Genomic DNA, 56,674 nt, shown 5'->3' with positions numbered 1-56,674 from the left:
AATCCTTAAGTTATTTGTTTTGGAGGTTTGTTTGCCTCCGATGAAACAATCATAACTCAAGTTATTATTAGTGTAGTAACAATTAGTGCTGTTATTGTGATCTTGCTATCTATTATTAACATCCCTATCCCGCACGTTGAGGCTTCAGGCCGGGGCCCGATGTAGATTATTCTCCAGAGTCTCTCTATGATGAGAAGGTTTCCCACACGCTTGTTGGGACTTATCAACCAGTTAGGGACTTCGGCGGGATGACAACTTTACATGACCTTGATTTGCGACAGCTGGAAGCCTTTGCCAATGTCATCTCCTCTGGCAGCGTGACGGCGGCGGCGAAAGTGCTGGATCGTTCACAATCTTCGGTTTCCCGGCTGATCCAGGAGCTGGAGCAGTCGCTGGGTTATCCCCTCTTTATCCGTAACGGCCCGCGCATTCACCCCACGGAAGAAGCGCTTCAACTGCATCAGTACGTGCAAAAAGCGCTGCTGTCGCTGCAACAAATCCGCCTGCGCGCCAATGAAATTGGCCATCAGCAGCATCGCCCACTGAGTATTGCGGCCACGCCCGCTCTGGCCGCAGGTTTGTTACCTCAGGCGCTGGCATTGCTGGGCCTGCAAAACAAAGTACAGATTGTCAGCCAGTCCGCTGAACAAACCGCGCATGCCGTGATCACCGCCGAAGCGGATCTGGGTTTGTGTAGCCTGCCGCTGGAACATCATGCGGTGGATTTGCACTGGATTGGGCAATCCCGATGCGTGGTCGCGCTGCCAGAAAGCGATCCGCTGGCATCAGAAGAGTTAATTGCCATTGGTCGTTTAGCTGGCAGGCGTTTAATTGTGCCGTGGAGCCCGCTGCGCCTGCGAGGACGTTTCGAAAAGGCGCTGAAAAAGCTGAAGATCCCGCCTCATGAAACCATCGAGACCAACTCCTCCGCCAATATTCTCGCCTGCGTGCGTGCCGGTCTTGGCGTCGCCATTCTGGAGCCGGTCACCGCCTGGGGAATGCCGCTGGAAGGCGTCGCTATTCGCACGCTGGAAGAAGAGATCCCCTACTTTTTTGGGGTGATCACCCCGCAGGGTCGGCAACTCTCAGCGGCAGCTCAGTCGCTGGTTGAAGCGCTGGAGACCGCAGCCGCCAACCTGCTTCCCGCCTTCCAGCGGCTGCCGGCCACCGAACATCAGCGGGTTATGAAGCTGATAAATCAGGACTGATTTTCCAACACCCTCCTTTTCTGAACGCCCCGCCACTCATCTCAACACGCCTTTTCACTGCCGCCGCCTGCGGCATATGCTTTTTTCAGCATAAGATATAAGAATTTCATTGGTTAACAAGTAATCACCCTGCTTGACTCCCATCCGGGGGAAGTGGATTATGCGAAAACTGATTTATTACCATGCGCCAGACAGATAATGAATGCTAAATCATGCGCCAGGCAGATAATAAAATTATCTCTCCACGGGCATAAATTTGCTGGATTTCATCTTCGCCAGGCCTTTACCGCAGCACTTGTGACAGACTGAATTCACCACAAGTCGGGGAAATTTATAATGACAACGCCTGCACCTTCGCCACTGCCAATCGGCCTTTCCGGGTTGGAAGCCCAGCTTCAGCAAGATCTGGAGTTTCTGGAGCTGCCCGCAAAACCCTGGGTTCCTCAGCATCAGTATCAGGGCGAAGCCGTACGCGATGTTGTGGTCATTGGCGCGGGCATGTGCGGACTGGCCGCCACGGCCAGGCTGGTGCTGAGCGGCATCAATAATGTCATCGCTTATGATGCGGCCCCGCAGGGTTTAGAAGGACCGTGGATTACCTTCGCCCGCATGGAAACCTTGCGATCGCCGAAAACGCTGCACGGCCCGGCGCTGGGTCTGCCTCAGCTGACCTTCCGCGCCTGGTTTACCGCGCAGTGGGGCCAGCAGGCCTGGCAAGAGTTGGACAAGATCCCAAAAAGCCAGTGGATGGAATACCTGGTCTGGTATCGCCGCGTGCTCAATCTTCCGGTGCAGAACAACGTGCGCATGACCGGCATCTCGCAGGTTGGCGAATTTATCGCGCTCGATGTTGAAGGCGCGGAAACGGGCCGTGTGCTGGCCCGTCGACTGGTTCTGGCCACCGGACGGTCCGGATTGGGCGGTTTCGCCGTGCCGGACTTCCTTAACGGTATCGATCGCGCTTACTGGGCACACTCGGCGGACGACATTGATTTTGCCGCGCTGCAAGGTAAACGAGTGGCGGTGATCGGCGCGGGCGCGTCCTCAATGGATAACGCCGCCACCGCACTTGAAGCGGGTGCCGGTTCGGTAGAAATGCTGATCCGCCGCAAAGAGATGCCACGCATCAATAAAATGACCGGGATTGGCAGCCAGGGCGTAGTACACGGCATGCATCAGTTGCCGGATGCCTGGAAGTGGAAGTTTGTCGACTACACCGCTTCCACCCAGACGCCACCGCCGCGCTCTTCAACGCTGCGCGTGTCGCGCCATCCCAATGCCCGCTTCCTGCTGGACTGCGGCATCATCGCGGTAAAACAGCAGGCGGACGGGCTGCTGATTGAAACCACTCAGGGGCCTCGCCAGGCTGATTTTCTGATCGCGGCCACCGGCTTTTCCAATGACTTTAACGGCCGCCCGGAATTTTCCGCGCTGGCCTCGCATATCCGCAACTGGGCCGACGGACGCTATCAGCCCGCGATGGGACCCGCCAGGCAGAATATGTTGGAAGCGCCGGATCTTGGCCCATCCTTTGAGTTCCGCGAGCGTGTGCCGGGTGCCTGCCCGATGCTGGCACATATCCACTGCTTTAATGATGCGGCGATGCTGACGCACGGCAAGGTCTCCGGTGATATTCCGGCAGTCAGTGCCGGTGCCGATCGTCTGGTTCGCGGCATCACCGCCTCGCTGTTTGCAGAGGATGTCGACGCCCACTTTGCCAGCATGGTGGCTTACGACATCCCGGAACTGCAGGGTGACGAATGGGTTGATTCAACCCCCTTGCTACATCAGGAGAACACGTTGTGATCGACGCAATAGATAAGGCTGCCGGACTTTCACCGGACGACGCGCTGTTTAAGGCCCGTCGCTTTCGGACAGAATTTGTGGAGGGCGCAGAGCTTTGCCGCCTGTCTGTTTTACAGCCAGAGGACAATCAGGGACTGGCGCCGGCCTTGCGCCTGGCGCTTGCTCACCGCATGGCTGCGCTGAATGCCGCAGAAGAATTGATGGCGGACTATGAAGTGCAGCTGGCCGCGCTTTCCCCTTCGGAACAGTTGCTGAAGCTGGCGAATGGCGAAGTCGATCTGGATGAGCCGCTGGCGACGATTGTCCGCCATGCCGATCTGGTCACCATGACCCCGAGCGAGGCCGCTGCCAGCGATATGACCCGTCTGCAGCAGGCCGGGCTGAACAATGCGCAAATCGTTGCGCTGTCCGAGCTGATCGCTTTTGTTAACTTCCAAACGCGCGTTGCCGCTGGCCTGCGCCTGATGAGGTCCGCATGATCCCCATGGTCAGCCTGAAGCCTCTGGCCTGGCATCCTTACATCGCGCCCGTCGAAGTGGAAGACGCCACGCCGGCACAGCGTGATGCGATGAAGGTGACGCCATCCAACAAGAAGATTTCCGAGTACGTGCGCACGCTGGCGCACGATCCGGAAAGCTACGTTGCCCGCACCGTGTTGTTCAACGCCATTATGTACGTCGAGGGCGGGCTTAACCGTCCGGATCGCGAGCTGGGTGCATTAGGGGCGTCGATCGTTAACGGCTGCAAGTATTGCGCCGTGGTTCACGCACGCCGTCATGCCCAACTGACCAAAAGCGATAAGCTGGTCAGCGCGATCTATTTTGATAAACCTGAAATGCTTGGCCCGCGCGATGCCGCAATTTATCGCTTCGCCCGCCGGTTATCGGCTGCGCCTGCCGAAGCGACGGTGGACGATATCGCCTCATTGCGCTCTGTGGGTCTGGATGACGTCGAAATTATCGATCTTATCCACGCTATTTCGATTTTTGGCTGGGCAAATCGCCTGATGCACGTGCTTGGCCATGCCACGCCCGGGAAATAAAGAGGACTACCAACATGCTTGAACTCCACGATCTTAAGCTGTCTTACGGCAGTTCTCCGATCCTGAAAGGCGTCAATCTCTCGGTCAAACGCGGCGATGTGGTGTCGATTATCGGTCCGAGCGGCACCGGTAAGACCACCCTGCTGCGCTGCATAAACTATCTGGCGAAGCCCAATTCAGGGTTGATTACCTTCGACCAGGTCAAAATGGATTATCAGTCGCCCGATAAGCAGGCTATCCAGGCTATCCGCCTGCGGACGGCAATGGTCTTCCAGCAGTTCAACGTGTTTAAAAACATGACCGTGCTGCAAAACGTGATGGATCCTCTGGTGGTCGTACAGCGCAAATCGAAAGAAGAAGCGCGTGATATTGCGATGCAAGAGCTGAAGCGAGTGGGCCTTGACGCAAAACAGGATCACTACCCTTCCCAGCTTTCCGGTGGACAGCTGCAGCGAACCGGCATTGCCCGCGCGTTAGCGGTGAAACCGGATGTGATCCTGTTTGATGAGCCGACCTCGTCGCTGGATCCTGAGCTGGTTAACGAAGTGCTGAAAGTGATTCAGGACGTCACCTCGTCAGGCATCACCTCGCTGCTGGTCACCCACGAAATGCAGTTTGCCAAAAATATCTCGAACCGAATCGTCTTTATGGACCAGGGCGTTGTCGCCGCTGAAGGCACGCCGACGGAAATTTTCGATAATCCGTCCCTTCCACGACTCGCCCAGTTCCTGAATTCTGAACACGCACTCTACTAATAAAAGGAATAAAGACATGCCTGCAATCAAGACTACCTTACGTCGCCTGGCCGTTATCGGCGGCATGACGCTCGCCATGGCCTCCGCTGGATTGAGCTTCACCGCGTCTGCTGACACCGCCGTGCGCACCATTAAAATCGCCACTGCTGCTGAATCCAAGCCGCTGTCCTGGGGCGCGATTGGCGTTGAGCCAGAAGGCTACGAGCCTGACGTATTAAAAGCGATCAATGCCAAACTGCCACAGTATAAGTTTGTGATGACCGGCGCGGCAGACATCGCGCAGGAAACCGGACTGGCGACCGGGAAATACGACATGGCCACCGGCGGTTTCTATAAAGCGCCAGCCCGTAGCAAGCAGTTCCTGATCCCGGACAGCCCGATGGGTGCCAGTCTGATGAAAATCTACAGCCGCAAAGACAGCAATATCAACACCCTGAAAGATCTGGTCGGTAAGAACATCGTGCCGGTGACCGCAGGCGGCGGCGTCTACAAGCTGGTCACGCAGTGGCAGCAGGAAAATCCAAACGACAAAGTGAACATCAAAGCGTCAAGCGCCGGTGTGCCCTACCCGGATCGCCTGAAGGAAGTGCAGAACGGCAAGTACGATGCACTGATCCTGCCTTCCAACCTCGGTGAGCAGACGGTTATCGATAACCAGAAGCTGGCTATCCAGGCAAGCGAACCGATTTCCATCAACAATACCTATGTGTTGATCCACCGCTCGGCGGAAAATCAGGCGCTGAACGATGACATCAACAACGCGCTGAAAGCGCTGAAGGCCGACGGCACGCTGGATAAGCTTTCACAGAAATGGTTTGGCGAAGACGTCGTCAAATACATGAAGTAAGGCTGTTCTCATTTTGTCGCCGACGGGCAAAGCTGCACCCAGGAGTGTTTCAACGTGAATCTTTCTACCATGATCCCCGAGCTGCTCTCGGCTTTGCCGCTGACGTTAGCGATTATGTTTGTCGCGCTGATCGCCGGATTCTTTCTGGCGATAGTGGCCACCACCTTGCGCGTGCGCAGGTTACCGGTGCTCAGCCAGCTGGCCGATCTCTATGTTTCCTACGCGCGCAGTGTGCCGGTGGTGCTGCAACTGTTCGTCGCCTTTTATGGTCTGCCGCTGGTCGTCAGCGGGTTTGGCCTGGCGGATTTTATCACCGCCAATATCGCCTCGATGGTCGGGCTCAGCCTGTATCACGGCGGCTATCTGTCTGAAGTGATGCGCCCGGCCTACCTTGCGGTGGAGCGGGGTCAGCATGATGCAGCGGACAGCATGGGTTATACCTTCCGCCAGAAGCTGACGCGCATTATTGGGCCACAGGCGGTACATATGGCTCTGCCGGGTTACGGTAACTCGATCATTTACCTGATCCACAACGTGGCGCTGGTGATGTACATCGGTGCGGCAGATGTGATGGCGACGGCGCACCTGATTATGGAGCGAGATTATAACCAGTATCAGTTCGGGACCTATCTGGTGTTGGCGGTGATCTACTCCCTGCTGTGCCTGGCGGCCTGGCTTATCGTGCGATTCTTCGAGATGCGTCATGCCAAGTACACATCGAAAAGCGCCGCAGCCAAGATAAAGTTCACGGCAAGCGTGTGAAGGAATAAGGACTCAGAATATGTTTGATCTTGATGTGCTGCTGCCGGACTTCTGGAGCATTATGGATGCCGTGCCGGTCACACTGGCGATGGCGGTTACCATCTTTATTATCTCGACGCTGCTCGGTGGCTTGCTGGCGTTCATCGAACACAAAAAGATCCCGGTGCTGCGTCAACTGGTGGTGGTGTACAAAATCACCTTCAAAGGCATCCCGATGGTGGTGGTGATCTTCCTCGCCTATTACGGTTTGCCGCTGGCGCTGCAATCGATCAGTTCACTGCTTGGGGTAGAAATCAACGCGCATGCCATGCCGAACTGGGCGATCATTATTATTGCCCTGACCGCATGTGTTGCCGCGTTCCAGGCCGAAGTGGTGAAAGGGGCGCTCAACTCCTTTGACAGTGGTCAGTCCGATGCCGCGCATTCACTGGGTTACAGCAATGGCCAACTGTTCCGTCGGGTGTTGTTTCCGCAAATTATCGTTGCCGCCATCCCGGATTTGGCGAACTCGTTTATGGTGATCATGAAGGCGCTTTCTCTGGCCTTCGCGATTGAAGTGGTCGATATCTTTGCCCAGGCTCAGCTGACCGCCGCCCTGAACTTCTACTATCTTGAGGCGTTCCTGATTGCCGTGGTGTTCTATATGGTGATTGCCTACGTCGTGACGAAGGTCGCTGATAAGATTGAAGCTGCTCTGCGGGTTCGCACCTGAGGAACAGATTAAGCGGTCTTCTTCACCCCCTGAAACCAGCCTGCGGGCTGGTTTTTTTACGTGTAATTCACAAGCAAAACTTCCCTGGTATGGCGTAGTATAAAAAGTAAAAACGCTGTAATTCACGCCCCGGCATTATGTCAGGCTAAGGTTACCTGCTTGCTGGGTACGCAGTGAGACGGCATCATTTGCATCCTGGCGGCTGTCTCATCAACACCCAACGCCAGTCGTTTACGGGTTCTTTTTCTGCTCTCTCCGGTTTTTTAACTTCCCCACGCATTTCGGCATACGTCCTGCGCGCGGGTCTGTTTAAGTCCACCTCCTGCACTTTGATTTGTAAGCGTAATCTCCCGGTGTCATCACCCCGCGATTTTCTGCTCTGACATTCAATCATCTCCTTGTGCCGCAAAATGTAGGAGATCTGAAAGGTCGCCCGCCGTTCGGTAATAGCAAAAGCGTCGGAGATTTGTTGTCGGTCTATCCAGCTGTTCTGATGCCGGCACCACAACGCGATCAACAGATAGAGAGGTTTATCCGCATACTCCTCCAGAAGTTCTGGGACTTGTGCACTGTCATGGTTGCTTTGCGCCACGACTTTACGCAGCGGAGACTTAGTACTTCTGTCTTTTACGTCCACATCCTGTTCCTCCTTTCCCTGATGAAAAAAATCCCCGCCTCAAAATAAGCTAAGGCAGGGACGATGATTTAAAAATTACCAGCTGTAGTTCACACCGACAGTGGTCTGCCATGGACGTTCAGAATCATGGCCTTTGGTGTAGTCATAGGCGACGTAACCCCCAAAGTTGTCGGTCACTTTCATTTCGGCACCCAGGCCAAGCTGAATGGCAGCGCCATCAATGCTGTTGTTCAGCGTGGCGTTATTCACCCGAGTTTTGTTGTTGTCAGCAAACTCGTTGATGCCAGCCAGATGCAGGTAAGGCTTCAGGTGACCGGCGCCCATCTCGAAGGTGTAGCCGACATCTGCACCCAGTTCACCCTGCAGGGATTTATAATCATTCCCGTTGACGACCATGCCGTTGGTCAGGGTGTAGTGGGCACCGTCGAACGCGCGTCCGGTGGCTTTCACGTAAGGTTCAACAAACAGTCCGTTGTCTTCCCAGGTGTAACCCACCTTCATGCCGAGGCCGTAACCGTTGCCGGAGAACTCCGCATGCGCTTTGCGACCGTCCAGCATCCGCACCGAGGCACTGTTGCTGAAGTGATCGAACTGGCCCTGGGTATCAACAAACAGGCCATTCTCAAAGCGACGGGACAGGTAGAACTGCGCACCGTAGCTATCCAGGTCGCCCGTGCTGTTCATTACGCTGAGGTTAGAACGCGCGGAGCTGAAGGCTAAACCGGCCAGCCAGCTGCCGTTTTTCTCAATGTCGAAACGGTTATCCACACCCAGCATCACGCCATTGGTCTTCAGGTCATAGTCAGCACCTGCAGATACACGCTGTTCGTTTTTACCGCCGAAGTAAGAAATCCACACGCCGCCGTCATCGTTAGACTTACGGGAAGCGTTCAGATGTTTAGCCAGTGCATCAGATTCTAAGGTTGCTACGTTGACCTGAGCCGCCGGGATGCTCAGTGCGGTGGCGGCAGAGTTGGAGAGCTTGCCGCTGCGTTTGAAGTAGACGTTACGCTCGCCCGGTAAGGTGTCGTCATACTCATCTGACGCGATGTACTGGTATACACCCAGCTCGGTTTTACCGGTGAAGGTCGCATCGCTGTTGGCGTCTTTGTAGTTTACAAAGCTGTGGCCAACTTCTGCGTTGTTTTGAGCATCGTCCAGATAGTCGTTGTAAACGTAAGGTTCAATGCCGGAGCTGGCGATATGCAGCAGATAATTACCCGCAGCGCTGCCTTTTACCTGCAGAGAACCCCATTCATATTCGCCGCCCAAGTCCAGCAGCGGAGCGACAATACTGTCACCAATAATAATCTGCGAGCCAAGGTAGTTGCCGTTAACGTCTTTATCCTGCGTCAGGTTGTTATGCACCACCACGCGCGCGGTGCTGAGGTCCTGGGAGCGATTTTTACCGCCCAGGGTCGACGTTTGGCTGTTCAGGTTCACCAGATTCAGCGTTGAGGTGGTCAGGTTCAGGTCATGCAGATTGCTGACCGCGACTTCCGTTCCCTGAGTGGTAGAACGCGCAGCGGCATTCCATACCGAGCCGTTTTTCACGGTCAGATCCGGGTTCCACGTCAGCACCCGCTCAGCGCTTTGATGAGCATAATCGACAGGATTGAACAGCGTGGTGGTGCCGGTGACCTTACCATTTAACACGCTCTGGTCCAGATTAACGGTCACGGGTGTCCAGGCACTGTTGGCATTAGCCAACACGGTTTGATTCGTACTGCTGACCACGTTGTTATAAATTGACTGCGCGGTGGCATGCACGGTTGGCGCAATGTTGGACTGTGAGTTGGCATCGGTCACGTCCACCAGCTGCACGCTAAAGCCGGTGGTGCCGCCTGCGGTGATATCGCCGTTAATGGTGCTGCCAGCCACATTCAGCGTGGTGCCATTGTGGCTACGATCCAGCACGGAGGCGTCAGTGGTGCCGAGGCTTGCTCCGACCGCCGTATAGTTGCCAGCCGAGTCTCTTTTCACCGCGACGGTAATCACCGGAATGTTACCGTCATGTTTGATCGTGACATCCCCATTCAGCGTTGAACTGCTGATATCGGTACGGTTGGCATGTCCCGACAGGGCCAGCGACGTACCCGCAGCATTCACCCCACCGTTCAGGGTTGACTCGTTAATGGTGGCAAACAGACTTGAACCGGTGATATTCACTGCGGTAGACAGCTTGTCGGCCAGCTGATCGTAGGTGTTCTGATTGGTGGAGGTGTGGTTATCCTGACGGACCGCAGCGAGGTTTTGCGCGGTGATCTGCACCTGATCCAGCACGATATTCGCGGTGGCAGGCACCACATTGGTCAGCGTACTGCTGTCAATCTGATTGCCGGCACTGTCAGTCTGCCAGGTCGCACCGGTGTGGCTGAGGGACAGGCCGACGGCGTGCGGACGCTCACTGTAGGCTTGCTCAATGGTGCCGGACTCACTTTCAACGGCGGGACTGACGACATACGCGTCATCAGTCAGAGTATTATTGATAATGCTGTTGCGGATGCTCACCACATCACGCGCGTGACCGTTCCAGCCATTTTCATGCAGGGTGCCGGTCGAAGTGACCGCAGCCGTGACATCCGCCGCGAAGCTTTTCACCTTAGAGTAAATTTCTGCATCCAGCAGACCCACCACGCCACCGACATTCTCGGCCGTGCGCAGGTACACATCGGAGTTGCGATCCAGCTCGATGGTTTTGCTGACGGTCAGCGGGATCTGATGGCCTTGCGAATCAACGACGTAAGTGCCATCCGCATTTTTCTGGTATTCGATATTTCCGCTGGCGTCACGCTGATACAGGGTGACCGCCTGGGTTTTAACATAGCGATTATCCGCCGACCCCATGCGTAGTCCCTGCACCACGTTGGTTGGTCGTGAATAGCCCTGTTCCGTTAAGGAATTGGCCAGACGCTGCCCGTGGACAGAGCGCTGATAACCTTCTTCAATCAGATAGTTAGCATCAAACTCCAGCACGCCCGAAGCACTGTTCAGATAATCCAGATAGCCGCTGCTGCGAACCAGCGCATCAAAGCCTGGCGTTTGGATATTGATCTTCTGCCACGCCGTACCGGCGGTCACATCTTTGCTCCAGGTTAAATCAGAGCCACCAATAAAGACCGCACCGCCACCAGTATACTGTCCATTACCATCTTTACTCAGCGCGCTAACATCCGGCACAGCAATCGCGGCTGCATTAGCCGTCAGCGTGGTAGCGCCAAGACTAAATAAAACGGATAATGCGACAGCGCTCAGACTGAATCTGCATTTTTTCATTACTGAAATTCCTTTTAACATATAAAGACGCACAAAGGGTTATCAAAATAAACCCTGCATTCCTTCAGCAGTTAAACAATTAAGGCACGCAGTCCACAATTTATTAACTCCGAAAAAACATCCATGACATATGGCCTGTTAGGGGTAAATCTTGATTTGGCCTTTCGTTATTTACGTGACGTTATTACAGCCAGCAGTAAATATCGTGGCGAGTATGTGAATTGCAGATAAAAGCTGTAAAACAAATATTTTTTATCGTAATGATCTAAGCAACTTATTAACATACAAACTTAAATCATTGTATTTGATGAATTAATTGGTTTTGTGGCGCTTAAATTAAATAACCCTTTCAAATGACAAATAATGACAAATAATTACTTTAACTTTCCCCTGAGCTGATTAATCGCCATAATGCAAGATTATTCTTAACAGTTAAAGCGGCATAGGATTGGCGATTCATCGGCATAACCGATCGGTGCCACTAAGAATATTCTCAAGCAAAGAAATGACCTCAATAATATTTTTCCTTATAAGCACAGAACAGCTTTTAAAAATAAAGCGCCGCATCCCTTCCGCTGGCGAGATAAAATTAAAAAAAGACGACTTAACACTAAAAAAATTAAATAGCGAACGCCTCAGAAAATAATTAACTCTATACCCTCATCCGTTTAATCTGACTTCAGAACAGGATGAATCACCTGTCCTGACTGACACAGCATCTGACCGTCTAAACAAAGCCACCTGTTACGCATTCCATTAACGTGAAGGTCAGATTAGACAGGTTGTGACCAACGGCCATCACTGCGACGGGAAATACCACGCTGATTGCGGCGTCTGCCGCATTTGAAAGTCTGGGTGACGGGAAGAAAATGTCGCGGGGAAAACTGGGGACTAGTGTCGCCCCCGATCTGATTAGCCTTTCGGGAAAATCCACACGTGCGCGGCCGGCAGTGACAGATGACAGTGCGCCGGGTCGCGCAGTTCTGTGCCGTAGGCGCGGATCACAAAATCATCGCCCGCGGTGCGGAACAGGTATTCCCAGCGATCGCCCAGGTACATGCTGGTCAGCAATGGCAAGGCCAGCGCATTCTCCTCCGGGCCGTCGGTCAGGCGTACCCGCTCGACGCGAATGACCGCGGTGGCATCCTGTCCGACGGTCACCCCTTCGGCTGCCCGTCCCCATAACGCCCAGTCCACGCCCTGAATCCGCGCTTTGCCTTCGCTGACCTCCGTCACCTTGCCATGCAGGCGATTGTTGCTGCCCATAAACTCGGCGGTGAACAGCGTGGCTGGCGAACCGTACATCTCCTGCGGCGTGCCCTGTTGCACAATCACGCCGTTGTTCAGCAACAGAATGCGGTCGGAAATGGCCATCGCTTCGTTCTGATCGTGGGTGACCATCAAGGCCGACAGCCCCAGCTTGACGATCAGCTCACGCAGAAACACCCTCGCCTCTTCACGCAGCTTGGCATCCAGGTTGGACAGCGGCTCATCCAGCAAAATCACCGGCGGGTTGTAGACCAGCGCACGACCAATCGCCACGCGCTGCTGCTGTCCGCCCGACAGCTGGTGCGGATGCCGCTGGCCCAGATGCCCGAGGCCCAGCTGTTCCAGCACCGACTGCACGCGCTGCTTGATCTCCGCCGAGGCCACCTTACGCAGCTTCAGCGGATAGGCGACGTTCTCAAACACCGTCTTGTGTGGCCATAACGCGTAAGACTGGAACACCAGCCCAAGATTGCGTTCTTCCGCCGGGATCTCACTGCGCGGATTGCCGGCATAAACGGTTTTGTCGCCAATAACAATGTTGCCCTGCGTGGGTTTCTCCAGCCCGGCGACCGCACGCAGCAGCGTGGTTTTGCCGCTGCCGGAAGGGCCCAGTAGCGACACCACCTCGCCCTTTTTCAGCTGCATAGAGACGCCTTTCAGCACCGGATTGTCACCATAGGTCAGATGCAGATTTTCTACGGATAGCTCAATCATGTAATTTCACTCCAAAGCGCAGGGCGACACCAAGGCCAATCACCACCAGCAGGATATTGATAAAGGAGAGCGCCGCGACGATATCGATCGCGCCCGCCGCCCACAGCGACACCAGCATCGAGCCAATGGTTTCGGTGCCTGGCGAGAGCAGATAGACGCCGGTGGAATATTCGCGCTCGAAAATCAGGAACATCAGCAGCCAGGAGCCGATCAGCCCGTAGCGTGCCAGCGGGATGGTGACGTGGCGGGTGATCTGCGCGCGGGATGCACCGGTGCTGCGCGCGGCTTCCTCCAGCTCCGGCCCGACCTGCAACAGCGTCGACGAGATCAGCCGCAGGCCATACGCCATCCACACCACGGTATAAGCCAGCCAGACGCTGAAGATGGTGCTGCGCAGTGACCTCAGCCAGACGATAAAGTGTTCTCGCAGCCATTCCGCCATCGGCAACGCCGAAAGCCAGCCATGCTTCAGCGACTGATCCAGCCACATCGGCAGGAACAGGAACACCCACAGAAACGCCAGACCGGCCAGCAGGCCCGGCACCGCGCGCGGCACCAGCACGCTGTAGTCGAGAAAGCGCGTGACGTTATCCGGCTTACGGTGCATGGCAATGCCGATAAACAGGTAGCAGGCCACCGCCAGCGCGCCGCCGAACACGCCGATTGCCATCGAGTTGACGATGGCGCGCAGCAGGTTCGGCTGCTGCCAGATGGTGCGAAAGGTACCGATCGACAGCTCATCCCAGATCGACACGCCGACGCCCCAGTTAGAGATAAATGCGCGCAGCACCACGCCCAGCAGCGGCACGCCAATGGTGATAGTCAGCCATGCGGCCACCACCGCACCGGCCACCCAGCGCCATTTGCCCAGCGGCAGCGCGCGCGCCTGCGACGCCTTGCCCTTCAGCGTCACAAAGCGGTTCGCGGTGCGCATCAGCCGCCGTTGCAGCATCACCAGCGGAATGGTAATGCAGATCAGCACTACCGCGACCGCCGCCATCAGATGGTACGACGGCGTGCCCAGCTTGTTGGTCAGCTGATAAAGATAGGTCGCCAGCACCATATTGCCTTCCGGATCGCCCAGCACCAGCATCAGGCCAAACACCTCCAGCCCGAGGAAGAACAGCAGCACGCTGGCGTAGAGAATCGAAGGTCGCACCATCGGCAAGCTGACCGCCGTCATCACCTGCAACGGCGAAGCACCGGCAATGCGCGCCGCTTCTTCCACGTCCGATCCGACGCTTCTCAGCGCCGAGGAGATATACAGATAGGCATGCGGCACGTGGGTCAGCCCGGCGATCACCACGATGCTCGGCATTGAGTAGATATTCCACGGCACAAAGCCAATCAGCTTTTCTGCCCACAGCGAGAAGAAGCCGACCGGCCCGGCCGCCACCACATAGCCGAATCCCAGTACCATCGGCGAGACGAATATTGGCACCAGGATCAGCGGTTCAATCAGCCGCCGGCCGGGCAGATCGGTTCGCACCATCAGAAAGGCGAGGATGCCGCCTAACGGAATGGCGATAATCACCAGGCCGAAAGCCAGAATAAAGCCAGATTTCAGCGCCTTATAAAAATCGGGATCGGTAAAGATAAACCCGAAGGATTCGAGGCTGAACACTTTCGAAGGGGAAAAGAACGGGGCCGAGAGGAAGCTCTGAACCACAATAAACAGCAGCGGCACATAGATAACCAGCGCGGTTATCAGTACCACGATGCTGCGCGGCAGGCCCTGCCACTTTCTGCGCAATGCTATCATCAGTCATCCCTTGGTTGGTCGGCTAAGACTTGCCGGACGGGGAAACGCAGGCGCGCCAGCACAGCGCGCGCCTGGACAGGAGCCTTATTTCGCCGCGGCTTCGCGCCACTGTTTGATGTACTCAAGGCGTTTTTTCGGCTGCAGGTATTCCAGCAGCGATTCGTCCACCGGGATCGGCTTCAGCGCGTTGCCCAGTCGTTTGGTCATGCCGTCGATATCGTTGGTGCCTTCAATATCGTTACGCAATGACGGAATGTCGGCCTGGCTGGCCAGAATGGTTTGACCTTTTTCCGACAGCACATAATCCAGCCAGAGTTTGGCGGCGTTGGCATTCGCCGCTTCCTTGCTGATAAAGGAGACGCGGGAAAGCACCAACGTGTAATCTTTCGGGTAGGAAATGCCTAACGACGGATCCCCTTTGGCGCGCGCTTCGGCGTAGGAGCCAAGGATGTTAAAGCCAATCAGGTTTTCGCCAGACGAGACCCTTTCCATCATGGTGCCGGTGGATGACTGCACCGCCATCCCGCCTTTCGCCACGTCGGCCAGGGTTTTGAAATAGTTCGCATCGGCCTTGCTGTCCTGCACGGAAAGCATAAAACCGAGGCCGGATTTTTCGATGTCGTAGGTGGTGACTTTCTTCTTAAATTTGTCGGTCTGGCTGGCGATCAGTTTCGCCAGTGCCACATGGGAATCCGGCACGTCGCCCTGCGGGATCAGCCGTTTGTTGTAGATAAACACCACCGGTTCGTAGGTGGTGCCATAGGCTTTTTGCTGCCAGACCGCCCATTTGGGGATCTTGCTGATTTCCGGCGAGGCATATTCCGCCGCATAGTCGGTGGCCAGCTTCAGGCCGGTATCCATCGAGGAGCTCCAGACCACGTCCCCGCTGGTGCCGCCGGACGCCTGCTCGCTGATATAGCGGTTATAGAGCTCGGTGCTGTTCATATCGTTGTATTCGACTTTGATGCCGGGATAGGTGGCCTCAAACCCTTTGATCAGCGGGGCGGCCGCCTTGGTATCGGTGGTGGAATAGATCACCACTTTGCCCTCTTTGACCCCGGCCTCGACCAGCTTCTGGTAATCCGCCGGATAGCCCTGTGGCAGATCGGCGAACACCGGAGAAGCACAGGCTGCTGCCAGGGAAACCATCATCGCACTCAACTTTACGGACATAAATTTAACCTCATGGTTACATTTGGAAAACCTTATCCCAACATATAGCCCTTGCGCGGCGAGGTGCAATCAACATGGCGGCTTATCTTTCGGTTTTGTGAGGTTCGGGGCGGTTTTACGACCTAAAGGCGGGGAAGTCAGCCCTGCACTGCGGAGGCAGGCAGGGCGAAAGCAGAGGGATCAGTGCTGGCGTAAATCGCTGAGGAAACGCTTCGCGCGCTCGTGTTGCGGATTGCTGAAGAAGCGCTCCGGGTTGGCTTTCTCCAGAATTTTGCCCTGATCCATAAACCAGATGGTGTCGGCCACTTCACGGGCAAAGTTCATCTCGTGGGTCACGCACATCATGGTCATGCCCTCCTGCGCCAGGCCGCGCATCACGTTCAGGACTTCGCCGACCATTTCGGGATCCAGCGCGGAGGTCGGCTCATCGAACAGCATCACCGGCGGCTTCATCGCCAGCGCGCGGGCAATCGCCACCCGCTGCTGTTGACCACCGGAGAGCTGCGCCGGATAGGCATTGGCCTTATGCGACAGCCCGACCCTTTCCAGCAGTTCGCCGGCGTGGCGTTTGGCTTCAGACCGCTTAACGCCCAGCACTTTCATTGGCGACATCATGATGTTCTCCAGCACCGAAACGTGCGGGAACAGATTGAAGTTCTGAAAGACAAAACCAATCCGCGTGCGCAGCTGATTCAGCCGGGTGCTGGTGCCGTGAATATCGGTGCCGTCAAACAGGATCTGGCCCTGCTCAATCGGCTCCAGGCGGTTTACCGTGCGGATCAGCGTCGATTTGCCGGAGCCGGACGGGCCGCACACCACCACCACTTCGCCGCTTTGAATTTCTGCACTCAGATCGGTCAGGGCCTGATACTCGCCGTACCACTTGTTGACCTGATTGAACAATATCATGGGTCTCATTTGCCTTCCTTTATCAGTCAGTCTTGGTCAGAAGCAGGACCTGCGCGGTCTGCACGGCATCGGGCGTCACATTGCGGCGTTTGCGTGCAATGCGCTCTTCCAGTTTGTTGGCCAGCCAGGTCAGGCTGAAGCAGATCAGGTAATAGCTGATGGCCACAATCGCAAACACCTGGAAAGGTTTGGTCAGCAGCTGGTTATTCACCTGGTTGGCCGCATAGGTCAGCTCCGGCACGTTAATCACGTAACCCAGCGTGCTGTCTTTGATAATCGACACCAGCTGGCTGACCAGGCTGGGCAGCGCGTTGTACAGCGCCTGCGGCAAAATCACCACCCGCAGGGTTTTCAGGTAGCTCATCCCCAGCGCGCGGGAGGCTTCATACTGGCCGCCCGGCAACGCCTGAATGCCGCCACGCACGATTTCAGCGATATAGGCACTCTCGTAAATCACCAGCGTACACAGCATGGTGGCAAAGCCGCTGATGTTATGGCCAATCAGCAACGGCACGCAGAAGTAGGTCCAGAACACCACCATCAACAGCGGGATGCCGCGCAGCACGTACACCCAGCAGGCGGCGGGCCAGCTAAACCAGCGCCACGGAGAAATCCGCGCCAGGCCCAGCAACACGCCAATCGGGAAAGCCAGCAGCACCGCCAGTACCGAGATCAATAAGGTGCAGAGAACGCCGCCGAGCGGGCCGTTGGGATACTGGCCCATCAGCAGCAGCATGCCGTTATCGTGCAGAATGGTGAAGAGATCAGACATCGGATTACCTCGCGTAAGCCCGCTGGAAGCGACGGGCCAGTAACGCCCCCGCGGCCATCAACAGCAGTGAGAAGAACAGATAGCCCACGGAGGCCACCAGGTAGGCTTCGAAGGTCCGGAAGGTCTGGTTCTCGATATCACGGGTGACGTAGGTCAGTTCGGCCACGCCAATCACCATCGCCAGGCTGGTATTTTTAAACAGCAGCACGGTGTGGTTAAGCAGCGACGGCAGCGCATTGCGGATCGCCTGCGGCAGGATCACCGAACGCATTGAGCGCACGTAACTCATGCCCAGCGCGCGTGAGGCTTCGTTTTGCCCGTCAGGAATGGCGCGCAGGCCGCTGCGAATATCCTCGGAGAAATAGGCCGCCTGGCACAGGCCCAGCGCGCACATCGAGAACAGGAATTCGGCGTTGAAATCATTGACCCACATCTGCACCGACTCCGGCAGCAGCGTCGGGATGGCGAAATACCACATCATCAGCTGGATCAGCGTCGGCACGTTGCGGTGATAGGAGACATACGCCGAGACCAGAAAGACCGCCAGGCGTTTATTGGTTAATCGGATCACCACCAGCAGCAACGCCAGGGCCATTGCCAGCAGCCACGACCCCAGCGCCAGCTTGAGGGTGACCAGCGTGCCGTCGACGATCATCTGCCCAAACTGGCCGGTCAGGACGGCACTGAAATCAAATGTCATCGTCTGTTCACCCCTCGTGAAAGCTGTTATTCAGCGCGGTCGCCGGGACGCATGGTGGAGAGTCCACCCGGCACCTGCAGCGTTGGCGTAATTTCAATGTTGCCGATATTGACGGCCACCGGAGCCGACAGCGCAAAGGCAACGCAGTCGGCAATGTCCTTCGCCTGCGGCAGTTCGAAACCGTCGATAAAGCGGCGGCGCGCTTCTTCCTGATCGCCCATCACGTTGCCGAAGATCTCGGTGGCGACGCGGCCAGGGCAGATTTCGGTGACGCGCACGCGTTTGCCGTAGCAATCAACCCGCAGCTGACGCGACAGGGCATGCACGCCCGCTTTGGTGGCGTGGTAAATCGAGTTGCCGTTAAAGTTATAGATGGCGGCAATCGAGGTAATGTTGATCACATGGCCACGGTCACGCTTCATCATGCCCGGCACCAGCAGACGGCACAGGTGTAGCACCGCACGCAGGTTGACGTCCACCTGGGTATCAATGCCCTCTTCGTCGGCATCCAGAATCGATCCCGGACGGGACACGCCGGCGTTATTGACCAGGATATCCACTTCCAGCTCGTTACACAGACGGGTGATGCCGTCTAAATCGGCCACGTCTAACGCGTGGGGAATACAGCCGGTGCGGGCAGCCAGCGCCGTCAGCTGCTCTGCGCGGCGGGCCACGGCATGGACGGTGATCCCTTCCTGGCACAGACGTTCCACAATGGCTTCACCCATTCCGGCGGAGGCGCCGGTCACCAGCGCGATCTTATAATCTGAAAATGGCATCTCGCCTCTCCTGTCGTTCCCGGCCAACCATTTCGCCGGGTTTAGCAATAAATCTGACTGTATCCAGTAATCCCCAACCGGCATAAGACATAAACGGTGTGAGGCAATAAGGGGGACTTATAACGCCGGGTTCTCCGCGCTGTGCTGACGTAATTGCCGGGAAGGCGACAGCAGCGGGATGGCTAATTCGGCCAGCAGTTCCCGCAGCGTGTGCACCATGGCGATGGATTCCGGCGTGTCGCCATGAACCAGAATCGAGCTGGCATTCACCGGCAGCGTGACGCCATCAATGCTTTGCACCGTGCCGTCCAGCAGCAGCTGACGCACGCGGCTGCGCACCTGGTCTTTATCGTGGATCACCGCCCCGGGCTTGCTGCGGCTGACCAGCAGGCCATCGCTTTCGTAAGCGCGATCGGCGAGAAAGGTACAGACCACCGGCAGCGCCAGCGCCTGCGCCATGCGATCGACCGCATTGCCCGGCATGGTGCTGATGATCATATTGGCATCGAAGGTTTTCACCGCCTGCAGCAGCGTTCGCGCCAGCGCCTCGTCTTCGGAAACCATGTTGCCGAGCGCGCCGTGAAAGCTCATATGCGTCAGCGGATAGCGCGCCGCTGCGGCAAAGGCCGCCAGCGCCCCGAGTTGATAGGTGACGTAATGGGCCATCACTTCCGGCTCAATCTGCATCCGGCGGCGGCCAAAGCCCAGCAGGTCCGGGAAGCCAACGTGCGCGCCCAAATCTACCCCGTGTTGTTTCGCCAGCGCCACCGTGCGCGCCATGATCGCCGCGTCGCCGGCATGAAAACCGCAGGCCACATTGGCGGAGGTGATTAACGGCATCAGCGTGGCATCATCGGCAATCTGGTAATCGCCGAAGCCTTCACCGATGTCGGCATTTAAATCGAGATATTTCATGCGGCCTCCTCAGCGGGAAGCAGCGTGAAGATCGGCTCGCCGTACTCCACGCATTCGCCCTGAGCAATCGCCACCGACGCCACCACGCCCTTTACCGGGCTGCGCAGCGGCAGATAGACCGGCCCGACCTTCAGCAATCCCAGCAGCGCGTCTTTTTCCGCCAGGGCGCCGGGCGTGATATAAGGCCGATCGGCTAAAGGATGCTGCAACAGCACCACGCCAGGCATCGGCGCGCACAGGGATTCGGTTTTTTGTGGCGTGGCCGCAGGCGCAGGCACCGCCGCAGAGGGCGGGAGCACAGGCCGCGGTGACGTTTTCAGCCGCAGGCGATAATGGCCGTCGGTGAGTTCAATGCTACTGAGGCCAGACGCCCGCATCTTGTGGGCGATCTGACGGATATCGCGGAGTGCTAGTGTTCTGTTTTCCATTTCCATCCCGCCGGGAAGACTGACTAAACCGTGGGATCACTGTAGCGTGGCCATCCCGGCGCCTGGTAAGAGCGTTTCGCTTTACGGTGATAAGACAGACTTATTACCCCACCAGCGTCAGCGGGCGGTTGTCCACCGTGCGGTTCGCCATCAGCGACAGCAGAATGCCTTTCACCGCTTCCGCCGGCTGCGACAGCGGCAGGTGATCGGACATGCAGAACGACAGCGAGACCTGAATATCCGGCTGTTCAATCTTCGCCATCCACGCATCGGAGGCTTTTAACATCGCCCGCGCCGCCGATTCCGGCATCACCGTGCAGCCGAGGCCCGCCGCCAGTGCGGCATTCAGCGTGGTCTGCGACTCGATTTCACACTTCACGCGGTAGGCCAGCCCCTGATGAATAAAGGCCTCATCGATCACCTTGCGCATGATGTTATAAATGCGCGGCAGGAACAGTTCGGCGTTAGCGACGTCCGCAAGGCTGACGGTTTTCGCTGGTTTTGCCAGGCTGTGCGGGCAGACGAAATAGAGGTCTTCCTTAATCAGCGGCATAAAGCGCAGCCCGTGAATTTCGCGGTTGCCGTAGATCACCGCCATATCCATCCGGCCATTCATGATCAGCTCGCTGAGTGTGGTGCCGAAGTTTTCATTGAAGTAGAGAATGATGCCGGGGAACTGGCGATGCACCTCTTCCATCAGCGGTAACGCCAGCTGCTGCGCCGCGGTGCCCGGCGCCAGGCCCACCGACACGCTGCCGGAGAGCGCCAGGCCGGAACCGTCGATGGCGCTTTGTGCCTGCTCGCACTGCCGCAGAATGGTTTGCGCGTGGACATACAGCGTTTTGCCGGCCTCGGTAGGCGTCACGCCGCGCTTGGTGCGGATCAACAGCTGCTGATTAACTTCCCCTTCCAGCGTCGCCAGCTGCTGGCTCAGCGCAGGTTGAGCAATATGCAGAATGTCAGCCGCCTGGGTCAGGCTGCCGACATCGACAATTTTAATAAAGTACTTCAGCCGACGGAGATTCATCACCGCGTCCTCAAAATGCGAAACAGAGTCTGATATAAGCAAAATTGATGCCAGGCACGGGCTGAATGCACAAATTGTGCGGCTTATCCGACCGTTACCGCCTGAAGCGTCGCGTTCGGGTTCCGGCCATCGCGCCGATTTTCGGCCCTGCAGGCCGATACGCACCATACCAGTGCATAAGGCTGCCGCGCGGCGGGCTATTATTGTTTTGTGTTATGTCACCACAACAAAGCGCTATTGGCCTGGCTGCGCCATTCATTATTACCCTGCTTGGGTCCGCTCCCCTTTTCAGCCAGATGGCCAGGCGACACGCATGGCGATCGTTCTGGCCCTACTATTGGAATCCAAGCGCCATGCCTGATATTGCCGACCGTTTAAAGAACGTCTCCGTCTCTGCGTCCGTCGCCATGACCCAGAAAGCCCGCGATCTGGCGGCCGGAGGCGTGCATGTTGTGGCGCTGTCGACCGGCGAACCTGATTTCCCGACGCCGCTGCACGCCATCGAAGCCGCCTATGCCGCCGCGCTGGGTGGCGATACCCGCTATCCGCCGACCGACGGCACGCCCGCGCTGCGCACCGCCATCCAGAAAAAATTCCAGCGGGATAATCACCTGCACTATGCCCTGAGCCAGATCCTCACCGCCGGTGGCGCCAAGCAAATCATCTTTAACGCCATGCTGGCCACCATCAATCCCGGCGACGAGGTGATCATCCCGTCGCCGTCGTGGATCAGCTACGCCGATATCGTTAAGTTCGCGGGCGGCACGCCGGTGCCGGTGGCCTGTCCGCAGGAGAACGGCTTTAAGCCCTATCCGGCCGATCTCGACGCGGCGATCACCGACAAAACCAAATGGCTGCTGCTCAATTACCCCAGCAACCCGACCGGTTCCGTCGCCACCCGTCAGGAGTTACAGGCAATCGGCGAGGTGATGCTGCGCTATCCGCAGATCTGGATCATGACCGATGATATCTATGAACATCTGATCTACGACGACGTGACCTTCTGTACCCTCGCCGAAGTGGTGCCTGCGCTGTTTGACCGTGTGCTGACGGTGAATGGCGTCTCGAAAGCCTACTCGATGACCGGCTGGCGGCTGGGATTCTGCGGCGGCCCGCAGGCGCTGATTAACGCCATGAGCAACGTCAATACCCAGAACAGCGGCGGCGTCACCACCCTGACCCAGGCGGCGGCAGTGGCGGTGCTGGAGGGCCCGCAGGACCTGCTGAAAGAGCGGGCGGCAATCTACCGCCAGCGCCGTGATTACGTGCTGGAGCGTCTGACCGCCATAGACGGATTACGCTGCCATAAGCCGCAGGGCGCGTTCTATCTGTTCGTCAATATCGCCGCATTTATCGGCAAAACCACCGCCGGCGGCCGCACCATCAGCAACGATGCCGACTTTGTGCTGGCGTTGATCGAAGAGCAGCATGTGGTCACCGTTCAGGGTGCCGCCTACGGTATGAGCCCCTATTTCCGCCTCTCATATGCCACCAGCATGGACGTGCTGCAGGATGGCTGCAACCGGCTGGCCGCCTTCTGCGAAGGCATGCGTTAAGCGCGGAGCAGCAATAAAAAAGCGGGCAACCTGTTGGGGTTGCCCGCTTTTTTTGTTGCTTACAGTCCGACGACGCGTTTCATCGGCAGGCAGGAATCGCGCAGGCGCGTCAGCCAGCGGGCGATCTCTGCGGCCACCTGAATCGCTTCCTGCGCATCACTCTTCACCAGCTGGATAAACTTGCCGGGCTGAACCTGCGCCAGACGCCACAAATCCTCTTCAATGATCCCGGCCACTTTCGGATAGCCTCCGGCGGTATTGGCATCACTGAGCTGAATAATCGGTTCGCCCGCCGGTGGCACCTGCACAATGCCCGGCACCAGCCCGTAAGATCGCATTTCCACCACGTTGTCCGGCAGGATCGGTTCGCCCGCCAGACGATAGCCGGTGCGGTTGCTCTGCATCGACACCTTCCAGCTCTGCTGCCAGAAGCGTGCATGATCGGCGGCGAACAGCGCGTATTCTCCGGCAGGAATCGCACGCAGCTGCACCACGCCGCTGGCGCTGGTTGGAAACGCATGCGCCATGGCGACCGCAGGCGGCTCAATACCCATTCCGGCGGCCGGCAACGCCAGTGAAAGCGTCTCGCCCTGCGGCAGCCGATCGCCCTTCTGCAACGGTCGGCCTTGATGACCGCCGAAATTGCCACGCAGCGCGGTGCTGCGCGAGCCCATAACCAGCGGCACATCAATGCCGCCCGCGACGCACAGATAGCTGCGCGCGCCCTGACGGGGAAAGCGGCACTCCAGCTCCTGCCCCGCGCGCACCGCGCATCCCCACCACGGCGGCAGGTCAACGCCATCAAGCTGCGCACGGCAGTCTGCGCCGGTCAGCACGATGCTGGTATCGGTCAGAAAGCGCACGCGGAACGGGAACATCTGCACCTCAATGCAGGCGGCGTTTTCGTCATTGCCCAGCAGGATATTGCCCGCCCGTAACGCCAGCGGATCCATCACGCCGCTGACCGAGACGCCAATATGGCGGTAGCCGTTGCGCCCCAGATCCTGCACGGTATTGAGCGCGCCGGTTTTAATCATTTCAATCACAGTTCAATCCTCGCAGGGATAAAGCGCACGCTGTCGCCCGGTGCCATTAACGCAGGATTTTCTGCCAGCGGATCGAAGACGTTAAGCTCCGCAAACCCCAGCGCGTTCCAGCCGTTCGGCCCGGTCAGCGCGGAGACGCCCGCCTGCGCGCCGCCGATGGTCACCGTGCCTTTCAGCATATGCAGCGAGGGGACTTTTTTTCGTGGCGTGGCCAGCGTGGGATCGAGGCCGTGCAGATAGCCAAAGCCCGGCGCGCTGCCCAGCGCAAATACCGTGTAATGGCCGTTGGCATGACGCCGCACCACTTCCGCCGCCGTTAAGCCGGTGTGCTGGCAGATGGCCTGAAGATCGGTGGCATGTTCGCCGCCGTAAATCACCGGAATTTCGATTAGCTTGCCGTTAGGATCCACCGCTTCGGCCTTGTCCCACAGCTCGCTGAGCATCCGCAGCGTGGCGTCGTAATCGGTCGGCGTTTGCACAAACACCACCAGCAGATTGGTGACGCCGGGGATCAGCGAGTCAACGTCCGGGCGGTCGCTGAGCGAGGCCGCCAGCGACCAGATCCGCCGTTGCGCCGGCAAATCAAAGGCACCCGGCGCTTCCACCAGCCACGCACGGCTGCCGATGGTCGAGATCTTCACCCGGTCGCCATGGCCGTGCAGATGAAAAGAGGCGCTCGAAGGCGCCTCACGTAACCGCATCGTCATCGATTATTCCAGAGGTTCGAATTTCAGGCTGGACAGCGGCTGCACCTTCTCTTCGCGCACCATTTTGTAGTCGGTGTTGGGGCCAATCCATTTGTCCCAGATTTTGTCGATGGTGCCGTCATCGTCCATCGCTTTCAGGCTGGTATTCACTTTGGTCAGCAGCGCGGGCTCGCCCTGCTTCATGCCAATGCCAATCGGCTCCAGCGCCATTGGCTCTTTGATCATCCCCAGCTCGATGCCGTCTTTGCCGGCCTGGGTAATCATCTTGATGCCGGTCATGGTGTTGGTGACAAAGCCAACGGCTTTATTCTGCTCCAGCGCGAGGAACGCCGAGGCCGCATCCTGGAAGGTTACCGCTTTGGCGCCCGCCAGATGGATTGACTGCTCGGAAGTGGTGCCTTTGGTGGCACTGATGCGCTTACCTTTAAAGTCGGCTTTGGTTTTGTCGACGTCCGGCTTTTTCACCACCAGCATCTCTTTCGCCACGTAGTACGGGTCGCTGAACTGGATCTGCTTGCCGCGCGTTTTGGTGTACGCCAGGTTGGCAATCAACACATCGGCACGGCCGGTGGCAATCACCGCGATACGGGCTTCAATCGAGGTCGGCATCAGGTTGAGCTTTAGCCCCATCTGCTGTGCCAGCGCGGTACAAAGGTCAACATCCATTCCCACCAGCTGGCGGGTTTTCGGGTCCGGTGATGAAAACGGAGGAACGTCTGAGTAAACGGCACAGTTCAGCTGACCGCGCGCCTGGATATCGGACAGGGCATCGGCCTTAGCGGAAGAAAACGCCATCATTAATGGCAGTGCAAGTACGGAACAAGACAGTAGCTTCAGTTTCATCAGTAATTCCCTGGTCGGTAGCGATGACTTTCGTCCCCTGGCTCAGAATGAGCAAAAATAATGGGTTTGGCAGCGTTTTTACGGTGGCGGCTTTCGGCACCCTGATCCGACTATATAAGCCGCGTTTTGCCTTGTATAAGAGGGAAACCCTGTGTGGGGATATGCATTTTATATGACAGAAAATAGCCTGCTCGCTCTAAGGTAAAACGGACTTCCCCGTGGCGGGAACCGGGTTGCACGATGAAAAGCGAAGGTAATGATGAATTCCAAACTGGGTGTGTTGCTGAAATTACTGTCAGCCCTCTGCGCGACATTAATGCTGGCCTGCGTCAAAGGGCTGAGCGGCACCATTCCGACCGGTGAAGTCATTTTCTTCCGCTCGTTCGTCGCCCTGTTTCCGCTGCTGATCTGGCTGAAAATGCAGGGCAATATTCTGCCGCAAATCAAAACGCGGAATATCTTCGGCCATTTAATTCGCGGCTTTTCCGGCACCGGCGGCATGTATTTCAATTATATGGCGCTGGTCTATCTGTCACTCGCCGACGCCACGGCCATCAGCTACGCCGCGCCGCTGTTCACGGTGATTCTGGCGGCGGTACTGTTAAAAGAGACCGTTCAGCTCTATCGCTGGCTGGCGGTGGTCATCGGTTTCTCCGGCATTCTGGTGATGCTCTCTGCCCATCTGAACGACGGCGGCTCGTTACTGGCCGGTAACGCCTTAAACCTGTCCGCCGGTTTGGGCATTCTGTTAGGGCTGATGGCCGCGCTGTGCACCGCGGTTTCGCTGGTGCAGATCCGCTTTCTGAACGGCATTGAAAAACCCGGCGCGATTGTGTTTTATTTTTCGTTGATGACCATGCTGATTGGCCTGTCGACGCTGTTTTTCGGTTGGGTGATGCCGGATAGCACCCAGCTGTTGCTGTTGGTGGGCTGCGGCTTTTTCGGCGGCATGGCGCAAATTCTTGTCACCCTCAGCCTGCGCTATGCCGACGCCTCGCTGCTGGCGCCGTTTGATTACACCACGCTGGTGTGGTCGATGCTGATTGGCTATCTGTTTCTTAACAGCCTGCCGGGCGCGTCAACGCTGGTGGGCGCGGTGATTGTCGCCTCGGCGGGGATCTTCACCGTCTGGAGCGAAAGGCGCAAGCGCAAGCTGATGATGATCCGCACCCTGACCTGAGTTCGCCGTGCCGACATTTACCGCTCAGCGCACAGGTTTTACTGGCAGCGCGCCAGGTCACACGTTAAGCTCTGCGCAAATTTTTACAGCCAGAACCGATCGCCATGAAAACCAAACTGCTCGCCATCCTGATCCTCGTCGTTATCGCCATTGGTCTTTACCTCGCGCTGAAGCCCCACCCACAGAATCCGCACTACTATGCGGCGGCCTGCGTGATGATTAACGACATCGGCCAGCCGAAAAACCCGGATGAATTTATGGCGAAGTTGCAGACGGTGATCGTCAATGAAAACGCCTCCTATGCCTTTGATAAGGTGGAATTCGATCGCCATTCGGCGCAGGGTGCCAGCCAGCGCTACTACGCGCTGAGCCCGGCACAGCAGGCTGATACCCGCAAAGGTCTGGATAATTGTCTGGCAGTGATGCTGCCCGCCGCCAGACCGTAATCGTTGATGAAAAATGACAGGCCAATTTCTCTGGCCTGTCATTTTTATTTCAGAGACATAAATATAATTTATTAGTATTAAAGTCCTACTGCATTTATACCGCGTCTCAGGAATAGTATCAATAACCATAAACAGTGATGTTTTTGGGCATCCAGGATAAAGCCGGCTATTTATTTAATAAGAGCGAAAAATTATTAATAACCGCTGGGCGTAATTATTCTCCGTGCATTGCGGTTAATTCCTTGTAATTCAGTTACCCCATCTTGCAGTAATCAGAAAAAACCCGCCACTGCCATACCGGAAATTTCTTTATTAACGCCACACGTCCGTAGCTTACGCCTGATGCGTTGCGGCAGACCGCCCGCTGTAAGTATGGATGAAATATCAGCAAGCCAAATAAGAATAAGGCGAAATGATTACCCAGACTGAACCACGCAGTCAGGGCATAATCTGTAAAATCCGGCCAGGCAGGCTGCGCGATATAGAATGTCAGTTAAACAATAGCCACTAAAAATAACTCACATGTCATTCAGACCCTTTTATGAAGGAGGCGATAAAATGCCTGCCGAATATTATTATGTGACACAGCAAAAAGATAAATCTGATTTTCACATGCTGCATCGGGCTGGATGTCCTTCCCTGCCCAGAAAAGAGACGCTGCATTTTATTGGCAGCCTGTACGATGCCTCTCAGGCCATGACCGTGGCCAAAATGCGCGTAGGGCAGAAGGTCAAAGCCTGTTTCATCTGTTGCCGGCCGCAAAATGAGGCGAACAAGCCGCTGCCCGACAAGATGCACGCCCGGCAACATTCGGGAAAGTAACGCGCCTAAGGTCAGTACGGGCCGGTTTCATCAGGGCGATGTCACCGGTTTGGGTCTGAACACGGGCAGGCGGGAAATCGCCTGCCCGTAAGGCGTTACTGACTGACGCGGTAGCGATCCAGCCAGTGCGCATACGGTGCGGGCAGCACCCAGGACGCCTGCTCTTTCTTCAGGTCGCGTGCGGCCTGGTACGTCCAGTTCGGGTTGGCCAGATGCGCCTTGCCGACCATCACCAGATCCAGCTCGCCTTTCTCAATGGTTTGATTGGCAATAAGCGGCGCGTCAATGCCCCAGGCGGACGCCACGGCAATGTTCGCTTCGCGCTTCACGCGGGCCGCAACCGGGGCCAGGAAAGCCGGTCCCCACGGAATGTTTGAGTCCGGCGTGGAGAAGCCGACGCTGACGCTCAGCAGATCCAGGCCGTTAGCGCGGAACTTTTTGGTCAGGTCGATGGCTTCGCTCAGCGTCTCTTCATCGCGGCCATCGTACTCAATCACGCCGAAACGGGCGGTCAGCGGCAGATTTTCCGGCCACTGGTGACGCACGGCATCCAGCGTTTCCAGCAGGAAGCGCCCGCGATTTTCGGCATTGCCGCCGTACTGATCCTGACGCTGGTTGGCGTGAACCGAGAAGAAGCTCTGCGCCAGATAGCCATGGGCAAAATGCAGCTCCAGCCATTCAAAACCGGCCTCACGCGCGCGGCGGGTGGCGTCGGCAAAGTCGTTGCGCACGCGGGCAATATCGGCCAGCGTCATTTCCTGCGGGACCTGCGGCAGGTTGCTGCCAAAGGCCACGGCGGACGGGGAAAGGGTCTCCCAGCTGCGCGGATCGGTTTTAACGATATGATCGTCACCTTCCCACGGCAGGTTGGCGCTGGCTTTACGTCCGGCATGACCAATCTGGATGCCAGGGATGGCACCGGCCGCTTTGATTTCGCGGGCAATCTGCGCCAGCTTTTCCGCCTGCTCGTCATTCCACAGACCTAAACAGCCCGGGGTGATGCGACCTTCTGGCGAAACGGCCGTGGCTTCCACAATCACCAGCCCCGCACCACCGCGCGCCAGGCTGTTGTAGTGCACGCGGTGCCAGTCATTACTGACGCCATCAACAGCGCTGTACTGGCACATTGGCGGCACGGCAATACGGTTACGTAACGTTACGTCTTTCAATTCAAACGGGGAAAATAGCCCTGGCATAGAAACCTCAGTAGTCGAAAACAAATTCAGAAAATAGCGGGATACCATAACGCCCAATGGCACTGCGACCTGTAGCACCAAATGCCATCGGCGGCGTTGCGCGCGGTAACCAATCCCTTTTTCCGGCAATGCTTGGTCTTTATTCGCATTTCCTCTGCCCTTCCCCTTGGTTAATTCTGTTGACCCTTATTGGTCAATTTTGAGACACACCATGGAAATTTATTGGTATTTAACCGCACCAGACGGTCACCAACCCTGGACGGCCTCCGGCAGCCGTCAGGTTAATTATGCTTACTTCCAACAGCTTGCCCGCGCGGTCGATCACCTCGGTTTTACCGGCGCGCTGCTGGCGACCGGCGCGCACGATCCGTGGATCCTTGGCGCATCGCTGATCCCCTATACCGAGCGGATGAAGTTCCTGATTGCCATCCAGCCGGGACTGATTTCGCCGACGCTGCTGGCCAAGATGGCCGTCACCTTTAACCAGTTCTCGAAAGGTCGGGTGCTGCTGAACGTGGTCAGCGGCGATAAAAACACCCTGAGCGCCTATGGCATGCATCTGGATCATGATGCCCGCTATGCGCTGAGCGATGAGTTTTTGCAGGTGTTGCGTCCGCTGCTCAATGAGGAAAGCGTTAATTTCAAAGGGGAACATCTCGACGTTGAAAACGCCAAACTGGCGCTGAGCAACGGCGGCTATCCGCCACCGCCATTGTGGTTTGGTGGCTCCTCCGAATCCGCGCAGGAAGTGGCGGCTAAGCATATCGATACCTATCTGTCGTGGGGCGAAACGCCGCCGCAGGCCGCTGAAAAAATCGCGCAGGTGAAGGCCAAAGCCGAAAAGCATCACCGCCAGCTACGCTACGGCATTCGGCTGTACGTGATCGTGCGCGAGACCGATGAACTCGCCTGGCAGGCCGTAGATGCGCTGTACGCCACCATGGATGACAAGGCGATCGCCGCCCGTCAGCAACTTGCCAACGGTTCCGATTCGGTCGGCCAGTCGCGGATGAGCGCGCTGCATAATGACCAGAAACCGGCCGATCCGCGTGAACTCGAAATCTATCCTGGCCTGTGGGCGGGTATCGGCCTGGTCCGTCCGGGTCCGGGCACGGCGATTGTTGGCAGCCCGGAAACCGTTGAACGCACGCTGCGCGCCTATCAGGACGCCGGGGTTGAGGTGTTTATCCTTTCCGGCTTCCCGCTGCTGGAAGAGGCCTACCGGTTTAGCGAGCTGGTGATGCCGCGTCTTAACCTCAGCCAAAGCGAACAGCAGCCGGACAACAGCTTTACCTGGGGCAATCTGTGGGACCGTCCGCTGGACCCGGAGGAAAAGCCGCGATGAAAATTCGTCTGGGCAGCCACCCCAACAATCTCTCGCTGTTTATTCTGCGCCATCGTGGAGTGATTGAACCGCTGGCCGCCGAACGCGACTGGCAGATCGACTGGTTTGATTATCCGCAGGGCGCGCGCAGCGGTGAGTGGCTGGCGGAAGATCGGGTCGATATTGTCGGCACCGGCTCCACGCCGCCGATAACCGCAGAGGCGGGCGGGCTGGACGTCGCCTATCTTGCGGCCTCACCGCCACGTGATAACAACTGCGCCTTGCTGGCGCTGAAGGGCAACCCGCTGACGTCGCTGGCCAACACGCGTCTGTCGGGCATGCCGGGCTCCTTTACCGATCATTTTCTGGCGCGCCTGCTGCATCAACAGGGCCTGAGCCGCAAGGACGTGACGCTGGTGGATATTCAGGGCGACGCGGCACTGCACGCGCTGCTGGCGGGTGAAATTGATGGCTGGCTGGCGGTGGATCCGTGGCTGGCGCGGGCGCTGACTCACCCGTCGACAGAAGCCCGGATGTCAGTCGGCAGTCAGATCGTTAACCGCTCGTTGTTCTGGACGCGCCGCGCCTGGCAGCAGGCGCATCCCGACGCGGCCCGCTGGGTGGTTGAACAGCTGGCGCACAACGATCGCTGGATTGAGCAGAATCCGATCCCGGCGGCGCAGATCCTCAATCAGCAGCTTAACCCGGCGATCTGCCCGGCCGAATGGCAGCAGACCCTGCGCGCCCGGCCATGGGGGATCATCCCGGCCAGTGACGCCTTGCTTAGCGAACAGCAGCAGCAGGCTGATGACCTTTTTGCGGTGGGCTTTATTCCCGCTGCCGTATCGGTGTTTCCCAGGAGAAAAGCATGACCCGTTGGATAAAAAGCGCGGCCCTCAGCGCGCTGTTGCTGTGCACAGGCGCGGTACAGGCGGCAGAGTCAATCACCCTGCGCATTGGATTTTTGCGCGGGCCGACCGATCTGGCGTTAGCCAAAGAGAAAGGCACGCTGGAAAAAGCGCTGGCGGCACATCAGGTCAAGGTGGTGTGGGCCGGTCCGTTTACCGCCGCTGCACCGGCGTATGAAGCGCTGAATGCCGGGGCTATCGACATGACCACCGGCAGCTCCACCGCCTTTGTGACCGCCATTGCCGCCGGCTCGCCGCTGCGTTTCTTTGCCTATCAGGCGATGCCTGCCGACGGTGAAGGCCTGGTGGTGCGCAACAGCAGCGAGATCCATTCACTGAATGATTTGCGCGGCAAAAAGGTGGCGGTCAACAAAGGCGGCACCGGCGAATACCTGCTTTCACGCGCGCTAAGCAGCGCCGGCATCCCGGAAAACGCCGTGCAGAAGGTCTATCTCAGCCCGTCGGATACCGGCACCGCTTTTGTCGGCGGCCATGTCGATGCCTGGGCCATCTGGGATCCGTTCCTGTCATTGGCGCGGCAGAGCTACGATGCGCGGCTGTTAAGCAATGGCAAACAGCTGGGCTCGGAGAATGCCGCCGGCTATTTTGTCAGCGACGCGTTTTATCAGGCGCATCCTGACGTGCTGAAGTGGGTGTATCAGGTGTTGCAGCAGGAGAACAGCTGGGCCAAAGCGCATCCGCTGGAGGCCGGGAAAATCTGGGCAGCGCAGATGGGGCAAATGGGCGAGGCGCTGGCCGCGCAGTTAGGCCACGTTAACACCGTCCCGGTGACGCCGGTTGATGACGCGGCAATCGCGCATATTGAACACATTGCCGACTGGTATCAGCAGCAGGGCTTGATCAAAAGCCGCCCGGATATTCGCCAGCATGTGGTGACGCTGACGCCGTAATTTTGGCAGCCTGTGGTGATGTTGACGCCGTAGTTATGCCAGCAATGGAGGGTGCCAGGGATGGCGCCGGACTTTGCCATGCAGAATGCGGGTTTTCGGCCTGCGCCAGTCCCACTCAGGAGAAGGTGTCGAACAGCCGCTGCCGTATCCAGCGATGCCCGGCCGACGTATGGGTGCGTTCATGCCAGGCGACGGTTTTGGTAAAACCGGGGATCGCCAGCGGCGGCGCCAGCAGCGTCAGCCCGTGGGTATTCACCGCCAGCCGTTTTGGCACCACCGCAATCAGATCGCTGTCGCGCAGGATTTCCGGCAGCACCAGAAAACTGGTGACCGACAGCGTCACCTTGCGCTTCAGCCCCAACGCCAGCAACGCACTGTCGGTCACGCCGGAAAACATCTCGCCTTCGTAGGAAACCAGCGCATGATCCAGCGCGCAAAAGCGCGTTAAGGTCAGCTTTTTCGCCGCCGCCGGATGTCCCTCCCGCAGCATACAGACATACTCTTCATCGAACAGCCGACGCGCGTGCAGCTCTGGCGGCGTGCTCTCCGGCGTGACGATAGCCAGATCGATTTCCCCGCGTTCAAGCTGCTGCTGCAACTGGCGGTTTTCCACCGGCCTGACGGCGATCTGTAGCCCAGGCGCCAGCGTGCGCAACCGGGCGAGAAACGGCACCACCACCGCCCGCAGCGCATAGTCCGTCGAGGCGATCGTCAGCTGCATCTCGCTTTGCGCAGGATCGAATGCCGCGGGCTGCAGCATCCCGTCGATATCCCGCAGGATTTTTGCCACCGGCTCCGCCAGTTCCAGCGCACGCGGCGTCGGCACGATGCCGTGCGGCGCGCGGACAAACAGCGGATCGTTAAAGCTCTCGCGCAGTCGTGCCAGCATGCCGCTGACCGCCGGTTGCGTCAGCGACAGACGACGGGCGGCACGGGTGACGTTGCGCTCCTCCAGCAGGGCGGAGAACGCTTTTAACAGGTTCAGATCCAGCGTTCTGATATCAGCCATGGTGATAACCAAAATAAAAAACGGTGATTAGATTTATGTCAGTCTGACACGCATGCTGTGGGTTATCCACTCGCTGCAGGCAGAAACGTTGCGCCGCCAGCGGGTGACTCTCTCACCACTGAACACAGGAATTCCCATGCTTAACGCCATCATCTGGCCTGAAGGCTATCTGCCAGGCACCACCGATAACAGCGTCTCCAATGAAATCATCGTCGCCGGCATTACTTCGGCTCAGGTCTGGGCGCAGTTGAATAACACCGCGCTGTGGGCCAGTTATTACAGCAATGCCGATGATATCCGTTTTCACGATGCCTCTGGCCCGGAATTGCGCGCCGGCGCACGCTTTCGCTTCACCACCTTTGGCTTCCCGGTTGAAGCGGAAGTGACGGAATACGTGCCGCCGGTGGCCGGTGAAGCGGCGCGCATTGCGTGGCATGGCTGGGTGGAAGGCGACACGGATTCGCGTCTGGATGTGCATCATGCCTGGCTGTTTGAGGATCTGCCGGGCAACCGCGTGCGCATCCTGACCCAGGAAACGCAGATCGGGAAACCCGCGCAGGAACTGGCGCAAACCCGCCCTAACCCGATGCTGAATGCGCATCAGGAATGGATCGACGGACTGGCATCAGCCGCGCAAAAAGCCCAATAAACAGCAACATGGCGCTAAAGTTTGCCTTAGCTAAGATGTCTTTTCTGTAACATCTTCAACAAATGTCACACTTTAGTGCCCGCATATGCATCTTTCGTGTCGTGATTTGGCCGGTAATCTCTATCATGAGACCAGAAAACGACTAAAAATAATGCGATTGCCGGTTAATGAAATTCAGAAATTTTGAAGAAGAAGAAAAGCTTTTTGTTCGCAGGGCCTTAGTCGCCTTTGGGATAGTAGTGGCAGGGTTTATTACGCTGGTGGTGAATCTGTACCACCTGCAAATTGAGCAGAATCAGTATTACCAGACCCGCTCCAATCAAAATGACATCAAAATGATCCCTATCGCCCCGACGCGAGGGATCATTTTCGATCGCAATGGCATCCCGCTGGTCAGAAACGTCACCTGGCATGACATTGAAATCATTCCCTATAAAATCCAGGACATGAAGGCGCTGCTGACCGAACTGACGCCGATTGTCGACCTGTCGCCTGACGATATCGATACCTTTACCCGCGCGCTGCATGCCGGTAGCCGTTATAAACCGGTGGTGCTGAAAACCGAGCTGTCTGATGAAGAAGTCGCCCGCTTCTCGGTGAACCAGTACCGCTTTACCGGCGTTAACGTCAGCAGCTACGAAGACCGACAGTATCCCTATGGGCCGGACCTGGCGCACGTAATCGGCTACGTGTCGAAAATAAACGACAACGATTACAAACGTCTTGATAAAGAAGGGGTTGGCGAGAACTATGCCGCCGACCACAACATCGGTAAGCAGGGTATCGAAGGCTATTATGAGTCGGTGCTGCACGGAAAAACCGGTTATCAGGAAGTGGAGGTGGATAACCACGGTCGGGTGATCCGCGTGCTGAAAGAAGTGCCGCCGGTAGCGGGTAAAAACCTCTACTTAACGCTGGACCTGCATCTTCAGCAGTATGTCGAAACGCAGCTGGTCGGTCAGCGTGCGGCGGTGCTGATCGAGAACCCGAAAGATGGCCAGGTGCTGGCGATGGTTTCCAGCCCGAGCTACGATCCCAATCCCTTTGTGAAGGGCATCAGCTACAAAGCCTATAAAGAACTGTTGGCGAACAAAGACCTGCCGCTGATTAACCGCGTGACGCAAGGTTTGTATCCACCTGCGTCAACGGTAAAACCGTATATGGCGATGTCCGCGCTGCTGACCCACGTCATTACGCCGCAAACCACCTTCTTCGGCGCACCGACCTGGACGCTGCCGGGCACCGATCGTAAGTATCGCGACTGGAAAAAAAGCGGCCACGGCACGCTGGATGTCACCCGCGCCATCGAAGAGTCGGCGGATACCTTCTTCTATCAGGTGGCCTTTATGATGGGCATCGACCGCATTCACACCATGCTCAGCCAGTTCGGCTACGGCAAACCGAGCGGCATCGATCTGAATGAAGAGTACAACGGCCTGCTGCCAAGCCGCGAGTGGAAGCAGAAGGTGCATAAAAAGGGCTGGTATCAGGGTGATACCGTCGCGGTCGGCATCGGCCAGGGTTACTGGATTGCCACGCCGATCCAGATGGTGAAAGCGCTGGATACGCTGATCAACAACGGTCGGGTGATCCAGCCGCACCTGCTGTATGAAGCCAAACAGGGCAAGAGCATCACCCCGTGGAAACAGACGTTGCCGGAACAGCAGATTGGCGATGCCAAATCGCCTTACTGGAGCCTGGTGCGCCATGCCATGTTCGGCATGGCCAATGCGCCCAACGGCACCGGCTATAAATACTTCCACACCGCGCCCTACGGCATTGCGGCGAAGAGTGGGACCTCGCAGGTGTTCGGCCTGCGGCAAAACCAGGTGTATAACGCCAAGATGATCCCGATCCGTCTGCGCGACCATATCTTCTATACCGCCTTTGCGCCGTTCAACGACCCGAAAGTGTCGATGGCGATCATCCTCGAGAACGGTGGCATCAACGGCGTCACCGCCGCGCCGCTGGCGAGGAATATTCTCGACCACATCTTCCTGCCACCAGACGTGGCCCCGATGCCGGTCACCGCCGATCCGACCAGCAACTTTACCGCCCAATAAGCCGTTTACTGCCCTGCCAGCGCGTTTGCTGGTGGGGCGATATATTCCGGTAGTTTCCAGAAAACATTCAGACATAAATTCTTCGTTAAAGAAGGTGTTACCCCTTGCCGATAAACGACAATGAGGTAATGTCTTATCTTCGTGCGGCCAGCGTTTATTGGCGACTGAATCGATTTTGCTGGAAAGTAAATGACTAACGAACTTAGCCTGTTAAACGGGCTGCGACGCCACTTTATCCGTAATGTCGTCACGCCAATGATTCTGGTGGTGCTGTTCACCTTCCTTGCCTGTGGATTTACCGCCTGGTGGGTCACCACCGTCAGCAATACCAAGGCGTTGGAAAAACAGCAGCAGGTCATCAGCAATATTTTTGCTCAGCATCTGGCTGAATATCTGCAACAGCACCAAAGCCTGTTGGGCTGGCCCGCGTTGCTGCAACAGTTGAATGCCACGCCGGCCGTGAGCAATCCCTTCGGACACTGGCTGAATACCCTGGCCGGTGATGACGAAGTGTACCTGTTAGATGCGCAAAACCGTCCTCAGTCGGTGTGGCTTAAAGGCGAACGGGTGACCAGCGAGCGTTACCTCGTCGTCAGAAACTCACTGCTGCCGTGGCTCGACAGCCTGCAACGCCTTTCCCGCACCGCTTCCCCGGCGTTTACCGGCGACTTTATTCGGGTCAACGGACGGGTGGCCGAAGTCGCCTTAGGCGAGGTGCCGGGCAGCGGCGGCAACAAGCTGATTTTCCTGCGCTATCTGCATTATAACTTTGTCGATTTCCTGCAACACCGTGGCGTGGTGAACGCCTTCCGCTTTACGCCCAGCTCACCCGCGAGCGACAACAGTGCCGGTTTCCTGCTGCAATCCCGTCTGAATATCCCGGTCAGCTACGTCTCCTGGCAACCGATGCGGCCCGGCAGCCAGATGCTGATGGTGACCGGACCGCTGGTGTTGCTGGCGATGCTGGCGATTACGCTGATGTGCATCAAGATGACCCGCCGGCTGTGGACCTCGTCGCTGAAGCTTTCCGAATCAATGCAGAAGCTGGAAGCCAGCGAAGCGCAGGCGCAACAGCTGGCGCTGCACGACGTGCTGACCGGCCTGCCCAACCGCGCGGCAATGGAACAACAGCTGACGCAGCGATTGAGCAATCTGTCCGCAGAGGGCGAAAATATTGGCCTGCTGCTGCTGGATCTCGACCGCTTTAAGATGATTAACGACACCTACGGCCATCACACCGGCGACGATTTGATTGTGGAAATTGGTCAGCGGCTGTCGGCGCTGTTAAGGCCGGAAGATGCCGTGGGCAGGTTGGGCGGCGATGAGTTTGTGGTGGTGGTCAATCACCTGCAGGACGATCGGCAGATCACCGCGCTGTGTCAGCAGATTATTGCCTGCCTGACCACGCCGGTCACCTTGCAGGGCAATCGCCTGTGGGTGGGGGTCAGCATCGGCATTGCGCTGGCGCCGCAGCATGGTACGCAACGCCAGGAGCTGATGCGCAAGGCGGATATCGCGTTATATGCGGCCAAGGCCGAAGGACGCGGGCGCTACCATATGTTTGTACCGGCGCTGGACGACGCGCTGATTAAGCGTCAGCAACTGGCAGAAGAGTTGCGGCTGGCGCTGGAAAACACCTGCGGGCTGGCGCTGTGGTATCAGCCGATTATGGATATCAGCGGCACAAAAATGCTCGGCATTGAGGCGCTGCTACGCTGGCAGCATCCGACGTTAGGGCCGGTTTCCCCTGCCGATTTTATTCCCATCGCCGAAGAGACCGGGCTGATCATTCCGCTGGGCGACTGGGTGCTGCAACAGGCGGTGAAGCGGGCGAAAACCTGCCCGCATCTGAAGATGTCGATCAACGTGTCGCCGCTGCAATTCCTCGCCGGTGATTTTATTGCCCGCGTGAATGAGATTGTGCAGCAGCATGACGTTAACCCAAGGCAGATTGAGCTGGAAGTGACCGAAGGCGTGATGCTGGAAGATAAGCAGCAGGCGCTGCATACCATTCAAACGCTGCGCGCGGCGGGCTTTAGCATTGCGCTGGATGACTTCGGCACCGGCTACTCCAGCCTGAGTTACCTGACGCAGTTCCCGGTGGATACCCTCAAAATTGACCGCTGCTTTACCCAGTTGCTGGGGATTCAGGCGCAGGCCAACACCATCGTCTCCTCGGTAATCAAGCTTGGCCACTCGCTGGGCCTGTCGGTGACGGCGGAAGGGGTGGAAACCGAGGAGCAGCGGCTGGCGCTGGCCGCCGCAGGTTGCGATAAGCTGCAAGGCTTCCTGCTCAGCCGCCCGCAACCCGCAGACGTGCTGTTCGCCGCGGAGGCGGTGTAACCGGAGCGGTAAGATAAGCCTCAACAAGGCAGTAACATTAACGGCGCAGGACGATTTGCGGCACCGCATCCTGACTGTGGTGATGAACATGCAGATCGGCCTGATACCAGCGGGTTAAGGTGGCTTCGGTCATCACCTCAGCGGGCGTGCCTTCTGCCACCAACCTGCCCTGATGCAACAACAGCATACTGTCAGACCACAACGCCGCCAGATTCAGATCGTGCAGCACGCAGCACACCGTCAGCTGACCTTTGCGGGTGAGCTGATGCAACAGGCGCAACGCGTGTTGCTGATGATACAAATCCAGCGCCGAGGTCGGCTCATCCAGAAACAGCCAGCCACGCGGGCCGTCATCGTGCCAGAGCTGCGCCAGCGCGCGCGCCAGCTGAACACGCTGCTGCTCGCCGCCGGACAGATGGCGATAGTCGCGGTCGGCAAGGGTATCGCTGCCGGTTAAGGCCATCACCTCGTCCACCACCGCTTTGGTGCGCTGGCCCGGCCACGGCGAACGGCCCATCGCCACCACTTCCCTGACCGGCAGAGGAAACTCGACGTGGCTTTGCTGACGCATCACCGCGCGGGTCTGCGACAGATGCTCGCGCGACCAACTGCCGAGCGGTTTGCCTTCCAGCAGGCAATCGCCCGCCGCCGGTTGCAGATAGCCGGTCAGTAAGCGCAGCAGCGTCGATTTCCCGGCACCGTTTGGCCCGATCAGCGACACCATTTCGCCGGCGCGCAAACTCAGCGAGACATCATCAATCAGCAGCCGCTGACCAACGCGCCAGCTGAGGTTTCTCCCTTCCAGCAGCTTAGTCATAACGGCCCTCCTGGCGGCGCAGAATCAACCATAAAAACCACGGCGCACCCAGCAGACTGGTCAGCAACCCCACCGGCATTTCCGCCGGTGCGACCACCGTTCTCGCCAGCGTATCGGCAATCAGCATCAGGATCGCCCCGGCCAGACCGGCCCCCGGCAATAGCCAGCGGTGATCGCTGCCAATGCACATGCGCATCAGATGCGGCACCACCAGCCCGACAAAGCCAATCACCCCGCTCACCGCCACCGAAGCGGCCACCATCAGCGCGCTCAGCACCAGCAAAATGCGCTGGGTGTGCTTGACGTCCACGCCCAGATAATGCGCCTCTTCATCGCCCAGCTGCAGCAGGTTCAGCCGCCGGGCCTGCCACTGGGTGGCGACCATGGCGGGCAGGATAATCACCGCGCTGGCGATAACCGTGGACCACTGCGCCTGCCCCAGCGAGCCCATTCCCCATAAGGAGAGCTGGCGCAGCTGCTGATCGTTGCTGATCCACGAGAGGACGCCCACGGCCGCGCCGCAGACGGCATTAATAGCAATGCCCACCAGCAACAGCCGTGAAAGGGTGCCGCTGCCAGAGCGGCTGAGGGTAAAGATCACCACCGTGACCGCCAGGCTGCCGATAAAGGCCGCCAGCATTGGCCACCACAGCGCTAACATCGCCGGCAGGCTCAGTGGGATCACCACCGAAATTGCCACCATCAGCGCGGCACCACTGCTGATGCCCAACAGCCCCGGATCGGCCAGCGGATTGCGAAACAGTCCCTGCATCACGCCGCCGGATAACGCCAGCGCCGACCCGACCAGCACCGCCAGCAACACGCGCGGCAAACGGATGTTCCACCAGATTTGCCAGACCATGCTGTCGCGGGTTGACTGCCAGACCATCGGCAATGACAGGCGCATCGCGCCAATGTTGGCGGCAAACACCACGATGGCCACCATCAGCACTACCATCAGCACTAAGCGTCGCTGAATATGCTGTCCGTTCATTGCGCGAGGGCTTCCGCCGCTTTACGCAGTTTGGCAATCGCGCCTGGCGTTTGCAGGCCAAAGCCCAGCAGCGCCATTTCATCAACCACCAGCACATTTTGCTGCTTACCGGCCGGGGTCAGCGCCAGACCTGGCAGCTGCCACAAATTCTCTTCGCCGCCCATGCCCTTCAGCCCGTCCGCGCCAATCACAATCAGCTGCGGCGCACTGGCCACAATCCCTTCCTGGGTCAGCGGCTGATAATGCGGAATATTGCCCAACGCATTTTGCAGCCCGGCGCCACGGATCGCGCCATCGGCCGAGGTGCCGCTGCCTGCGCCCATCGCTTTCATTCCGCTGTGGTTAAGGATATACAGCACCTTCACCGGCAGCGGTTTGTCCGAAATGCCAGCCAGCTGTTTATCCAGCTTCTCCTCCAGCAGTTTGCCCTGTTCTTCGCGGTGCAGCGCGGCGGCGATGGTAGCAATTTTGCTGTGGATAGCGCTCAGTTCAGGCTTGCCGGTGACGGTAATAACCTTGACGCCGGCCTGCTCAACCTGCTGCAGCGCCAGAGACGGTTTGGACAGTTCGCTGGCGATCACCAGCGTGGGCTTCATCGCCAGAATCCCTTCGGCATTCAGCTGGCGCATGTAACCCACATTCGGCAGTTTGGTCGCCACGGCCGGTTGCAGACTGGTGGTATCACGGGCGACCAGATTTTGCTGCGCATCCAGCGCATAGATGATCTCCGTAACGTCGCCACCAATCGACACTACCCGCTCTTCGGCCAGCAGTGAAAAAGGCAGCGCCAACAGCGCAATCAGCCACAGTTTCATGCCGCTTCTCCTGCACCGGTCAACTCAGCCAGCTGTTCACGCCAGCGACTTTGTTCCGGCTGACCTTCGCTGCGCTGTCCGTACAGCTGGGCAATCTGCGTGCCGTCAGCGGCAAACAGTTCCAGGCTGGTGACAAAGCCGTCAGCGGTCGGCTTGCGGGTGATCCAGCTTTCGCTGATGGTGTTTTCCATCAGGTGCAGGGTGAAGGTCGGGTTGAAGATATTGATCCAGTTGTCCACCGGCACCAGCTTCTCAACCGCGCCGGTAAAGATCTGCACGCAGCCACGGTTGCCGATGAAAATCATGATTTCGTTGCCGTCTTGCTGCGCCAGTTTCAGCAGCGCGTTCAGCGTGCCGTTATCGACTTTCAGCGCCAGATCGCTGGCCACCGAGCGGAACGCCTGCTGACGGGAGATATTGTGGCGCTTCAGTAAACCGAAGAACTGATGCACGTCGGTCATCGCACGCCATTCCTGCTCGATCACCGCCGCATCGGGCTGGTTGGTCTGGACAGGTACCGCCGGCGTCAGATTCAGCGCCGGGGTTTCAGCCAGGGTGAAGTCGGCAATCAGCGCATCCCACGCCGCCTTGTCGGTGGCCGCCGTGGTGTAAATTTTCAGGACCGCATCGCCGTGTGCATCAAAAATCTGGATGCTGTGACGCTCGCCGCGTTCCGTTTTTTCTACCAGCGAAAACGCACTCTTCCACTGGGAAGGGAACAGGCGCTGATCGAGCGCGCGCGGGTTGAGGATCAGACCGGCGTGGCCACCCAGATGCAGGTTTTCATACCGTCCCACCTGCTCATGCACCGCGTAAGCGTTACGGGTGATGGACTGGGTTTCGCCCACCGCTTCCAGCGCCGGCAGCAGCGCGGTGAAGTCAGGACGCAGCGCCACCGCATCGTTCAGCGTTCTGGCCTGGGTCAGCTCCGCTTCACTGATGTTCATCAGATCCGCCAGGTCGCGGGCATACTTTTTCGGGTGCTCAGCTTTTAACGACTGATAACGCTGATAGAGGGTATTCAGTTCCATTTGCTCTCCTTGACGCCCTGCACGCGGTGCAGGGCAATGGGTAATAAAACAGGGTAATCAGAAGTCGACGTTCACACCCAGCTGGAAAGTACGGCCAGGCATCACCGCCAGCGCGTTGTCGTACGCATCCTGGTTGGTGGTGTTGGTCAGCTCGCGGCTGCTGAGGTAATCCCAGTATTTACGGTCGGTCAGGTTATAGATCCCGCCGCTGACCTTGACGTTTTTCGTCGCCTGCCAGTAAGCGGTCATATCCACCATACCGTAACCCGGTACGCGCATATATTCTTCACTGGAATCGGTTAAGGTGCTGCCTGCCGCGTTGGTGTAGCTTTCACGGTTGGTGGCGGTGGCCTGCTTTCCTTTCACAAAGGTGGCGGTCACTGCGGCACCGTAGCGTTTGGCCGGATCGTCCCAGGCCACGCCAACAATGGCTTTCATCGGCGCGACGCTGTCCAGATCGACGTAGCTGTCGCCGGAGTAGCTGGACTTCGATTTACCTTCGCTGTAACCCAGTGCGAAGGTGGCGCTCAGGCCGTTAACCTCTTCAAACCAGGTGCCAAAGTTCACTTTGGTGGTCACTTCACCGCCATAGATATACGCCTTATCGCGGTTTTCTGCCTGGTAAACAGTGTAGATATTGGACGGCACGTTGGTAAAGCGGGCCGGGCTGCCGGCGCGGGTATAACGCGTGTAGGCAATGAAGTTTTCGTAGGTGTTATAGAACACCGCGGTTTTTAGCGTCACGCCATCCACCACCTGCCCCTTCATGCCCCATTCCAGGTTGTTACTGGTTTCGGTTTTCAGATCGCTGTTACCAATCAACGCATACTGCGCCGGACCGGCATAGTTTGAACCGAGGTTCCACGAGCCGTACAGCTGGCTGGCGTTAGGGAACTGCGCGCCACGCTTGTACTGCACATAGGTCATCAGTGATGGCGTGATGTCGTAGTTGAAGCTCAGCGATGGCAGAACCTGGGTGTCCGAGTTCTCTTTGCCATACAGGGTGTTCAGCTCGGACTCGTCCAGCACGGTGCTGCCGGTGGTCAGGCTGGAGAGGTTTTGTGGCTTGGTGGTCTGATGCGCCACCCGCACGCCCGGCACGATCGAGAAGCCGTGACCGTCCAGATCGAACTGGATTGCATCCTGCACAAAGGCACCCAGCGCATAGCTGCGGCTGTCGGACTCCGGCTGCATGATCGCCGAATAGACGCTTGGGGCCGGTTCTTCCCGGAACGGACGTTTCGTCTCGGTGACACGACCGTTCAGGCCGGCGCTCAGCTCGTGGCGACCCAGCGCCTTGCTCAGCTGCGTTTCGAAGCCGTAGGTATCGACATCATAGTTTGAGTAGACGCGCTCCTGGCTGCTGGTGCTGATGGGCATCAGGGTGTTGTCGTGCGCCTGGGTCTGCTGGTAATAGACTTTGTTGCTGAGGGAATCGATAAACGCATTGGCTGGCGTCCACTCATCCTTCAGGCTGACGCCCCAGCGGCGGGTATTACTCTGCTGTTGCGAGGTGCCGAGAATGCTGCTGCCCGCCGAGTTCCAGGTGTCGTAATGGGTGTGGTTGGTCTTGTCGTAATAATCGACGGTGCCGGTCAGCTTGTGCTCGTCATTGGGCTGCCAGATCGCCGAGGTCATCAGCGCATTGGAGTGCCAGTTGGCCGGATAGGCATCGATGGTGCCGCTGTTATTGCGGGTTTGCTGGCCGTCACGGCGGCTGTAAACAAACACGCCACGCAGCGTTTCGTCGCCGGCTGCGGCGGTAATGCCGTTATGCCAGCTGCGGTTGGCCGAGTCGTAATCAGACTGATAACCAAAGTAGGTCGCTTTATACGGCGACAGGTAATCGTCGGCGGATTTCGGCTGGAAGGAGACCGCGCCGCCAATGGCGGTGTTGGCCGTCGCCGTTGAGGTCGCACCGGATTCAATGTCCACCTGGCCGTACATATACGGGTCGAGATAGTCACGGCCGATGCCGAAGGTGTTTAATCCGGCGCGGCTGACGTAGCTGCGGCCGGTGGCATCCGGCTGCGGAATGCCGTCCACGTCCAGTCCAACGCGGTTACTTTCCAGACCACGGATGTTGTAGCCGGTATAGCCGCTGCGGTCGAAGCCGCTTTTGCCAGCGGACGATCCGCCGCTGACGCCGGTGGCGCTGATTAACGGCTCATAGCGCATCACCGAGCCAAAGTCGTTGGTGCCCTTTTGCTGCATTTCTGCGGCGGTAATGGTGGTTTTGCTGCCCGCCTGTTTTTCCGGCTCGGGCGCGGTCACCGTCATGACGGCTTCCGACTGGCTTTTCTTGCCGGAGATCGCCAGTGGCGTGCCAGAATGGCTGGCTTCAGGAAGTGGTGCGGTGGTGCGTGTTTCAGCAGCGATGCTAAAACCGGTGGTAACCAGCGTGCCGAACAGCACGGACTTCTGGATAAACCCCTGAGAATTGAAAGATTTGCGCATTTAGTAAGCCTTTATTCTTTATTAGTATCGACTCATACATTGCGGCCGCAATCCAACAAGATTGCGAAAACTCCATACGCATCCGGCGCTGTGTAGGTCATTCCATGACGACTGTCAAACGCGAATGATAATGAGATTGATTCTCTATATCAACAACCTCCACAATTAATTCACAATGTTAAAAAAGCGTCAGCAACACCCACTTGACAGTGCAGCAACCAACGCCGGAAGATGAGCGCCTGTTTTTAGAGAAGGACATCGCGATGAAAACCGCTCCTGCCATCACCATTCACTACTGCTCGCAGTGCAACTGGCTGCTGCGTGCCGGCTGGATGGTGCAAGAATTACTGCATACGTTCAGCACCGATTTAGCCTCGGTCAGCCTGGTGCCCGGCACCGGCGGCATTTATCAGATCTTGATTGACGAGCACATTATCTGGGACCGTAAAACCGACGGCGGCTTCCCGGAAGCCAAAGAGTTGAAGCAGCGCGTGCGGAACTTCTGCTTCCCGGAGCGGGAACTGGGACATATCGACACGAAATAACCCCTGCGCGGGCGGCATCATCCTTGTGTCATCCGGCGGCTTCACGCTAAACTTAGCGCCGCATCGCTGCCCTTGCTGGCAGAAAGATGACACAAGGGCCGGAACAGGCCCGATAACAAGAAACACCCCTCACTTACCTGCCCTGCCTGAAGACCTGCGCTCCCGCCCTGGCTGGAGTAACTTCTCATCGTTAATTAAGTGCACCCTTTTCTATGGATACGTTAGATTCAGCTACACCCGCGCGTGGCGTCGGCCCGCTGCTCTTTTCCCTTGCGCTGGGCGCCTTCGCCATCGGCCTGAGTGAGTTCGTGATTATGGGACTGCTGCCGCAGGTTTCCAGCGCGATGAACGTCAGCCTGGCGGAAGGCAGCAAATTTATCAGCTACTACGCGCTCGGCGTGGTGGTTGGCGCACCGCTGTTCTCCCTCAGCACCGCCCGTTTGTGCCGTAAACATCAGCTGATGATTTTTATCTCGCTTTTTTTAGTCGGCAACCTCAGCAGCATGCTGGCCAGCAATGCGCATATGCTGGTGATTTCCCGTTTCCTGAGCGGGCTGCCGCACGGTGCCTTCCTCGGTGTAGCCGCGCTGGCTGCGGCGTCACTGGTGGAAGAGAATCGCCGTGGACAGGCGGTAGGCAGAGTGATGTTGGGCCTGACGCTGGCGTCGTTGCTGGGCAACCCGGCGGCGACCATGCTCGGCGAACATCTCGACTGGCGCTGGGCATTTGCCTGCGTCTCGGTGCTGACCGTGATTGATGCGCTGCTGATCTACAAGCTGTTCCCGGTGCAGAAAGAGCATGAGCAGAGCTCGCCGTTGAAAGAGATCCGTGGCCTGGCGAACCTGCGCCTGTGGTTAACGCTGGGGATTGCGGCGATTGGCTTTGGCGGCATGTTTGCGGTGATCAGCTATATCACCCCGATCCTGACCATGGCGGCGCACCTCTCCACCTTCTGGCTGCCGTTCGTGCTGTTCGCATTTGGTCTGGGCATGGTGATTGGTAATCTGGCGGGTGGCCGTATGGCTGACGGCAAAATCATGCTGTCGATTTTCAGCATCCTGGCGTGGAGCGTGGTGGTGCTGACCATCTTCCCACTGCTGATTGGCACCATTACCGGCCTGATGCTTGGCGCGTTCCTGGTCGGCACTAACCTCGCCCTGTGCGCACCGTTGCAGGTGCGTCTGATGCAGGTGGCGGGCAAAGCGCAAACGCTGGCCGCCACGCTGAACCATTCGGCGTTTAACATCGCCAACGCGCTGGGTGCCTTCCTGGGAGCGTATGTGGTGCAGCAGGGTTATCCGATGACGCAGACCGCCACCTACGGGGCCATCCTGCCGGTACTGGGCATGATGATCTTTATGGTGGCGCTGCTGAAAGAAGTGGCTGACCGTAAAAACACCGGCGTGAGATCGACCGATTTGATCTGATGTTGCTAACGGCCAGGCGCCCTGCCTGGCCATTCACTGTTTTACGCTTTCTCCGCCACAACCGGTTTGGTTCGCAACGCGGCATAAATCGTCAGCGTGGCAATCAGTAACGCCATGGCGCTGCCCATAAATACCCCTTTCGCCCCGGTAATATTGAAGATGACCCCGCCTGCCGCCGCACCGATGGTAATCGCTAACTGAATAGACGCCACCAGCAGACCGCCGCCGCTTTCTGCCTCATCCGGCATGGTCCGGGTGATCCAGGTAGACCAGCCCACCGGCACGGCGCCAAACGCCATGCCCCACAGCGCCACCAGCACCGCATCCACCAGCGGAGCCGATCCCATCACCACCAGACCGACACCGAGCAGGCCCATCGCCAGCGGCATACCGATCAGCGTGCGGTGCAGGTTACGCTCCAGCAGGATGCCGGCAATCAGCGTACCGGCGAAGTTCGCCACGCCAAAGCCCAGCAGGATCACCGACAGCCCGTTGACGCCGACCCCGGTGACGCTTTCGAGGAACGGACGCAAATAGGTGAAGAAGGCGAAGTGGCCGGAGAACACCAGAATGATCGCCAGCAACGCGGTCTGCATGCCGGGACGGCGGATCAACGCAAACATTGAACTGCTTTTGCCCACCTGCGTCGACGGCATTTTCGGCAGTGCGGCAACCTGCCAGGCCAGCGCCAGCAAACCAATCACCGAGGCGGCGACAAACACGTTTCGCCAGCCAATCAGATGACCAAAGTAGCTGCCCATCGGCGCGGCAACGATAGTGGCAACCGACACGCCGCTAAAGACGATCGACAGCGCGCGCGGGATCATCGCTTCCGGCACCAGCCGCATGGTGGTCGCCGCCGCCAGCGTCCAGAAGCCACCGATGGCAATCCCCAGCAGCACGCGGCCGGCGAGGATAAAGCCCAGGTTCGGTGAAAAGGCCACCAGCAGATTGGAGACGATCAGCATCACCGAGAACATCAGCATCACCCAGCGGCGATCCAGATTACGGGTGGCTGAGGCGCTGAAAAAGCTGGTCAGCAGTGCGAATACCGCGGTAATGGTCACCGCCTGCCCGGTTACGCCTTCCGTTACGCCAAGACTGGCGGCCATTGGCGTCAGCAGGCTGGCGGGCAGAAATTCTGCCGTCACCAGTCCAAACACGCCAAGCGCCATCGAAAATACCGCGCCCCACTGGGGCTTTTCCTCTGCCATGCCGGCCTGTTTGAGTGTGTTCATTGCATGCTTTCCGTAAGAAGAAGTGAGTGTACAGAGTAGTGGGCTGCCGCCGGATGGTCTATGATGTTAAATCCGTATTTATTGATTCTCCGTCCGGAAGGATAGCCACCGTGATCACAGAAACCCACGATCTTGCCAGCGAGCTGCTGCTGGGAATGCGCCTGATGGGCGTGCAGTACAAGCGGATTGAGCTGGCGGCGCCGTTCGGCGTGGGCTTTATTAATGCGCCAGGTCAGGCACAGTTTCACTTTGTCAGCCGCGGTCCGGTGATGCTGAAAACCCAGGGCGGCAATCTGTATACCCTGAATACCGGCGATGCGCTGCTGCTGCCGCAGGGCACCGATCATATGCTGCTCTCCTCGCCGGATGTGCCGTGCAAAGACGTGCGGTCGTTTGAATCGACGCCGGTGTGCGGCAACGTTCGCTGCGTGAAGGCCTGCCCGTCCGAGGTGCCGGAAGCCGCGTCGGTGCTGATTTTCAGCGGCAGCATGGAGTTCGATCTGGGCGGCATGCAGATGCTCATCAGCGCGATGCCGGAAGTGCTGCTGGCCGATACGCTGATCCACAAATACCCGGAAGTTCAGCCGATGCTCGATGCGATGGAGCGTGAGTCGCTGAGCCGCAGAGCGGGTTACGCGGGGATCCTGTCCCGGCTGGCGGACGTGGTGGCGTCGTTTATCGTGCGCGGTTGGGTGGAATCGGGATGCGGACAGGCCGGCGGCTGGCTTGAAGCGCTGCGCGATCCGCGTCTGGGTAAGGCGCTGGTGGCGCTGCATCGCGAGCCGGGCAAAAACTGGACGGTGGCACAGCTGGCGTCCGAGATGGGCAGCTCCCGCTCGGTGTTTGCCGAGCGCTTCCTTGCGGTGACCGGCATGACGCCGGTGCGCTATCTGACCGAATTACGTATGCAGCTGGCCGTGCAATGGATCGGCCGCGATGGCGAAGCGATTGAAACGGTGGCCTGGCGTCTGGGATACGGCTCGCTGGCCGCCTTCAGCCGGGCCTTTAAGCGCACCGTTGGCAAAACCCCCGGCGCGCTTCGCACCGAGGAAACGCAACGGCTGACGCAGGGCGCCGCCTGAGTACCTTTTTTTACCGTTACGCCAGATACTTATTAAACCAGCCGAGGGTTCTTTCCCAGGCCAGATCGGCGGCTTTCTTGTCGTAGCGCGGAGTGGAGTCATTGTGGAAGCCGTGATTCACCTCCGGGTATATGTGTGCTTCATACACCTTGTTACTGGCCTTCAGTGCGGCCTCGTAGGCCGGCCAGCCTTCGTTGATGCGCGTATCCAGCCCGGCGTAATGGATCAGCAACGGTGCCTTGATGCGCGGGACATCTTTGGCATCCGGCTGACGGCCATAGAACGGCACCGCCGCAGCCAGCTCGGGATAGGCCACCGCAGCGGCATTGGCCACGCCACCGCCGTAACAGAAGCCGGTGATGCCGACCTTTCCAGTGGTGCGCAGGTCCTGCATCATAAATTCGATGGCGGCAAAGAAATCGTTCATTAATTTGGTCGGATCGATCTGCGCCTGCATCTCGCGCCCTTTCTCATCGTTTCCAGGATAGCCACCCAACACGCTCAGCCCATCCGGTGCCAGCGCGATAAAGCCGGCTTTTGCCAGCCGGCGCGCCACGTCTTCGATATACGGATTCAGTCCCCGGTTCTCATGCACCACCACCACCGCCGGCAGCTTGCCGCTGGCCTTCGCCGGACGCACCAGATAGCCGCGCACGGTTTTATTGCCGTTGGGCGAAGGATAGTGAATGTATTCCGGCAAAATATCCGGATCGGTAAATTCCACCTGTTCGGCCAGCGCATAGTTAGGGCTGAGCGAGGTCAGCAGCGTCGCCGCCGTCAGGCCGCCCACCGCAAACTTGCCCGCCAGCGACAGAAATTCGCGCTTATTTATTTTGCCGTGAACGTAGTAGTCATAAATTTCGAGGAGTTCGGGGGAGAAATCTTTCGCGGTCAATCGGGACATATCAATGCTCCTTACACGCCAGAGAAGGGGAAATGATGCTCAGTAACAGTCAGGCACATTGCCCACTTCGTCAAGCCTCACGGCCCGTAGAGCACTTTTTAACGACGCAGCGGGCGCTAAACTGCGTATGATCGTCAGCTGTTTACCCCTTTTCATTACGCCATTGAGCCCTGCCATGACTGAAACTGCTTCCCTGACGCCGATTTTTGACGGCCACAACGATTTGCTATTGCGCCTGTGGATGCCTGCTGAGCAGGATCCGGTGACGCAGTTTTTGCACGGCACCTTGCCCGGTCATCTGGATATGGCGCGTATCGTTCAGGGCGGATTCGCCGGTGGCCTGTTTGCGGTATTTATCCCGCCGGTCGAGTTTGTGCAGCAAAGTAATCAGGCTTACAGCGAGGCCGTGCACGATCCGTTAGCCATCACCGAGGCGCAGATTGCGCTGCTGCACAGGATTGAAGCGGAGTCCGCTGGTCGAGCAAAAATTTGCCGCACGGCGGGCGAGATCCAGCGCTGTATTGAACAGGGCGTGCTGGCGATGGTGCTGCATATTGAAGGTGCCGGGGCGCTGGATGACCAGCTCAGCCAGTTGGATCGCTGGATTGATGCCGGTCTGCGCAGCATCGGGCCGTTATGGAATCTGGCGAATCGTTTTGGTGTCGGCGTCACCGGCAGTTTCCCTGGCTCCCCCGATACCGGCGACGGGCTGACGCCGCTGGGCCTGGCGCTGTTACGCACCTGCAACCAGAAAAAGCTGCTGATCGACCTGTCGCACATGAATGAGAAAGCCTTCTGGCAGACCGCCAAACACAGCAGCGCGCCGCTGGTCGCCACCCATTCCAACGTGCACGCCCTTTGCCCGCAGCCGCGCAATCTGACCGACAGCCAGCTGCAGGCGATTGCCGAAAGCGACGGCTTTGTCGGCGTGAATTTCGGCAATGCCTTCCTGCGCAGCGACGGCAAACGCGACAGCGACACGCCGCTCGGCGACATCCTGCGGCACCTTGAAGGACTGATGGCGGTGCTGGGTGAGGATCGCGTGGGTCTGGGGTCGGATTTCGACGGCATCAGCGTACCGGAGACGCTGAAAGATGCGGCCGGACTGCCGCGTCTGGTCGACGCCATGCGCGCTGCGGGCTATTCGCAACAATTGATCGAAAAAATTAGCTGGCGCAACTGGTTAGCTGTTTTACGGAAAACATGGGGAGAATGAACCACCTGGAACGTTCTGGTGACTGTTCTCTCAATATCCCTGCTGCTTACAGGGTTGATATCGCAAAAGCTTAGGCGCAACATTTGCGCGCCAAATCTTTCGATATTTGACAACAAGCGTATTACCTGCCGAACTTAACGAGCAGAGTCCTGTATTTTTCATAAACACCGTGAGGATCCCACCATGTGGACTAAACCTAAATTTGTTGATTTGCGCTTAGGTCTGGAAGTGACGCTGTACATCTCCAACCGTTAATCCTTTATGCCCACAGCCTGCTGTGGGCATCTTCTCTTCTTTAGCTGGTCTACACATGCAGATTAACGTTCTCGGTTCTGCGGCGGGTGGTGGCTTCCCTCAGTGGAACTGCAACTGCAGGAACTGTCAGGGCGTGCGTAATGGCACCCTGAAAACCTCAGCCCGTACGCAATCCTCCATTGCCCTCAGTGACGATGGCATCAATTTTGTGCTGTGCAACGCCTCGCCAGACATTGCTCATCAGCTGGCGGCCACGCCTGCGCTGAGTAAAAAAGAGGTGCTGCGCGGCACCGCGATCGGTTCGATTATTCTGACCGACAGCCAGATCGATCATACTGCCGGGCTGTTGAGCCTGCGCGAAGGCTGCCCGCATCAGGTGTGGTGTACGCCTGAAGTGCATGACGATCTGACCACCGGCTTCCCGGTGTTCACCATGTTGACCCACTGGAACGGCGGGCTGATTCATCACGGCATTACGCCGGGTGAAGCCTTCTCGGTGGCGGTCTGTCCGGCGCTGACGTTCACGGCGATCCCGCTGTTGAGCAACGCACCGCCCTATTCGGCGTATCGCGGTAAGCCCCTGCCTGGCCACAATATCGCGCTGTTTATTGAAGACACCCGCACCGGTAAGACGCTGATGTACGCGCCCGGCTTGGGTGAACCGGACAGCGAGCTATTGGGCTGGCTGCACAAAGCCGACTGCCTGCTGATTGACGGCACGCTGTGGCAGGACAATGAGCTGGCTAACACCGGCGTCGGCCGCAATACCGGTAAGGATATGGGGCACCTGGCGCTGGCAGAGGAACAGGGGCTGATTGCGCTGCTGGCCTCACTGCCGGCAGAACGTAAAATTCTTATTCATATCAACAACACCAACCCGATCCTCGATGAAGAGTCCGCGGAACGTCAGATGCTGACGTCGCTGGGCATTGAAGTCAGCTGGGACGGTATGGTGATTGAGGTTTAGCGAGACGCAGATGAAACCCGATAATTTCCCGGCCCAACCGATGACGCCTGAAGCCTTTGAACAGGCGCTGCGCGACAAAGGCGCGTATTACCATATCCATCACCCGTACCATATTGCGATGCATAACGGTCAGGCCACGCGTGAGCAGATCCAGGGCTGGGTCGCCAACCGCTTTTATTACCAGACCAGCATTCCGTTGAAGGATGCGGCGATCATGGCTAACTGCCCGGATCCGAAAACCCGCCGCAAGTGGGTGCAGCGTATTCTGGATCACGATGGTCACGACGCCAGCGAAGGCGGTATTGAAGCCTGGCTGCGTTTGGGTGAAGCGGTCGGGCTGGACCGCGACGTGCTGCTCTCCGAGCGGATGGTGCTGCCGGGCGTGCGTTTCGCCGTTGATGCTTACGTCAGCTTTGCCCGCCGTGCCGTCTGGCAGGAAGCGGCCTGTAGCTCGCTGACAGAGCTGTTTGCGCCGCAAATCCACCAGTCGCGCCTCGACAGCTGGCCGCAGCACTATCAGTGGATTGAAGCCGAAGGTTACGGCTATTTCCGCGGCCGTTTAAGCCAGGCCAACCGCGACGTTGAGCATGGCTTACAGCTGGCGCTGGAATATTGCACCACCGTTGAGAAGCAGGAACGTATGCTGGAGATCCTGCAGTTCAAGCTGGATATCCTCTGGAGCATGCTGGATGCGATGACCATGGCCTATACGCTGCATCGCCCGCCTTACCACACCGTGACCGATAAAATGGCCTGGCACAAAGAGAGATTACTGTAATGCTCATCACCGAACAGCAGATCCCCGCCTTTCGCCGTGGCTATCGCCTGCAGTGGGAACAGGCGCAGGACTGCCATGTGATCCTTTACCCGGAAGGCATGGCAAAACTGAATGAGAGCGCGACCGCCATTCTGCAACTCGTGGATGGCGTACGCTCTGTGGCTGCCCTGATCGCTGAACTGAACGCGCAGTTTCCGGATGCCGGTGGCGTGGACGACGACGTCAAAGAGTTCTTTGGTCAGGCTTACGAACAAAAGTGGATAATTTTCCGTGAACCCGCTTAAACCTTCGGTCAATCCGCCACTCTGGTTGCTGGCTGAGCTGACCTACCGCTGCCCGCTGCAGTGTCCTTACTGCTCCAACCCGCTGGACTTTGCCCAGCAGGAGAAAGAGCTGACCACCGAACAATGGATTGAGGTGTTTAAGCAGGCCCGCCAGATGGGTGCCGTTCAGCTGGGCTTCTCCGGCGGCGAACCGCTGGTGCGCAAGGATCTGCCAGAGCTGATCCGCGCCGCAAGGGATCTCGGTTTTTACACCAACCTGATCACCTCCGGCATCGGCCTGACCGAGAAAAAGATCGATGCGTTTGCCGAAGCCGGGCTGGATCATATCCAGATCAGTTTCCAGGCCAGCGACGAAACGCTGAACGCCGCGCTGGCCGGATCGCAAAAAGCCTTCCAGACCAAGCTGGCGATGGCCAAAGCGGTGAAGGCGCACGGCTATCCGATGGTGCTGAACTTTGTGCTGCATCGCCACAATATCGATCAGATCGATCGCATTATTGAACTGTGCATTGAGCTGGAAGCGGACGACGTCGAGCTGGCAACCTGTCAGTTCTACGGCTGGGCGCAGCTCAACCGTGAAGGCCTGCTGCCAACCCGTGAGCAGATCGCCAACGCCGAAGCGGTGGTGCATCTGTACCGCGAGAAGATGACCGCCAGCGGCAACCTCGCCAACCTGCTGTTCGTCACCCCGGATTACTACGAAGAGCGGCCGAAAGGCTGCATGGGCGGCTGGGGAGCGATCTTCTTAAGCGTCACGCCGGAAGGGATGGCGCTGCCGTGCCACAGCGCGCGCCAGCTGCCGGTGGAATTCCCGTCGGTGCTGGAAAACACGCTGCATGAAATCTGGTACGACTCGTTCGGCTTTAACAAATACCGCGGGTTTGACTGGATGCCGGAACCGTGCCGCTCCTGCTCTGAAAAAGAGAAGGATTTCGGCGGCTGCCGCTGTCAGGCCTTTATGCTGACCGGCAACGCCGACAATACCGATCCGGTGTGCTCGAAATCGCCGCATCACGGCAAGATCCTCGAAGCGCGCGAGCAGGCGAACTGCACCAATATGCAGATCAGCCATCTGCAGTTCCGTAACCGCACCAACTCTCAGCTGATCTTCAAGACTGAGGCCTGATGAGTCAGGCAGCGCCCGGCGAACACCATCGCACCTTAGCCAACGGTTTGCGGATCGCGCTGATCCACGATCCGTCGGCCAGCCGGGCCGCTGCTCTGCTCCAACTCTCCGCCGGCAGCCATCAGGCCCCTGAACAGTGGCCCGGACTGGCGCATCTGCTGGAACACGTGCTGTTTGCCGGCAGCGAAAATTACCGGGATGAAAACCGGCTGATAGCCTGGGGGCCGGCGAACGGTGCCCGGTTGAACGCCACCACCCTTGCGCATCACACCGCCTGGTTTTTTGATATTGCCAGTACGCGCTTCGACGCGGGTTTGCGGCGGCTGGTGGATATGCTCGCCAGGCCGTTGTTAAGCCTCGAAGCGATTGCTCAGGAAGCGACGGTGATCGACGCCGAGTTCCAGATGCTGACCCGCCATAGCGACAGCCTGTGTGAGGTCGCTCTGAGCCAGACGGTGGCGGCGCCGCATCGCCTGCATGATTTCCATGTTGGCAATCGGTCGGCCTTTGGCGAGGATACTGGCGCGCTGCAGCAGGCGCTGCGCGACTATCATCAGCGATTTTTCCGCGCGCCCAATCTGCAACTGTGGCTGCACGGGCCGCAGTCGCTGGACGCGCTGGGCGAGCTGGCTGAACAGGTTGCGGCCGCGTTCACAGCACTGGCTGACGGCGATAACGGCCGCAGCGGTTTGCCGCAGCCACTCGCCGCCAGGCGTCAGTATGCTGAGCAGATTTCTCTGCCTCAGCAGCCTGAACCGCTTTCTCCCCTGACGCTCACTGCCGCGCGCCATTATGCTTTACGCCTGCCCTCAGCCCATCGCCTGCAGTTAAGCGTTGTCATCCCGGCTGCCGACCGCCAGATGCTGGCGCTGTTCAGCCAGCTGTTAACCGATAAAGCGCAGCACAGCCTGCTGGCGACCCTGCGCGACCTCAACCTGTGCGATGACATTTCGTTGCTGGAACCCTACCGCAGCCCGCAGCAGTCGCTGATTTCAGTGCAGTTCGACCTGTGCGAGTCGGCCAGTCCGCAGAGGGTTGAAGCGGTATTCAATCAGTGGCTACGCCAGTCGGCCAGTCTGAATCCTGAGGCACTGGCGCATTATGCCAGGCTGGCCCAGCGGCATGTCGACCAGCTTTCCGGCCTCGATCGGCTGCGCACGCGTGCCTTCGGTTTTGCGCCCGCTGAGCGGTCGGTAAACTTGCTGGAAGGCTGGCGGGCGTTACGCGCGGCGATGCAACCGGCAGCCCTCACCCGGCTGTGGGTGACGCCTGGGGTGGAAGTCAGTCGTAAAACGGTGCAGGGATTCACGCTGGACACCGGGGAACTCAGCTGGCCGGAAGCGTCGTGCGACGCCCCGCAAATGACCTTTTACGCGCCCGGCCAGCCGCTCAGTCTGCCTGCGCTGCCGGTTGAAACGGCTGCGCTGCAATGGGTTAACGCCAGTTGCGCGCCGTTGCTGTTGCTGAATCCGCAGGCCGGTCAGCCGTTTTCCCGCCGGGATGCGGCGACGCTTGGAGCCGCGCTGCAACCGGTTATCGGCCTTTGCCAGCACCAGGGCGGCGAGCTAAGCCTGACGCAACGCCAGGGCATCTGGCTGATCCAACTTAGCGGCAGTGCAAGCCTGATGCAGAATCGCGTGGCGGCGATGATTGAAGCGCTGAGCTCACCGTCAGCGGCGGCGATCGCGCAAGGCGATCGGCTGTACCGTAAAGCGCTGCGTTCAGAGCGTGCGGAGATTGCCATCCGCGTGCTGCTGGGACGGCTGCCGGAGGTGCTGAGCGGCTGCGCTGCTGAGCCGCTGACATCAACGGAAGGGCTGAGCGGCTTCACGTCTCAGCCGCTGGATGCAGTGGGCCGGTTAAGTGCCACGCCGAGGCAGGCGGCCACGGAAGGGTTCGGCGGTACGCCGTGGCAGGCAACACTGTACGGTGGCGATAAGGATCTGCAACTGGCGCTGTCACAACTTCTGTCTCGCTGGCCTGCCGGGCTCATTCCAAGCCCTGATGGCAGGCTCATGCCGTGCCCTGATGGCGGGATCATTCCAAGCCCTGATGGCAGGCCCAAGCCGGGCCTTTTGCCTCATCGCCCGCCCTTTTCCTTCCCAACAGAGAGTGACGAGGCGGCATTATTGCTGTTCTGTCCGCTGGCAGAAAACAGCGCGCAGTGCCTCGCTGCCTGGCAATGGCTGGCGTCGCTGTTTGAACCGCGCTTCTTCCAGAAGCTGCGCGTGGAGCTGAATAT

General features: G+C 58.1%; 52 protein-coding genes (1 of these 52 running past the window's edge). 28 read left to right on the top strand and 24 right to left on the bottom strand.

What is annotated here, in order from left to right; genetic code table 11:
• The first annotated feature begins 248 nt into the window (after window positions 1-248).
• The 8 genes from ACXKZG_RS03965 to ACXKZG_RS03930 all read left to right on the top strand — a co-directional run bounded on the left by ACXKZG_RS03965 (window position 249) and on the right by ACXKZG_RS03930 (window position 7,132).
• Complete coding sequence (locus ACXKZG_RS03965; protein WP_488875735.1) at window positions 249-1,208, top strand: LysR family transcriptional regulator; 960 nt, start codon at window positions 249-251, stop codon at window positions 1,206-1,208.
• Window positions 1,209-1,544: 336 nt separating this feature from the next.
• Complete coding sequence (locus ACXKZG_RS03960; protein WP_488875734.1) at window positions 1,545-3,014, top strand: NAD(P)-binding domain-containing protein; 1,470 nt, start codon at window positions 1,545-1,547, stop codon at window positions 3,012-3,014.
• The gene (locus ACXKZG_RS03955) at window positions 3,011-3,493 is read left to right on the top strand and encodes a CMD domain-containing protein (RefSeq protein ID WP_134822708.1); all 483 of its coding nucleotides are present in this window, start codon (window positions 3,011-3,013) and stop codon (window positions 3,491-3,493) included. The genes ACXKZG_RS03960 and ACXKZG_RS03955 overlap by 4 nt, the downstream gene beginning before the upstream one ends.
• Window positions 3,490-4,056 (top strand): peroxidase-related enzyme, encoded by a 567-nt coding sequence (locus ACXKZG_RS03950; protein ID WP_488875733.1) that lies wholly within the window; start codon window positions 3,490-3,492, stop codon window positions 4,054-4,056. Before ACXKZG_RS03955 ends, ACXKZG_RS03950 begins: the two co-directional genes overlap by 4 nt.
• A 14-nt stretch (window positions 4,057-4,070) precedes the next feature.
• On the top strand, window positions 4,071-4,811 hold the full coding sequence (locus tag ACXKZG_RS03945; RefSeq protein WP_105760157.1) for an amino acid ABC transporter ATP-binding protein: 741 nt from the start codon (window positions 4,071-4,073) through the stop codon (window positions 4,809-4,811).
• A gap of 16 nt (window positions 4,812-4,827) precedes the next feature.
• Complete coding sequence (locus ACXKZG_RS03940; RefSeq protein WP_488875732.1) at window positions 4,828-5,658, top strand: transporter substrate-binding domain-containing protein; 831 nt, start codon at window positions 4,828-4,830, stop codon at window positions 5,656-5,658.
• A 69-nt stretch (window positions 5,659-5,727) separates the two neighbouring features.
• Window positions 5,728-6,420 carry an amino acid ABC transporter permease gene (locus ACXKZG_RS03935; RefSeq protein WP_488876221.1) on the top strand — a complete coding sequence of 231 codons (693 nt, stop codon included), beginning with the start codon at window positions 5,728-5,730 and terminating at the stop codon, window positions 6,418-6,420.
• Window positions 6,421-6,439: 19 nt separating this feature from the next.
• Complete coding sequence (locus tag ACXKZG_RS03930) at window positions 6,440-7,132, top strand: amino acid ABC transporter permease (protein WP_105760159.1); 693 nt, start codon at window positions 6,440-6,442, stop codon at window positions 7,130-7,132.
• Window positions 7,133-7,316: 184 nt separating this feature from the next.
• Here the strand turns inward: ACXKZG_RS03930 and ACXKZG_RS03925 are convergent, their stop codons facing one another.
• The 12 genes from ACXKZG_RS03925 to nac form a co-directional block, all read right to left on the bottom strand.
• On the bottom strand, window positions 7,317-7,769 hold the full coding sequence (locus tag ACXKZG_RS03925; protein ID WP_181151425.1) for a CaiF/GrlA family transcriptional regulator: 453 nt from the start codon (window positions 7,767-7,769) through the stop codon (window positions 7,317-7,319).
• A 75-nt stretch (window positions 7,770-7,844) separates the two neighbouring features.
• Window positions 7,845-11,045 (bottom strand): autotransporter outer membrane beta-barrel domain-containing protein, encoded by a 3,201-nt coding sequence (locus ACXKZG_RS03920; protein WP_488875731.1) that lies wholly within the window; start codon window positions 11,043-11,045, stop codon window positions 7,845-7,847.
• A 912-nt stretch (window positions 11,046-11,957) separates the two neighbouring features.
• Complete coding sequence (locus tag ACXKZG_RS03915) at window positions 11,958-13,028, bottom strand: ABC transporter ATP-binding protein (protein WP_013203751.1); 1,071 nt, start codon at window positions 13,026-13,028, stop codon at window positions 11,958-11,960.
• Complete coding sequence (locus ACXKZG_RS03910; RefSeq protein WP_013203752.1) at window positions 13,021-14,790, bottom strand: ABC transporter permease; 1,770 nt, start codon at window positions 14,788-14,790, stop codon at window positions 13,021-13,023. Before ACXKZG_RS03910 ends, ACXKZG_RS03915 begins: the two co-directional genes overlap by 8 nt.
• 84 nt (window positions 14,791-14,874) lie before the next feature.
• Window positions 14,875-15,963, bottom strand: a complete 1,089-nt coding sequence (locus ACXKZG_RS03905; RefSeq protein WP_053144682.1) for an ABC transporter substrate-binding protein — start codon at window positions 15,961-15,963, stop codon at window positions 14,875-14,877.
• 180 nt (window positions 15,964-16,143) lie between these two features.
• The gene (locus ACXKZG_RS03900; RefSeq protein ID WP_013203754.1) at window positions 16,144-16,881 is read right to left on the bottom strand and encodes an amino acid ABC transporter ATP-binding protein; all 738 of its coding nucleotides are present in this window, start codon (window positions 16,879-16,881) and stop codon (window positions 16,144-16,146) included.
• A gap of 13 nt (window positions 16,882-16,894) precedes the next feature.
• Entirely contained in the window at window positions 16,895-17,644 is a 750-nt protein-coding gene (locus ACXKZG_RS03895) for an amino acid ABC transporter permease (protein WP_105760164.1), read from the bottom strand.
• Window positions 17,645-17,648: 4 nt separating this feature from the next.
• Complete coding sequence (locus ACXKZG_RS03890; protein ID WP_488875730.1) at window positions 17,649-18,344, bottom strand: amino acid ABC transporter permease; 696 nt, start codon at window positions 18,342-18,344, stop codon at window positions 17,649-17,651.
• Between the two features lie 26 nt (window positions 18,345-18,370).
• Window positions 18,371-19,123, bottom strand: a complete 753-nt coding sequence (locus ACXKZG_RS03885) for an SDR family oxidoreductase (RefSeq protein ID WP_488875729.1) — start codon at window positions 19,121-19,123, stop codon at window positions 18,371-18,373.
• 117 nt (window positions 19,124-19,240) lie between these two features.
• Window positions 19,241-20,038, bottom strand: coding sequence for a LamB/YcsF family protein (locus ACXKZG_RS03880; RefSeq protein WP_134822716.1), 798 nt, complete (start codon window positions 20,036-20,038; stop codon window positions 19,241-19,243).
• The gene (locus ACXKZG_RS03875; RefSeq protein ID WP_167738378.1) at window positions 20,035-20,466 is read right to left on the bottom strand and encodes an acetyl-CoA carboxylase biotin carboxyl carrier protein; all 432 of its coding nucleotides are present in this window, start codon (window positions 20,464-20,466) and stop codon (window positions 20,035-20,037) included. The genes ACXKZG_RS03880 and ACXKZG_RS03875 overlap by 4 nt, the downstream gene beginning before the upstream one ends.
• A 103-nt stretch (window positions 20,467-20,569) precedes the next feature.
• Window positions 20,570-21,493 (bottom strand): nitrogen assimilation transcriptional regulator NAC, encoded by a 924-nt coding sequence (gene nac / locus ACXKZG_RS03870; RefSeq protein ID WP_013203760.1) that lies wholly within the window; start codon window positions 21,491-21,493, stop codon window positions 20,570-20,572.
• Window positions 21,494-21,846: 353 nt separating this feature from the next.
• Between nac and ACXKZG_RS03865 the strand changes: the two genes are divergently transcribed.
• Window positions 21,847-23,049 carry a pyridoxal phosphate-dependent aminotransferase gene (locus ACXKZG_RS03865; RefSeq protein ID WP_151036591.1) on the top strand — a complete coding sequence of 401 codons (1,203 nt, stop codon included), beginning with the start codon at window positions 21,847-21,849 and terminating at the stop codon, window positions 23,047-23,049.
• 59 nt (window positions 23,050-23,108) lie between these two features.
• On the opposite strand, the gene ACXKZG_RS03860 is transcribed toward ACXKZG_RS03865, so the two are convergent.
• From ACXKZG_RS03860 to ACXKZG_RS03850, 3 genes are read right to left on the bottom strand one after another with little or no spacing between them, the layout of a single operon-like run.
• Window positions 23,109-24,095, bottom strand: a complete 987-nt coding sequence (locus ACXKZG_RS03860) for a 5-oxoprolinase subunit C family protein (RefSeq protein WP_488875728.1) — start codon at window positions 24,093-24,095, stop codon at window positions 23,109-23,111.
• Window positions 24,092-24,796, bottom strand: coding sequence for a 5-oxoprolinase subunit PxpB (gene pxpB / locus ACXKZG_RS03855; protein WP_488876220.1), 705 nt, complete (start codon window positions 24,794-24,796; stop codon window positions 24,092-24,094). Before pxpB ends, ACXKZG_RS03860 begins: the two co-directional genes overlap by 4 nt.
• Window positions 24,797-24,805: 9 nt before the next feature.
• A complete protein-coding gene (locus ACXKZG_RS03850; protein WP_013203764.1) occupies window positions 24,806-25,645 on the bottom strand; it encodes an ABC transporter substrate-binding protein in 840 nt (279 codons plus the stop codon).
• Window positions 25,646-25,904: 259 nt separating this feature from the next.
• On the opposite strand from ACXKZG_RS03850, the gene ACXKZG_RS03845 reads away from it, so the two are divergent.
• From ACXKZG_RS03845 to ACXKZG_RS03835, 3 genes are all read left to right on the top strand, one after another.
• Window positions 25,905-26,825, top strand: a complete 921-nt coding sequence (locus tag ACXKZG_RS03845) for a DMT family transporter (protein WP_134822719.1) — start codon at window positions 25,905-25,907, stop codon at window positions 26,823-26,825.
• A 104-nt stretch (window positions 26,826-26,929) separates the two neighbouring features.
• Window positions 26,930-27,271, top strand: a complete 342-nt coding sequence (locus ACXKZG_RS03840) for a hypothetical protein (RefSeq protein WP_134822720.1) — start codon at window positions 26,930-26,932, stop codon at window positions 27,269-27,271.
• 558 nt (window positions 27,272-27,829) lie between these two features.
• Complete coding sequence (locus ACXKZG_RS03835; RefSeq protein WP_134822721.1) at window positions 27,830-28,093, top strand: hypothetical protein; 264 nt, start codon at window positions 27,830-27,832, stop codon at window positions 28,091-28,093.
• 95 nt (window positions 28,094-28,188) lie between these two features.
• Here the strand turns inward: ACXKZG_RS03835 and ACXKZG_RS03830 are convergent, their stop codons facing one another.
• Window positions 28,189-29,289 carry an NADH:flavin oxidoreductase/NADH oxidase gene (locus ACXKZG_RS03830; protein WP_134822722.1) on the bottom strand — a complete coding sequence of 367 codons (1,101 nt, stop codon included), beginning with the start codon at window positions 29,287-29,289 and terminating at the stop codon, window positions 28,189-28,191.
• Between the two features lie 211 nt (window positions 29,290-29,500).
• Here ACXKZG_RS03830 and ACXKZG_RS03825 point away from each other — a divergent pair, with 211 nt between their 5' ends.
• Genes ACXKZG_RS03825 through ACXKZG_RS03815 form a run of 3 tightly spaced genes read left to right on the top strand, consistent with a single transcriptional unit; the run spans window position 29,501 to window position 32,432 of the window.
• Window positions 29,501-30,634 carry an LLM class flavin-dependent oxidoreductase gene (locus ACXKZG_RS03825; protein ID WP_013203769.1) on the top strand — a complete coding sequence of 378 codons (1,134 nt, stop codon included), beginning with the start codon at window positions 29,501-29,503 and terminating at the stop codon, window positions 30,632-30,634.
• Window positions 30,631-31,485, top strand: coding sequence for an ABC transporter substrate-binding protein (locus ACXKZG_RS03820; RefSeq protein ID WP_488875727.1), 855 nt, complete (start codon window positions 30,631-30,633; stop codon window positions 31,483-31,485). Before ACXKZG_RS03825 ends, ACXKZG_RS03820 begins: the two co-directional genes overlap by 4 nt.
• On the top strand, window positions 31,482-32,432 hold the full coding sequence (locus ACXKZG_RS03815; protein ID WP_488875726.1) for an aliphatic sulfonate ABC transporter substrate-binding protein: 951 nt from the start codon (window positions 31,482-31,484) through the stop codon (window positions 32,430-32,432). Before ACXKZG_RS03820 ends, ACXKZG_RS03815 begins: the two co-directional genes overlap by 4 nt.
• 115 nt (window positions 32,433-32,547) lie before the next feature.
• On the opposite strand, the gene ACXKZG_RS03810 is transcribed toward ACXKZG_RS03815, so the two are convergent.
• A complete protein-coding gene (locus tag ACXKZG_RS03810) occupies window positions 32,548-33,441 on the bottom strand; it encodes a LysR family transcriptional regulator (protein WP_488875725.1) in 894 nt (297 codons plus the stop codon).
• A 136-nt stretch (window positions 33,442-33,577) separates the two neighbouring features.
• Between ACXKZG_RS03810 and ACXKZG_RS03805 the strand changes: the two genes are divergently transcribed.
• From ACXKZG_RS03805 to ACXKZG_RS03795, 3 genes are all read left to right on the top strand, one after another.
• Window positions 33,578-34,090 carry an SRPBCC domain-containing protein gene (locus ACXKZG_RS03805; protein WP_488875724.1) on the top strand — a complete coding sequence of 171 codons (513 nt, stop codon included), beginning with the start codon at window positions 33,578-33,580 and terminating at the stop codon, window positions 34,088-34,090.
• A gap of 167 nt (window positions 34,091-34,257) precedes the next feature.
• Window positions 34,258-36,153 (top strand): penicillin-binding protein 2, encoded by a 1,896-nt coding sequence (gene mrdA, locus ACXKZG_RS03800; RefSeq protein WP_013203774.1) that lies wholly within the window; start codon window positions 34,258-34,260, stop codon window positions 36,151-36,153.
• Between the two features lie 189 nt (window positions 36,154-36,342).
• On the top strand, window positions 36,343-38,496 hold the full coding sequence (locus ACXKZG_RS03795; RefSeq protein ID WP_134822729.1) for a putative bifunctional diguanylate cyclase/phosphodiesterase: 2,154 nt from the start codon (window positions 36,343-36,345) through the stop codon (window positions 38,494-38,496).
• A gap of 37 nt (window positions 38,497-38,533) precedes the next feature.
• On the opposite strand, the gene ACXKZG_RS03790 is transcribed toward ACXKZG_RS03795, so the two are convergent.
• Genes ACXKZG_RS03790 through ACXKZG_RS03770 form a run of 5 tightly spaced genes read right to left on the bottom strand, consistent with a single transcriptional unit; the run spans window position 38,534 to window position 44,610 of the window.
• Window positions 38,534-39,313, bottom strand: coding sequence for a heme ABC transporter ATP-binding protein (locus ACXKZG_RS03790; protein ID WP_013203776.1), 780 nt, complete (start codon window positions 39,311-39,313; stop codon window positions 38,534-38,536).
• A complete protein-coding gene (locus ACXKZG_RS03785) occupies window positions 39,306-40,271 on the bottom strand; it encodes a FecCD family ABC transporter permease (RefSeq protein ID WP_407919948.1) in 966 nt (321 codons plus the stop codon). Before ACXKZG_RS03785 ends, ACXKZG_RS03790 begins: the two co-directional genes overlap by 8 nt.
• A gap of 32 nt (window positions 40,272-40,303) precedes the next feature.
• Window positions 40,304-41,122, bottom strand: a complete 819-nt coding sequence (locus ACXKZG_RS03780; RefSeq protein WP_105760187.1) for a heme/hemin ABC transporter substrate-binding protein — start codon at window positions 41,120-41,122, stop codon at window positions 40,304-40,306.
• Window positions 41,119-42,153: a hemin-degrading factor gene (locus tag ACXKZG_RS03775; RefSeq protein WP_105760188.1), complete on the bottom strand. Its 1,035-nt coding sequence runs from the start codon at window positions 42,151-42,153 to the stop codon at window positions 41,119-41,121. The genes ACXKZG_RS03780 and ACXKZG_RS03775 overlap by 4 nt, the downstream gene beginning before the upstream one ends.
• 57 nt (window positions 42,154-42,210) lie before the next feature.
• Window positions 42,211-44,610, bottom strand: coding sequence for a TonB-dependent receptor domain-containing protein (locus tag ACXKZG_RS03770; RefSeq protein WP_488875723.1), 2,400 nt, complete (start codon window positions 44,608-44,610; stop codon window positions 42,211-42,213).
• 263 nt (window positions 44,611-44,873) lie between these two features.
• Between ACXKZG_RS03770 and ACXKZG_RS03765 the strand changes: the two genes are divergently transcribed.
• Window positions 44,874-45,155, top strand: coding sequence for an Rdx family protein (locus ACXKZG_RS03765; protein WP_488875722.1), 282 nt, complete (start codon window positions 44,874-44,876; stop codon window positions 45,153-45,155).
• 212 nt (window positions 45,156-45,367) lie between these two features.
• Window positions 45,368-46,582, top strand: coding sequence for an MFS transporter (locus ACXKZG_RS03760; protein ID WP_488875721.1), 1,215 nt, complete (start codon window positions 45,368-45,370; stop codon window positions 46,580-46,582).
• A gap of 41 nt (window positions 46,583-46,623) precedes the next feature.
• Here the strand turns inward: ACXKZG_RS03760 and ACXKZG_RS03755 are convergent, their stop codons facing one another.
• Entirely contained in the window at window positions 46,624-47,820 is a 1,197-nt protein-coding gene (locus ACXKZG_RS03755; protein ID WP_013203783.1) for an MFS transporter, read from the bottom strand.
• Window positions 47,821-47,933: 113 nt separating this feature from the next.
• Between ACXKZG_RS03755 and ACXKZG_RS03750 the strand changes: the two genes are divergently transcribed.
• Window positions 47,934-48,902, top strand: a complete 969-nt coding sequence (locus tag ACXKZG_RS03750) for an AraC family transcriptional regulator (RefSeq protein WP_206403690.1) — start codon at window positions 47,934-47,936, stop codon at window positions 48,900-48,902.
• 16 nt (window positions 48,903-48,918) lie between these two features.
• Here ACXKZG_RS03750 and yghX read toward each other — a convergent pair whose 3' ends face one another.
• Complete coding sequence (yghX, locus tag ACXKZG_RS03745; RefSeq protein WP_488875720.1) at window positions 48,919-49,806, bottom strand: YghX family hydrolase; 888 nt, start codon at window positions 49,804-49,806, stop codon at window positions 48,919-48,921.
• Window positions 49,807-49,981: 175 nt separating this feature from the next.
• Here yghX and ACXKZG_RS03740 point away from each other — a divergent pair, with 175 nt between their 5' ends.
• The 7 genes from ACXKZG_RS03740 to pqqF all read left to right on the top strand — a co-directional run.
• Window positions 49,982-51,022 carry a dipeptidase gene (locus ACXKZG_RS03740; protein ID WP_346595816.1) on the top strand — a complete coding sequence of 347 codons (1,041 nt, stop codon included), beginning with the start codon at window positions 49,982-49,984 and terminating at the stop codon, window positions 51,020-51,022.
• A gap of 183 nt (window positions 51,023-51,205) precedes the next feature.
• Window positions 51,206-51,277: a pyrroloquinoline quinone precursor peptide PqqA gene (gene pqqA / locus ACXKZG_RS03735; protein WP_071822147.1), complete on the top strand. Its 72-nt coding sequence runs from the start codon at window positions 51,206-51,208 to the stop codon at window positions 51,275-51,277.
• Window positions 51,278-51,332: 55 nt separating this feature from the next.
• Window positions 51,333-52,244, top strand: a complete 912-nt coding sequence (gene pqqB, locus ACXKZG_RS03730) for a pyrroloquinoline quinone biosynthesis protein PqqB (protein ID WP_134822735.1) — start codon at window positions 51,333-51,335, stop codon at window positions 52,242-52,244.
• Window positions 52,245-52,254: 10 nt separating this feature from the next.
• On the top strand, window positions 52,255-53,022 hold the full coding sequence (gene pqqC / locus ACXKZG_RS03725; RefSeq protein ID WP_013203788.1) for a pyrroloquinoline-quinone synthase PqqC: 768 nt from the start codon (window positions 52,255-52,257) through the stop codon (window positions 53,020-53,022).
• Complete coding sequence (pqqD, locus tag ACXKZG_RS03720) at window positions 53,022-53,306, top strand: pyrroloquinoline quinone biosynthesis peptide chaperone PqqD (RefSeq protein WP_013203789.1); 285 nt, start codon at window positions 53,022-53,024, stop codon at window positions 53,304-53,306. Before pqqC ends, pqqD begins: the two co-directional genes overlap by 1 nt.
• Window positions 53,293-54,432 carry a pyrroloquinoline quinone biosynthesis protein PqqE gene (gene pqqE / locus ACXKZG_RS03715; protein WP_488875719.1) on the top strand — a complete coding sequence of 380 codons (1,140 nt, stop codon included), beginning with the start codon at window positions 53,293-53,295 and terminating at the stop codon, window positions 54,430-54,432. Before pqqD ends, pqqE begins: the two co-directional genes overlap by 14 nt.
• Window positions 54,432-56,674, top strand: partial view of a pyrroloquinoline quinone biosynthesis protein PqqF gene (gene pqqF, locus ACXKZG_RS03710; RefSeq protein WP_488875718.1) — the 5' portion only. 412 nt of this gene lie beyond the right edge of the window; only the first 2,243 of its 2,655 coding nucleotides appear in the window; the start codon lies at window positions 54,432-54,434; the stop codon falls past the right edge of the window. Before pqqE ends, pqqF begins: the two co-directional genes overlap by 1 nt.

It is taken from the genome of Erwinia sp. 2186 (assembly GCF_057812255.1).
Note: the sequence above shows the minus strand (reverse complement) of the source record. Positions and strands in the feature narration are given on the sequence as shown.

What these genes read in the sequence shown, in the direction of transcription:
- pqqD (WP_013203789.1), top strand. Translation starts at nt 53,022, where the DNA reads ATGCTCATCACCGAACAGCAGATCCCCGCCTTTCGCCGTGGCTATCGC.
- ACXKZG_RS03890 (WP_488875730.1), bottom strand. Translation starts at nt 18,344, where the DNA reads ATGACATTTGATTTCAGTGCCGTCCTGACCGGCCAGTTTGGGCAGATG.
- ACXKZG_RS03910 (WP_013203752.1), bottom strand. Translation starts at nt 14,790, where the DNA reads ATGATAGCATTGCGCAGAAAGTGGCAGGGCCTGCCGCGCAGCATCGTG.
- ACXKZG_RS03820 (WP_488875727.1), top strand. Translation starts at nt 30,631, where the DNA reads ATGAAAATTCGTCTGGGCAGCCACCCCAACAATCTCTCGCTGTTTATT.
- ACXKZG_RS03845 (WP_134822719.1), top strand. Translation starts at nt 25,905, where the DNA reads ATGAATTCCAAACTGGGTGTGTTGCTGAAATTACTGTCAGCCCTCTGC.
- ACXKZG_RS03935 (WP_488876221.1), top strand. Translation starts at nt 5,728, where the DNA reads ATGATCCCCGAGCTGCTCTCGGCTTTGCCGCTGACGTTAGCGATTATG.
- ACXKZG_RS03880 (WP_134822716.1), bottom strand. Translation starts at nt 20,038, where the DNA reads ATGAAATATCTCGATTTAAATGCCGACATCGGTGAAGGCTTCGGCGAT.
- ACXKZG_RS03905 (WP_053144682.1), bottom strand. Translation starts at nt 15,963, where the DNA reads ATGTCCGTAAAGTTGAGTGCGATGATGGTTTCCCTGGCAGCAGCCTGT.
- ACXKZG_RS03795 (WP_134822729.1), top strand. Translation starts at nt 36,343, where the DNA reads ATGACTAACGAACTTAGCCTGTTAAACGGGCTGCGACGCCACTTTATC.
- ACXKZG_RS03765 (WP_488875722.1), top strand. Translation starts at nt 44,874, where the DNA reads ATGAAAACCGCTCCTGCCATCACCATTCACTACTGCTCGCAGTGCAAC.
- ACXKZG_RS03785 (WP_407919948.1), bottom strand. Translation starts at nt 40,271, where the DNA reads ATGGTAGTGCTGATGGTGGCCATCGTGGTGTTTGCCGCCAACATTGGC.
- ACXKZG_RS03810 (WP_488875725.1), bottom strand. Translation starts at nt 33,441, where the DNA reads ATGGCTGATATCAGAACGCTGGATCTGAACCTGTTAAAAGCGTTCTCC.
- ACXKZG_RS03740 (WP_346595816.1), top strand. Translation starts at nt 49,982, where the DNA reads ATGACTGAAACTGCTTCCCTGACGCCGATTTTTGACGGCCACAACGAT.
- ACXKZG_RS03815 (WP_488875726.1), top strand. Translation starts at nt 31,482, where the DNA reads ATGACCCGTTGGATAAAAAGCGCGGCCCTCAGCGCGCTGTTGCTGTGC.
- pxpB (WP_488876220.1), bottom strand. Translation starts at nt 24,796, where the DNA reads ATGCGGTTACGTGAGGCGCCTTCGAGCGCCTCTTTTCATCTGCACGGC.
- ACXKZG_RS03775 (WP_105760188.1), bottom strand. Translation starts at nt 42,153, where the DNA reads ATGGAACTGAATACCCTCTATCAGCGTTATCAGTCGTTAAAAGCTGAG.
- ACXKZG_RS03940 (WP_488875732.1), top strand. Translation starts at nt 4,828, where the DNA reads ATGCCTGCAATCAAGACTACCTTACGTCGCCTGGCCGTTATCGGCGGC.
- yghX (WP_488875720.1), bottom strand. Translation starts at nt 49,806, where the DNA reads ATGTCCCGATTGACCGCGAAAGATTTCTCCCCCGAACTCCTCGAAATT.
- nac (WP_013203760.1), bottom strand. Translation starts at nt 21,493, where the DNA reads ATGAATCTCCGTCGGCTGAAGTACTTTATTAAAATTGTCGATGTCGGC.
- ACXKZG_RS03790 (WP_013203776.1), bottom strand. Translation starts at nt 39,313, where the DNA reads ATGACTAAGCTGCTGGAAGGGAGAAACCTCAGCTGGCGCGTTGGTCAG.
- ACXKZG_RS03895 (WP_105760164.1), bottom strand. Translation starts at nt 17,644, where the DNA reads ATGTCTGATCTCTTCACCATTCTGCACGATAACGGCATGCTGCTGCTG.
- ACXKZG_RS03865 (WP_151036591.1), top strand. Translation starts at nt 21,847, where the DNA reads ATGCCTGATATTGCCGACCGTTTAAAGAACGTCTCCGTCTCTGCGTCC.
- ACXKZG_RS03780 (WP_105760187.1), bottom strand. Translation starts at nt 41,122, where the DNA reads ATGAAACTGTGGCTGATTGCGCTGTTGGCGCTGCCTTTTTCACTGCTG.
- ACXKZG_RS03920 (WP_488875731.1), bottom strand. Translation starts at nt 11,045, where the DNA reads ATGAAAAAATGCAGATTCAGTCTGAGCGCTGTCGCATTATCCGTTTTA.
- ACXKZG_RS03770 (WP_488875723.1), bottom strand. Translation starts at nt 44,610, where the DNA reads ATGCGCAAATCTTTCAATTCTCAGGGGTTTATCCAGAAGTCCGTGCTG.
- ACXKZG_RS03760 (WP_488875721.1), top strand. Translation starts at nt 45,368, where the DNA reads ATGGATACGTTAGATTCAGCTACACCCGCGCGTGGCGTCGGCCCGCTG.
- ACXKZG_RS03960 (WP_488875734.1), top strand. Translation starts at nt 1,545, where the DNA reads ATGACAACGCCTGCACCTTCGCCACTGCCAATCGGCCTTTCCGGGTTG.
- ACXKZG_RS03945 (WP_105760157.1), top strand. Translation starts at nt 4,071, where the DNA reads ATGCTTGAACTCCACGATCTTAAGCTGTCTTACGGCAGTTCTCCGATC.
- ACXKZG_RS03915 (WP_013203751.1), bottom strand. Translation starts at nt 13,028, where the DNA reads ATGATTGAGCTATCCGTAGAAAATCTGCATCTGACCTATGGTGACAAT.
- ACXKZG_RS03830 (WP_134822722.1), bottom strand. Translation starts at nt 29,289, where the DNA reads ATGCCAGGGCTATTTTCCCCGTTTGAATTGAAAGACGTAACGTTACGT.
- ACXKZG_RS03835 (WP_134822721.1), top strand. Translation starts at nt 27,830, where the DNA reads ATGCCTGCCGAATATTATTATGTGACACAGCAAAAAGATAAATCTGAT.
- ACXKZG_RS03805 (WP_488875724.1), top strand. Translation starts at nt 33,578, where the DNA reads ATGCTTAACGCCATCATCTGGCCTGAAGGCTATCTGCCAGGCACCACC.
- ACXKZG_RS03950 (WP_488875733.1), top strand. Translation starts at nt 3,490, where the DNA reads ATGATCCCCATGGTCAGCCTGAAGCCTCTGGCCTGGCATCCTTACATC.
- ACXKZG_RS03900 (WP_013203754.1), bottom strand. Translation starts at nt 16,881, where the DNA reads ATGAGACCCATGATATTGTTCAATCAGGTCAACAAGTGGTACGGCGAG.
- mrdA (WP_013203774.1), top strand. Translation starts at nt 34,258, where the DNA reads ATGAAATTCAGAAATTTTGAAGAAGAAGAAAAGCTTTTTGTTCGCAGG.
- ACXKZG_RS03875 (WP_167738378.1), bottom strand. Translation starts at nt 20,466, where the DNA reads ATGGAAAACAGAACACTAGCACTCCGCGATATCCGTCAGATCGCCCAC.
- ACXKZG_RS03885 (WP_488875729.1), bottom strand. Translation starts at nt 19,123, where the DNA reads ATGCCATTTTCAGATTATAAGATCGCGCTGGTGACCGGCGCCTCCGCC.
- ACXKZG_RS03930 (WP_105760159.1), top strand. Translation starts at nt 6,440, where the DNA reads ATGTTTGATCTTGATGTGCTGCTGCCGGACTTCTGGAGCATTATGGAT.
- ACXKZG_RS03825 (WP_013203769.1), top strand. Translation starts at nt 29,501, where the DNA reads ATGGAAATTTATTGGTATTTAACCGCACCAGACGGTCACCAACCCTGG.
- ACXKZG_RS03755 (WP_013203783.1), bottom strand. Translation starts at nt 47,820, where the DNA reads ATGAACACACTCAAACAGGCCGGCATGGCAGAGGAAAAGCCCCAGTGG.
- ACXKZG_RS03840 (WP_134822720.1), top strand. Translation starts at nt 26,930, where the DNA reads ATGAAAACCAAACTGCTCGCCATCCTGATCCTCGTCGTTATCGCCATT.
- ACXKZG_RS03965 (WP_488875735.1), top strand. Translation starts at nt 249, where the DNA reads ATGACAACTTTACATGACCTTGATTTGCGACAGCTGGAAGCCTTTGCC.
- pqqB (WP_134822735.1), top strand. Translation starts at nt 51,333, where the DNA reads ATGCAGATTAACGTTCTCGGTTCTGCGGCGGGTGGTGGCTTCCCTCAG.
- ACXKZG_RS03850 (WP_013203764.1), bottom strand. Translation starts at nt 25,645, where the DNA reads ATGAAACTGAAGCTACTGTCTTGTTCCGTACTTGCACTGCCATTAATG.
- pqqC (WP_013203788.1), top strand. Translation starts at nt 52,255, where the DNA reads ATGAAACCCGATAATTTCCCGGCCCAACCGATGACGCCTGAAGCCTTT.